The 55,652-nt window shown below is 60.7% G+C and carries 52 protein-coding genes, 1 tRNA gene and 1 pseudogene; 21 read left to right on the top strand and 33 right to left on the bottom strand.

The genetic code is table 11. From position 1 onward, the window contains the following. Positions 1-316: pseudogene (locus AWB69_RS33700) on the top strand (hypothetical protein); the annotation flags it as partial. A 40-nt stretch (positions 317-356) separates the two neighbouring features. On the opposite strand, the gene AWB69_RS33695 reads toward AWB69_RS33700, so the two are convergent. From AWB69_RS33695 to AWB69_RS33660, 8 genes are all read right to left on the bottom strand, one after another. Further along, positions 357-1,592 (bottom strand): c-type cytochrome, encoded by a 1,236-nt coding sequence (locus AWB69_RS33695; RefSeq protein ID WP_062091140.1) that lies wholly within the window; start codon positions 1,590-1,592, stop codon positions 357-359. Further along, entirely contained in the window at positions 1,589-2,194 is a 606-nt protein-coding gene (locus tag AWB69_RS33690; protein ID WP_075644040.1) for a (2Fe-2S)-binding protein, read from the bottom strand. Before AWB69_RS33690 ends, AWB69_RS33695 begins: the two co-directional genes overlap by 4 nt. Further along, positions 2,191-5,019, bottom strand: a complete 2,829-nt coding sequence (locus AWB69_RS33685) for a xanthine dehydrogenase family protein molybdopterin-binding subunit (RefSeq protein WP_062091139.1) — start codon at positions 5,017-5,019, stop codon at positions 2,191-2,193. The genes AWB69_RS33690 and AWB69_RS33685 overlap by 4 nt, the downstream gene beginning before the upstream one ends. Before the next feature lie 610 nt (positions 5,020-5,629). Then, entirely contained in the window at positions 5,630-6,265 is a 636-nt protein-coding gene (locus AWB69_RS33680) for a C40 family peptidase (protein ID WP_404613931.1), read from the bottom strand. A gap of 184 nt (positions 6,266-6,449) precedes the next feature. Beyond that, positions 6,450-8,048 carry an ABC transporter ATP-binding protein gene (locus AWB69_RS33675; RefSeq protein ID WP_062091137.1) on the bottom strand — a complete coding sequence of 533 codons (1,599 nt, stop codon included), beginning with the start codon at positions 8,046-8,048 and terminating at the stop codon, positions 6,450-6,452. Next, complete coding sequence (locus AWB69_RS33670; RefSeq protein WP_082913702.1) at positions 8,045-9,199, bottom strand: ABC transporter permease; 1,155 nt, start codon at positions 9,197-9,199, stop codon at positions 8,045-8,047. The genes AWB69_RS33675 and AWB69_RS33670 overlap by 4 nt, the downstream gene beginning before the upstream one ends. Beyond that, positions 9,153-10,184 (bottom strand): microcin C ABC transporter permease YejB, encoded by a 1,032-nt coding sequence (locus AWB69_RS33665; RefSeq protein WP_062091135.1) that lies wholly within the window; start codon positions 10,182-10,184, stop codon positions 9,153-9,155. Before AWB69_RS33665 ends, AWB69_RS33670 begins: the two co-directional genes overlap by 47 nt. 74 nt (positions 10,185-10,258) lie before the next feature. Further along, positions 10,259-12,124 carry an extracellular solute-binding protein gene (locus AWB69_RS33660; RefSeq protein ID WP_082913701.1) on the bottom strand — a complete coding sequence of 622 codons (1,866 nt, stop codon included), beginning with the start codon at positions 12,122-12,124 and terminating at the stop codon, positions 10,259-10,261. Positions 12,125-12,342: 218 nt separating this feature from the next. On the opposite strand from AWB69_RS33660, the gene fabI reads away from it, so the two are divergent. Beyond that, positions 12,343-13,140, top strand: a complete 798-nt coding sequence (fabI, locus tag AWB69_RS33655; RefSeq protein ID WP_062091134.1) for an enoyl-ACP reductase FabI — start codon at positions 12,343-12,345, stop codon at positions 13,138-13,140. A gap of 98 nt (positions 13,141-13,238) precedes the next feature. Here the strand turns inward: fabI and AWB69_RS33650 are convergent, their stop codons facing one another. After that, positions 13,239-13,661: a hypothetical protein gene (locus tag AWB69_RS33650; protein ID WP_062091147.1), complete on the bottom strand. Its 423-nt coding sequence runs from the start codon at positions 13,659-13,661 to the stop codon at positions 13,239-13,241. Positions 13,662-13,950: 289 nt separating this feature from the next. Further along, entirely contained in the window at positions 13,951-14,271 is a 321-nt protein-coding gene (locus AWB69_RS33645) for a hypothetical protein (RefSeq protein WP_062091133.1), read from the bottom strand. Between the two features lie 320 nt (positions 14,272-14,591). On the opposite strand from AWB69_RS33645, the gene AWB69_RS33640 reads away from it, so the two are divergent. From AWB69_RS33640 to AWB69_RS33630, 3 genes are all read left to right on the top strand, one after another. Next, a complete protein-coding gene (locus AWB69_RS33640) occupies positions 14,592-15,161 on the top strand; it encodes a hypothetical protein (RefSeq protein ID WP_062091132.1) in 570 nt (189 codons plus the stop codon). Positions 15,162-15,441: 280 nt separating this feature from the next. Then, complete coding sequence (locus tag AWB69_RS33635; RefSeq protein WP_063977966.1) at positions 15,442-15,795, top strand: helix-turn-helix domain-containing protein; 354 nt, start codon at positions 15,442-15,444, stop codon at positions 15,793-15,795. A gap of 170 nt (positions 15,796-15,965) precedes the next feature. Further along, entirely contained in the window at positions 15,966-16,343 is a 378-nt protein-coding gene (locus AWB69_RS33630) for a single-stranded DNA-binding protein (RefSeq protein ID WP_062091130.1), read from the top strand. A gap of 93 nt (positions 16,344-16,436) precedes the next feature. On the opposite strand, the gene AWB69_RS33625 is transcribed toward AWB69_RS33630, so the two are convergent. Next, positions 16,437-17,162: an ester cyclase gene (locus AWB69_RS33625; RefSeq protein WP_062091129.1), complete on the bottom strand. Its 726-nt coding sequence runs from the start codon at positions 17,160-17,162 to the stop codon at positions 16,437-16,439. Between the two features lie 144 nt (positions 17,163-17,306). Between AWB69_RS33625 and AWB69_RS33620 the strand changes: the two genes are divergently transcribed. Further along, on the top strand, positions 17,307-18,089 hold the full coding sequence (locus AWB69_RS33620; RefSeq protein WP_062091128.1) for a helix-turn-helix domain-containing protein: 783 nt from the start codon (positions 17,307-17,309) through the stop codon (positions 18,087-18,089). A gap of 67 nt (positions 18,090-18,156) precedes the next feature. Here AWB69_RS33620 and AWB69_RS33615 read toward each other — a convergent pair. The 7 genes from AWB69_RS33615 to cysS all read right to left on the bottom strand — a co-directional run bounded on the left by AWB69_RS33615 (position 18,157) and on the right by cysS (position 25,382). Further along, positions 18,157-18,250 (bottom strand) — tRNA-Ser (locus AWB69_RS33615). Positions 18,251-18,316: 66 nt separating this feature from the next. After that, positions 18,317-18,472, bottom strand: a complete 156-nt coding sequence (locus AWB69_RS48135) for a hypothetical protein (RefSeq protein WP_156529054.1) — start codon at positions 18,470-18,472, stop codon at positions 18,317-18,319. A 9-nt stretch (positions 18,473-18,481) separates the two neighbouring features. Further along, the gene (locus AWB69_RS33610) at positions 18,482-19,732 is read right to left on the bottom strand and encodes an aspartate kinase (protein WP_062091127.1); all 1,251 of its coding nucleotides are present in this window, start codon (positions 19,730-19,732) and stop codon (positions 18,482-18,484) included. Between the two features lie 477 nt (positions 19,733-20,209). Next, positions 20,210-21,655: a tRNA lysidine(34) synthetase TilS gene (tilS, locus tag AWB69_RS33605; protein WP_062091126.1), complete on the bottom strand. Its 1,446-nt coding sequence runs from the start codon at positions 21,653-21,655 to the stop codon at positions 20,210-20,212. An 83-nt stretch (positions 21,656-21,738) separates the two neighbouring features. Continuing rightward, positions 21,739-22,710, bottom strand: a complete 972-nt coding sequence (locus AWB69_RS33600) for an acetyl-CoA carboxylase carboxyltransferase subunit alpha (RefSeq protein WP_062091125.1) — start codon at positions 22,708-22,710, stop codon at positions 21,739-21,741. A 132-nt stretch (positions 22,711-22,842) separates the two neighbouring features. Continuing rightward, on the bottom strand, positions 22,843-23,919 hold the full coding sequence (locus AWB69_RS33595; protein WP_062091124.1) for a DNA-3-methyladenine glycosylase family protein: 1,077 nt from the start codon (positions 23,917-23,919) through the stop codon (positions 22,843-22,845). A 44-nt stretch (positions 23,920-23,963) separates the two neighbouring features. Continuing rightward, positions 23,964-25,382: a cysteine--tRNA ligase gene (cysS, locus tag AWB69_RS33590; RefSeq protein WP_062091146.1), complete on the bottom strand. Its 1,419-nt coding sequence runs from the start codon at positions 25,380-25,382 to the stop codon at positions 23,964-23,966. 426 nt (positions 25,383-25,808) lie between these two features. Here cysS and AWB69_RS33585 point away from each other — a divergent pair, with 426 nt between their 5' ends. The 4 genes from AWB69_RS33585 to AWB69_RS33570 all read left to right on the top strand — a co-directional run bounded on the left by AWB69_RS33585 (position 25,809) and on the right by AWB69_RS33570 (position 28,807). Beyond that, positions 25,809-26,669 carry a tetratricopeptide repeat protein gene (locus AWB69_RS33585; protein WP_082913699.1) on the top strand — a complete coding sequence of 287 codons (861 nt, stop codon included), beginning with the start codon at positions 25,809-25,811 and terminating at the stop codon, positions 26,667-26,669. 107 nt (positions 26,670-26,776) lie between these two features. After that, the gene (locus tag AWB69_RS33580) at positions 26,777-27,358 is read left to right on the top strand and encodes a peptidylprolyl isomerase (RefSeq protein WP_062091122.1); all 582 of its coding nucleotides are present in this window, start codon (positions 26,777-26,779) and stop codon (positions 27,356-27,358) included. Between the two features lie 136 nt (positions 27,359-27,494). After that, entirely contained in the window at positions 27,495-27,992 is a 498-nt protein-coding gene (locus tag AWB69_RS33575) for a peptidylprolyl isomerase (protein WP_062091121.1), read from the top strand. After that, positions 27,989-28,807 carry a UDP-2,3-diacylglucosamine diphosphatase gene (locus AWB69_RS33570; protein ID WP_082913698.1) on the top strand — a complete coding sequence of 273 codons (819 nt, stop codon included), beginning with the start codon at positions 27,989-27,991 and terminating at the stop codon, positions 28,805-28,807. The genes AWB69_RS33575 and AWB69_RS33570 overlap by 4 nt, the downstream gene beginning before the upstream one ends. 70 nt (positions 28,808-28,877) lie before the next feature. On the opposite strand, the gene cysE is transcribed toward AWB69_RS33570, so the two are convergent. Continuing rightward, entirely contained in the window at positions 28,878-29,666 is a 789-nt protein-coding gene (gene cysE / locus AWB69_RS33565; RefSeq protein ID WP_062091120.1) for a serine O-acetyltransferase, read from the bottom strand. A 270-nt stretch (positions 29,667-29,936) separates the two neighbouring features. Continuing rightward, positions 29,937-30,752 carry an RNA methyltransferase gene (locus AWB69_RS33560; RefSeq protein ID WP_062091119.1) on the bottom strand — a complete coding sequence of 272 codons (816 nt, stop codon included), beginning with the start codon at positions 30,750-30,752 and terminating at the stop codon, positions 29,937-29,939. Positions 30,753-31,067: 315 nt separating this feature from the next. On the opposite strand from AWB69_RS33560, the gene AWB69_RS33555 reads away from it, so the two are divergent. From AWB69_RS33555 to AWB69_RS33520, 6 genes are all read left to right on the top strand, one after another. Further along, positions 31,068-31,868 carry an inositol monophosphatase family protein gene (locus AWB69_RS33555; RefSeq protein WP_062091118.1) on the top strand — a complete coding sequence of 267 codons (801 nt, stop codon included), beginning with the start codon at positions 31,068-31,070 and terminating at the stop codon, positions 31,866-31,868. Positions 31,869-32,109: 241 nt separating this feature from the next. Next, positions 32,110-33,408: a lysophospholipid transporter LplT gene (gene lplT, locus AWB69_RS33550; RefSeq protein ID WP_062091117.1), complete on the top strand. Its 1,299-nt coding sequence runs from the start codon at positions 32,110-32,112 to the stop codon at positions 33,406-33,408. A 118-nt stretch (positions 33,409-33,526) separates the two neighbouring features. Then, on the top strand, positions 33,527-33,895 hold the full coding sequence (locus AWB69_RS33545) for a DUF883 family protein (RefSeq protein WP_062091116.1): 369 nt from the start codon (positions 33,527-33,529) through the stop codon (positions 33,893-33,895). Positions 33,896-34,234: 339 nt separating this feature from the next. Then, positions 34,235-34,999 carry a hypothetical protein gene (locus AWB69_RS33540; RefSeq protein WP_062091115.1) on the top strand — a complete coding sequence of 255 codons (765 nt, stop codon included), beginning with the start codon at positions 34,235-34,237 and terminating at the stop codon, positions 34,997-34,999. 782 nt (positions 35,000-35,781) lie between these two features. Then, positions 35,782-38,403, top strand: coding sequence for a DNA mismatch repair protein MutS (mutS, locus tag AWB69_RS33525; protein ID WP_062091144.1), 2,622 nt, complete (start codon positions 35,782-35,784; stop codon positions 38,401-38,403). After that, positions 38,390-39,790: a hypothetical protein gene (locus AWB69_RS33520; RefSeq protein WP_062091112.1), complete on the top strand. Its 1,401-nt coding sequence runs from the start codon at positions 38,390-38,392 to the stop codon at positions 39,788-39,790. Before mutS ends, AWB69_RS33520 begins: the two co-directional genes overlap by 14 nt. Positions 39,791-39,885: 95 nt before the next feature. On the opposite strand, the gene AWB69_RS33515 is transcribed toward AWB69_RS33520, so the two are convergent. Beyond that, the gene (locus AWB69_RS33515) at positions 39,886-40,425 is read right to left on the bottom strand and encodes an FKBP-type peptidyl-prolyl cis-trans isomerase (RefSeq protein WP_062091111.1); all 540 of its coding nucleotides are present in this window, start codon (positions 40,423-40,425) and stop codon (positions 39,886-39,888) included. Between the two features lie 33 nt (positions 40,426-40,458). On the opposite strand from AWB69_RS33515, the gene AWB69_RS33510 reads away from it, so the two are divergent. Next, the gene (locus tag AWB69_RS33510) at positions 40,459-41,682 is read left to right on the top strand and encodes a cupin domain-containing protein (protein ID WP_062091110.1); all 1,224 of its coding nucleotides are present in this window, start codon (positions 40,459-40,461) and stop codon (positions 41,680-41,682) included. 228 nt (positions 41,683-41,910) lie between these two features. Next, the gene (locus AWB69_RS46265; RefSeq protein WP_075644039.1) at positions 41,911-42,183 is read left to right on the top strand and encodes a hypothetical protein; all 273 of its coding nucleotides are present in this window, start codon (positions 41,911-41,913) and stop codon (positions 42,181-42,183) included. 219 nt (positions 42,184-42,402) lie between these two features. On the opposite strand, the gene AWB69_RS33505 is transcribed toward AWB69_RS46265, so the two are convergent. From AWB69_RS33505 to AWB69_RS33460, 10 genes are all read right to left on the bottom strand, one after another. Beyond that, positions 42,403-43,176 (bottom strand): MBL fold metallo-hydrolase, encoded by a 774-nt coding sequence (locus tag AWB69_RS33505; protein ID WP_062091109.1) that lies wholly within the window; start codon positions 43,174-43,176, stop codon positions 42,403-42,405. A 10-nt stretch (positions 43,177-43,186) separates the two neighbouring features. Continuing rightward, positions 43,187-44,329 carry an outer membrane protein assembly factor BamC gene (gene bamC, locus AWB69_RS33500; RefSeq protein WP_062091108.1) on the bottom strand — a complete coding sequence of 381 codons (1,143 nt, stop codon included), beginning with the start codon at positions 44,327-44,329 and terminating at the stop codon, positions 43,187-43,189. Positions 44,330-44,494: 165 nt separating this feature from the next. Next, positions 44,495-45,400, bottom strand: a complete 906-nt coding sequence (dapA, locus tag AWB69_RS33495; protein WP_062091107.1) for a 4-hydroxy-tetrahydrodipicolinate synthase — start codon at positions 45,398-45,400, stop codon at positions 44,495-44,497. A 42-nt stretch (positions 45,401-45,442) separates the two neighbouring features. Continuing rightward, positions 45,443-46,054, bottom strand: a complete 612-nt coding sequence (locus AWB69_RS33490; RefSeq protein WP_063977964.1) for a class I SAM-dependent methyltransferase — start codon at positions 46,052-46,054, stop codon at positions 45,443-45,445. An 8-nt stretch (positions 46,055-46,062) separates the two neighbouring features. Beyond that, the gene (locus AWB69_RS33485; protein ID WP_062091106.1) at positions 46,063-47,265 is read right to left on the bottom strand and encodes a tryptophan--tRNA ligase; all 1,203 of its coding nucleotides are present in this window, start codon (positions 47,263-47,265) and stop codon (positions 46,063-46,065) included. Positions 47,266-47,269: 4 nt separating this feature from the next. Continuing rightward, positions 47,270-47,935: a site-2 protease family protein gene (locus tag AWB69_RS33480; RefSeq protein WP_062091105.1), complete on the bottom strand. Its 666-nt coding sequence runs from the start codon at positions 47,933-47,935 to the stop codon at positions 47,270-47,272. A gap of 171 nt (positions 47,936-48,106) precedes the next feature. Then, positions 48,107-48,745, bottom strand: a complete 639-nt coding sequence (locus tag AWB69_RS33475) for an L-threonylcarbamoyladenylate synthase (RefSeq protein ID WP_062091104.1) — start codon at positions 48,743-48,745, stop codon at positions 48,107-48,109. A 300-nt stretch (positions 48,746-49,045) separates the two neighbouring features. Continuing rightward, entirely contained in the window at positions 49,046-49,876 is an 831-nt protein-coding gene (locus tag AWB69_RS33470; protein ID WP_062091143.1) for a 3',5'-nucleoside bisphosphate phosphatase, read from the bottom strand. A 99-nt stretch (positions 49,877-49,975) separates the two neighbouring features. After that, on the bottom strand, positions 49,976-50,881 hold the full coding sequence (locus AWB69_RS33465) for an alpha/beta fold hydrolase (RefSeq protein ID WP_062091103.1): 906 nt from the start codon (positions 50,879-50,881) through the stop codon (positions 49,976-49,978). After that, positions 50,878-51,741 carry a ferritin-like domain-containing protein gene (locus AWB69_RS33460; RefSeq protein WP_062091102.1) on the bottom strand — a complete coding sequence of 288 codons (864 nt, stop codon included), beginning with the start codon at positions 51,739-51,741 and terminating at the stop codon, positions 50,878-50,880. Before AWB69_RS33460 ends, AWB69_RS33465 begins: the two co-directional genes overlap by 4 nt. Positions 51,742-52,125: 384 nt before the next feature. On the opposite strand from AWB69_RS33460, the gene AWB69_RS33455 reads away from it, so the two are divergent. The 3 genes from AWB69_RS33455 to AWB69_RS33445 all read left to right on the top strand — a co-directional run bounded on the left by AWB69_RS33455 (position 52,126) and on the right by AWB69_RS33445 (position 54,131). Continuing rightward, entirely contained in the window at positions 52,126-52,650 is a 525-nt protein-coding gene (locus AWB69_RS33455; protein WP_062091101.1) for a gamma carbonic anhydrase family protein, read from the top strand. A 71-nt stretch (positions 52,651-52,721) separates the two neighbouring features. Beyond that, complete coding sequence (gene hslO / locus AWB69_RS33450) at positions 52,722-53,666, top strand: Hsp33 family molecular chaperone HslO (protein WP_062091142.1); 945 nt, start codon at positions 52,722-52,724, stop codon at positions 53,664-53,666. Positions 53,667-53,771: 105 nt separating this feature from the next. Then, positions 53,772-54,131: a hypothetical protein gene (locus AWB69_RS33445; protein ID WP_062890666.1), complete on the top strand. Its 360-nt coding sequence runs from the start codon at positions 53,772-53,774 to the stop codon at positions 54,129-54,131. A gap of 126 nt (positions 54,132-54,257) precedes the next feature. Here the strand turns inward: AWB69_RS33445 and ftsB are convergent, their stop codons facing one another. Further along, the gene (gene ftsB / locus AWB69_RS33440; RefSeq protein ID WP_062091099.1) at positions 54,258-54,713 is read right to left on the bottom strand and encodes a cell division protein FtsB; all 456 of its coding nucleotides are present in this window, start codon (positions 54,711-54,713) and stop codon (positions 54,258-54,260) included. A 126-nt stretch (positions 54,714-54,839) separates the two neighbouring features. Next, the coding region (eno, locus tag AWB69_RS33435; RefSeq protein ID WP_063977963.1) for a phosphopyruvate hydratase at positions 54,840-55,652 on the bottom strand (813 nt) is incomplete at its 5' end.

Raw genomic sequence — 55,652 nt, 5'->3', positions numbered from 1 at the left:
GGGTGCATGTCCCGCCTCGACTGGCAGCTCGCTGCCAGTGCCATCAGTATCGATGAAAGCGGGACGGACTATCTATACGGGGTTGACGCAAAGCTCGTTCGACGTGCTGATGCAGACCTTCACGATCATGGGCCAGACCATCAAGGCCTACGAACTCGATAAATACGCCGACTTCGTCATCCGCCCGAACCTTGCCGCCATGAGCGGCAGCGACTTCGGCCAGCGCAATGCGGCCATTCTCGCCGGCGAGGAAGCGGTCGCCAAGATCTGGCCGGAACTGCAACGGCAAATGGCGGCGAAAGGCGCTACCGTTTGATCAGACGGTAGCGCTTCCTGCCCTCGCAAAGCCAGGCGGCTTAGCGCAACGCCTTGACGTTCGCTGCGGTTACGTCCCCCGGCTGGCCGCCCCAGCCTGAACGCAGGTAGTTGGCCAGATTCGCGAGTTCGTCGTCGCTAAGCGTGGCGGCGAATCCCGGCATTGCCTGCATGCTCTCCGTGCCCGCGAATTCGGCGGCGTCCATGCCATCGAGCATTGCGACGATCAGGTTGTGCGGATCGGCCTGACGCAGCGTCGAACTCCCTTGCATCGATACCGCCACGTGAGGTTTGCCCTCCCCCTCGCGCCCATGACACCCCGCACACACAGCAACATAGCTTGCCCGCCCGGCCGCCACTTGCGCGGCGTCGGCGGAACCCGGTTGCACCGGTGTGGGCGGAGGGGGCGCATCGCCGAGCATGTAGGTTGACAGCGCGCGCAAATCGCCCGGGCTCAGGTACTGGGTGCTCAGCATCACCACCGGATGCATCTCGCCGAACGCCGGGCCCTGGCGGCTGATTCCCGTTGCGAAGAATGTCTGCAAGTCGGGGCTGGTCCAGCCACGCGCGGCCAGCCCGGCAGGCGTGATATCCGGCGGCTCGACACGGCCAAGCGTCGAACCCTGCAGCGCCTTCGCGCCGTTCATCTGCCCGAACGCACCACGCGGCGTATGGCACTCGGCGCAGTGGCCCAGCGCATTGGCAAGATAGCGTCCGCGGTTCCAGTCAGCCGAGCTTCCCACCGACGTATCCGGCAACGTCTCCTTGAGGAACAGCATGTTCCAGAACATCACGGCAACCCGCACGTTGAACGGGAACTTCAAATCGGGCTCGTGGTTCGGTACAGCGGCCGGCTTCTGCGCCATCAGGTACGCATAGATGGCATCGCTGTCGGCGCGGGACATCGTCCGGTAAGACGTGTAGGGCATCGCCGGGTAGAGCTGCTTGTCAGGCGCCACGCCATCGTGCAGGGTCTTGTAGAAGTGCGCGGCGCTCCACTTGCCGATGCCATGCACCGGGTCAGGCGTGATGTTCGTACCATAGAAGGTACCGAAGGGAGACGCGAGCTTCACGCCGCCGGCAAACGGTGCGCTGCCGGCAATCGTGTGACAGGCGGCGCAATCGGCCGCCTTCGCCAGATAGCGGCCGCGGGCGATCTGCTCGGCGGCCGAATCATGCGTGGAAACCACCGGTTCATCAGCGCGTTCGCTGCAAGCCGACAATGCGGCGGCGCATAGCGCAAGCGCGCCGAGGCGAAGTGAAATTGCCCGGTTCATGCGGAATCCTTAACAAGTCCAGGCGTACTCAGCACAACGTCCCTGACCGCCTCGTAGTAGCGCACGTAGCCGGTGCAGCGGCAGATGTGATCATCAAGCGCTTTCGTGATCTCGTGCTCCACCAATTCCCTGGCAATCGGCTCGCGCTTCAGCCGCTCGATCAACACCGTCGCCGCATTGACGAATCCCGGCGTGCAGTAACCGCACTGGAAACTGAAGTGTTCGAGGAATTTCTGCTGCACCGGCGAGAGTTCCACCACCTCGCCGTGCTCGTTGCGTTTGGCGTGGCCTTCAATGGTCCGCACCTTTTTACCATCGAAGAAATGCGCGCCCGTGATACACGTGCGCACTTCTTCGCTCGACCCGTCCGGCTTGTCGAGAATCACCACGCACGCGTGGCAGACGCCCTGCCCGCAGCCAAGCCGCGAGCCGGTCAGGCCCACATACCCATGCAGGAAGTCGATCATCATGAGCCCGTCGGGGGTCTGGATCGGACCCGTGGCGGTACCGTTGATCGTCAGCGAAATGGGCTTCATCCGGATCAGGGGCTGGTGCAAGGCTTGGGGCGTGAGCGGCGTAGGAGTGGGGTTGGCAGCGGTCATGCGAGCGCCTCCTGAATGTTTTGCGGTGTTACGGGCAAGTCATTGAACCGATGCCCGATGGCATGCGCGATACCGTTGACGATGGCGCCGACGACCGGAATCATCACCACCTCTGCAATGCCCTTCGGCGGGTCGGTCTCGGACAACGGCGGCAACACTTCGCCGGTCTGGGCCCAGACGGCGACATCGCTTGCGCGCGGCAGGTGATAGCGGTTGAAGTTCCAGGTGCCGTTGCCGGGACCGTCTTCGTAGAGCGGCAGGTATTCATGCAGCGCGTGTCCAATGCCCATCGCCAGGCCGCCTTGCAACTGGCCTGATACGAGTTGCGGCGACAGCATGTTGCCGCACTCCATGATCGAGTGATGCGAGAGCAGGCTGACGTGGCCGCTGGCTTCGTTTACCGCGAGTTCGACCAGTGTTCCAACCGCGCTGTAGTAGGTGACCGCGGCGTTGTTACGGCTGACCGGCGCAATGAACACGCGTTTGCGATCGAGGGCGCGGTAGACAGGCAGGACGGGCGCAGCGCCTGTCCTGGCTCCGGCCTTGCCCGCGCCATGAAGCAGTGACAGACCGTCGACGGGCAAACGCTCTGTCACACCATCAATGTCGAATTCCGCCTCGCTCCACTGCCATCGATTGAACACGTGCACGACCGCGCCCGTGACGAGCCCCAGGTCATGCGCTTTGCTCGCGAGCTGTTCGAGCGGCAAAGGTTCCAGACCTGCCGCCGTCAGCTTGCCTTCCACCCAGCGCGCTTCTTCACGACGCACGACGAGCGGCGCCGCCTGACCGCCGCCTATGCCACTGCTCCATATCGCCATCGCCGCCGGCCACAAGCCGTGCGTGAAGACCACGCGTGCCGCTTCGTGCGTGCTATGCGTGAAGTAGAAAGCCGAATTCGTCGCACTCGCGGGCGATATCAACCCCGGCGACCAGCGCGGATTCGCCGACAGCTTGTCCTGCTCGCCCTGCGACATCATGTACGGGTCGCCGCTGGTCACGACCGGCAACTCGGGCCAGTCGATAATCGCCATGCGCACCTCGGCGGCCGGCTTGCCAAGCCATTTCGCGCACGCAATAGCTTGCGATGTCGACACGCCCGTCCCAATCTCGGCGCCCGTATGATGCAAGGTGATCTTGCCGTCGGCCGCAATTTCAACCTTGGCGAACGACGACTCCGCGCCCGTGCCGAAGTCCTTCTGCGTGCACGCGAAACCCACGCCATAGCGGTTGCCCGGATGCGCCAACTCATACTCCGCTTTCTTCCGCGCGCGCCCGGTCCACAGCGGGTGAACCTTGGCCTTCTGCAGCACTTCATCACCCCGAATTGCGCCGGCGGGAATCGCGCCCTGGGTATTTTTCATGCCGGAACGCAACGCGTTCTTCAACCGTAGGTCGATCGCGTCGAGCCCAAGCTGCGTTGCCATTTCATCGATCAGCATTTCGGTCGCAGCCATGGTCTGCAGCGTGCCGTAGCCGCGGGCCGAGCCGGCGTCGATGGCACGCGAAGCGATCGCCACGCCCGTCAGGTCGCTCTTGGGGAAGTAGTAGATCGACTGCGCGGCGGATGCCCCCACCATGGCCACCGATGGCGAGAAATTGCAGCGCCCGCCGCCGTCGACCTCGAACTCGACCTTGAACGACTGCAGAAGGTTGGTTTTCTTATCAATCCCGATTCGATAACGCATCTTCGATGCATGGCGTTTTATCGATGTCTGGAATTGCTCATAGCGGTCAAATGCAAGACGTACCGGCCGGCCGTCGCCATACATGGCCGCGACCAGTCCGTAGAACGGGACCGTGAAGTGATCCTTTGATCCGTAGCCGACCGTATAGACCGGATGCACGAACAGGTTCTTCACCGGGAACCGGCTCTTTGCCGCCATGCCGGCAGCGCTCTCGGCGACCTCGTGCGGCCCTTGCGTCGGCACGACCATGTGCAGCGATTGCGTCGCGGCGTCGTACCAGCAGTTCGTGTTGTCGGGTTCGAGCGCGGCGGTATCGATGGACTGCGTGCTGTAGTTGCGCTCAAGCACAAGCCAGTCCGCCGGCGGATGATTGAGTTCGCCCTGCATGCTTTGCGCGTGGAACATGCCTTGCTCGTCGAGCTTGCCGTCCTGCCGCCCCGCCGCCCACACAGGCTCGTGCTTGCGCATCGCGCTTGGGAACAGCATGGTGTCCTTCAGGCTCGAGAACGTGTCCTCGTCATACGCCGTCGATCCACCCACACGCACAAAACGGAACGTGCCCCACGGATCGCGTTCCAGCGGCCCGGTCTTCTCGCCGTAGCGGATGATTTCATCACGGAACTGAAGCTTGTCTTTGGCAAACCGGAAGCGCGCGAAATCGTGATAGATGAGCATGGCCACCGCTTGGCCAAGATACGCAGGTGTCTTGCCCGGCGGCAGCAGCATGTCGTCGCCATAGAAGGCAGGAAAAGCAAGACCGTCGCGGGCAAGTTCCGCCGCCGTGACCACCCGGTCCGGCTGAAGCTCATCGCCAAGCAAGCTCAGGTCGAAACCCTCATACGTCCGGTCGGCTTGAGTCGTGCGCAATATGAATGCGTGCGATTGCTGGTTCGGCCAGTGCGGCATGTCGGCCGCGCGCACGTCGCGCGCAAATACCTTCGAGCCGGTAACTTTCGCAATTCCGTCGATACGAAACTTCGCGCTGCCGCTGGCTGTATCCCACTGAATCGGCGTCAGGATTTTCTCTTCAAATAGCGCAGCGAATGCGCGACTGCCGAGCGGCGCAATAATGACAGTCAGTCCTGCAATTGCACTCGCCTTCAGAAAACCACGACGCGATCGGTCGAGTTCTCTCATAGTCCTCTCCTTCGGTAATCGGCTGAGTGCCTCAAGCCACGCTGATTCGAGTTGCAGTTTTTATTTTGCATTCCGAAATTATTAACTTATTCATATAACCGCTTGATCCGGTACGAGAGGATCCGATAATCGGGTATCCCGGATCGTAATCGCACTTCGGGTTCGTCAACGTGCAAGAATTTGCACCAGCCTGTTTCAACGTTTGGCTGGCTTTTTCAGACTTTGCCTTTGAGCAGAATCCTGTTACTTCAGAGCGCTCGGTATGCCCGGGAAAGGCTGGCGATTGTACGTGCGAAGCTTGCCCTCAGGCAGCGATAGGCATGTCAAGTTTTGTGCTGCGCAGGGATCGGGCTTGCGGGTGAAAACTCGTTGTGATGCCTGGCATCAATGTCACTCGGAAGCGTCCGAATAGGGTCAGGGCTAGAACGACTTTCGGGCGAAATACCCAATTGGTTGCGTGAGCGCGTGCATGAGCGCGGAACGGCGATCGTCGGGGACTACCAATGCGCACACCAAATCGCCCGGCAACAACAAAAGCCCGCCCTTTTTTGAAAGGCAGGCTTTTGTACACGACCGGTTATCAGCAACCGGTCAGATTGGCAACGACGGCTTAGTTGTCGTTGTTACCAATCGTGGCGCTGACACGCTGACGTAGATCGACGCCGTCAATCGGGAAGGTCGCTTCAACACGCCGAGCGCCCGTATACCGCTTTTCCCAATAGCTGTTGTCCATGTCGTCCACACGGATCGTGCTGCCCGTGGACGGCGAATGAACAAACTTGTTGTCGCCGATATAAATCCCGACATGCGAGAACGAGCGACGCATTGTGTTGAAAAACACGAGGTCACCCGGTTTCAACTCGCTCACGCGAACCTTCTCGCCAACTCGGCTCATCTCTTCCGCACGCCGCGGCAAGGTCATGCCCAGCGTGTCCTGGAACACGTAGCGCACGAAACCGCTGCAATCAAGACCGGAATCTGGCGTGTTGCCGCCCCAGCGATAACGCACGCCGATCATATTAAGCGCGCCGACGACTACGTCGCCCGCCTTGCTCGCCATGCCGGAAAGAAAAGAACGCGTGCCGCTGGATGGGTTGCTTGTCACATTGCCGGAGTCGGCAACGGGATAAATGTCGTTAGCTGCTTTGGTCGACGCAGATATGCCATTGCTGGCATTTTGGCTTGAATTGCTGACTTCGTCGGCGAACGCGCCAGAAGTTGCTGTCATCATCAGGCCGATCAACATGCTGGCTGCTGCTCGCGCGCATGTCTGAGTCAAAGTTAATTGCTGCATCGGTCGGTAGTTTTTGGTGAAAAAGACTGAAAAATCAGAGTCATGCGGAAAAGTTGGCTTGATACTAGCCAGATATTATTTACATGTCAAAAGGCATAGAAAAATACAATTGAGATACGCACCTAATTGGTGAAAATTAGGCCGCGATCGCCGCTTTCAGTAGCTTTCTTGTGTACTCGTGCGACGGCATCGCAAAAATATTCTCCACATCACCCGTTTCAACAACATTTCCGTTCTGCATGACCACCACCCGGTGCGCCATCGCGCCGATGACCTCCAGGTCATGGCTGATGAACACGTAACCCAGGTTGTACTTCCGTTGTATATCGGCAAGCAGACGCAAAACTTGATGCTGAATTGACACATCGAGTGCGCTGGTGGGTTCGTCGAGGATCAGAATGCGTGGTTCGAGCACCAGCGCACGAGCGATGGCAATACGCTGCCGCTGGCCGCCGGAGAACTCGTGCGGGTATCGGTTGAGCGCCGTACGGTCCATTCCGACTTCACGCAGAACGGCCACCACCTTGGCGTGGCGGGCGGCGGCATCGAGTTCCGGACGATGCAGCGCCAGCCCCTCCCCCACTATTCGCTCGATCGTCTGGCGCGGGGACAGCGAGCTATACGGGTCCTGAAACACCACTTGCATATTTGATCGCAGGACGGTTTTTTCGCGGCCACGATAGTCGCCGAGCAAGCGGCCTTGAAACTCCACCTTGCCGTGCGACGTGCGCTGCAACCCTAATAGCGCCATCGCCAGGGTGGACTTTCCGGAACCGGACTCGCCAACGATACCCAGTGTTTCACCCTGCCGCACCGTCACGGAAACACGATCCACCGCCTTGAACGCGCCGCGCCGGAACCAGCCACCCACGCCCGGCACCTTCGTGGCGAATTCCACGGACACCTCTTGCGCGTCGAGCAATACGGGCGACAGCGGCAGCACCGGCAACACCGTGCGCTCGGGCTTGCTCTCAAGCAATCGCACCGTATAAGGATGCTGCGGCGACGCGAATATGTCCTGCACCGTACCGCTTTCCACCAGCACGCCCTGCTCCATCACCGCCACACGCTGCGCGAATTTACGCACGAGGTTGAGATCGTGCGTGATCAGCAGCACAGCCATGCCGCGCGATGCGGCTTCGTCCCGTTGCAACTCCAGCAGCAATTCCACGATCTGTGCGCGGATGGTCACGTCCAGTGCGGTCGTGGGTTCATCGGCGAGCAGAAGACGCGGGCGGCATGCGAGCGCCATCGCGATCATCGCGCGCTGGCGTTGTCCGCCCGAGAGCTGATGCGCGTATCGGTCGATGCGCTTTTCCGGCTCCGTGATCCCCGTACGCGCGAGCAGATCGATCGCCCGGCGACGGGCGTCGCGAGCGGACACGCCATCGTGCAGCACGATCGTCTCCACGATCTGGTCGCCGATGGTGTACAGCGGGTTGAGCGCGGTCATCGGCTCCTGGAAGATCATCGCGATGTCAGAGCCGCGCAGCTTGCGCATTGCGGGTTCGCTTTTGGTGAGCAGTTCCTGGCCGTCAAAACGGATCGAACCGCTCAGCTCGGCATCGCGCAAAAGCCGCAGGATGGACAACGCCGTCACGCTCTTGCCCGACCCCGACTCGCCGACCAGCGCCACACGCTCGCCGGCTTCGATCTTGAGACTCACGCCATCGACGGCGAAGGTCTCACCGAAACGCACCCGCAAATCCGCGATTTCCAGCAGCGGCGCGCTCATTGACCACCTCCGGATTTGACTGCATCGGAGATACGGGTATCGAGCGCGTTACGCAGCGCGTCGCCCATGAACGTGAGCAGCAACAAGGTCGCGACCAACACGCCGAAAGTGGACAGCGAGATCCACCACGCGTCGAGATTCGCCTTGCCTTGCGCGAGCAATTCACCCAGCGACGGCGTGGGCGGCGGCACGCCCAGACCGAGAAAGTCGAGGCTGGTCAGCGCAAGGATCGCCCCGCTCATGCGAAATGGCAGGAACGTGATAACGGGCGTGAGGCTGTTCGGCAGGATGTGACGCCAGATGATCTGGGCGTTGGACAAGCCCATTGCCCGCGCCGCCCGGACGTAATCCTGCGTGCGGTTGCGCAGAAACTCGGCGCGCACATAGTCCGATAGCGCAATCCATCCGAACAACGACAACAGCACAACGAGCAGAACCAGGCTCGGCTCAAAAATAGACGCGAAAATGATCAGCAGATACAACTCCGGCAACGCACTCCATATCTCGATCAGACGCTGCCCGGCCAGGTCGGTACGGCCGCCAAAGTAACCCTGCACCGCGCCGGCCAGCAGACCGAGCACGGTGCCTATCGCCGTCAGGACCAGCGCGAAGATGACCGATACGCGAAAACCATAGAGCAACCGGGCGAACACATCGCGGCCGCGATCGTCGGTGCCGAGCCAGTTTTCACGCGATGGCGGCGCCGGGTTCGCGGCCTTCGAAAAGTAATTGAGCGTGTCGTAGTAATAGTGGTTCGGCGGATAAACAGCGAAGTTGCTGCCCTCGCTGAAACGGTCGCGAATATAGGGATCGAGGTAATCGGCGGGAGTCGGAAAATCGCCGCCGAACGTGGTCTCCGCATACGTCTTGACCAGCGGAAAATAAAGATGCCCCTGATAACGGACGACCAATGGTTTGTCATTCGACCACAGCGGTCCCGCGAGACTGATCGCGAACGCGACCACGAAAATCACCAGGCTCCAGTAGCCGAGCCGGTTGCGTTTGAAACGTCGCCAGACACGTTGGCCCGGCGTGATCGAAACCGGCACGCTGAGCGGCTGGGCGTCGCTGTCTTGAGGTGTACGGAGCAGGGAACGGTTCAACTCAGCGCTCCAGTTGTTCAAATTGAATGCGCGGATCGACCCAGACATAGCAAAGGTCGGAGATCAGCTTGGTGGCGAGGCCGATCAGCGTGAACAGATACAGCGTGCCCAGCACGACCGGATAATCGCGCCGGACGACGGACTCATAGGAAAGCAGGCCGAGGCCATCGAGTGAAAAAAGCGTTTCTATCAGCAGACTGCCCGTGAAGAATGCCGCGATGAACGCACCCGGAAAACCGACGATCAGCGGCAACAACGCGTTGCGGAACACGTGCTTCCACAACACCCGTCTCTCCGACAACCCCTTGGCCCTGGCCGTCAGCACATACTGTTTGCGGATTTCATCCAGGAACGCGTTCTTGGTCAGCATGGTGACGACCGCGAAGCTGCCGACCACCGACGCAATCACGGGCAGCGTAACGTGCCATAGATAGTCGGTTATCTTTCCGCCGAGGCTCAACGTAGCCCAGTTGTCCGACGTGAGGTTGCGCAACGGAAACAGTTGCCAGAACGAGCCGCCGCCGAACAGCACGAGCAGGAGCACGCCAAGCACGAAGCCGGGAATGGCGAAGCCGACGAGCACCAGCAAGCTGGTGGTGACATCAAACGTGGACCCGTTGCGCACCGCCTTCGTGATCCCAAGCGGCACCGATATCAGGTACGTGATAAAGAACGTCCACACGCCAATGCTGATCGACACCGGCAGCTTCGACACAATCAGCGACCACACGCTTTGATGGCGAAAATAGCTATCGCCGAGATCGAAACGGGCGAAGCGCCCGAGCATCATCCAATAGCGTTCGAGCGGCGGTTTATCGAAGCCGTAGAGCGCACGAAGTTGCGCGATCTGCTGCGCATCCACGCCCGTATGCGTGCGCATGCCGAAGCTCCTGGTTTCGGCGCGCCGCAATTCGTGCACCGCTTGCTCGACCGGTCCACCCGGCACGAACTGGATCACCGCGAACGTGAGCGTGAGGACCCCGAGCAAGGTCGGGATCATCAGCAAGATGCGTTTCAGGATGTAGCTCCACATGGGCGCGGTCCGCTTGAGTGATTGAGTGTGTGCTGTGGCTGAGTGACTTATCTGCGTGACTTGACTGCGTGGACCTACTTCGCGGCCGCAGCGGCAGGTGGCTTGAACCACCATATCGACGTGATCCAGTCTTCGGCGGTGTAATACAGCGGCAAGGTCGCCGGATGCGCGAGCGCGTTCCGATACGCCACGCGGTGCGTCGCCGAATACCAATGCGGGATCACATAGTAGCCATGCATGAGCACCCGGTCGAGCGCGTGGGTGGCATCGAGCAGTTGTTCGCGTGTCTGCGAACCGAGCAAGGTATGCACGATCGAGTCCACTGCCGGCGACTTCAGCCCGTTGATGTTATCGGAGCCCTGCTGATCCGCCGACTTGCTGCCAAAACGCGACTCCTGTTCGGTGCCTGGAATCTGCACGTCGGGCATGCGCAGGCTGGTCATGTCGAAGTCGAAGGCGTCGAGCCGCTTCTGGATCAGCGCAAAGTCGACCGTGCGGAAATTCGCGACAATCCCGAGCTTCTGCAAGTTGCGCTGGTACGTGGCGACAACAGGTTCCATCGACGACCCGCCGCCGGAGTCGTCAAGGATCTCGAACACGAACGGCTGGCCCTTCGCGTTGCGCAACGCACCGTCCCTATACGTCCAGCCCGCGTCGGCCAGCAGCTTGCGCGCCTTGATCAGGTTCGCGCGCAATGAACCGGGCGGATCGGTGTCCGGCTGCTTCACCATGTCGCCGAATACGGCAGGATCGAGTTGCGCGCGTAGCGGCGAGAGGATCGCGAGTTCGCCCGCGCTTGGCTTTCCCGTCGCTTGCAGGTCGGTGTTCGCAAAGAAGCTGTCGGTACGTGTGTACTGGTTGAAAAACAGTTGCCGGTTCAGCCACTGAAAATCGAACGCAAGATCGAGCGCCTGGCGCACGCGTACGTCCTGGAAAATCGGCCGGCGCAAGTTGATGTAAAACCCCTGCATACCCGTGCCGTTGTGATTGCGGAATTCGCTCTTGATCAACTCGCCGTTGTCGAAGCGTTTGCCGATGTCGCGACGCACCCAGTTGCGCGCAACATATTCGACCAGCGCGTCATACTCGCCGGCCTTGAACGCTTCAAGCCGCGCGACGCCATCCGAATAGAGCTTGTAGTTGATGCGCTCGAAGTTGAACGTACCCGCACGCACTGGCAATCCATTGCCCCAATACGCCGGGTCACGCTTATAGGTGATCGTGCGGCCGTTGTCGTATTGTTCGATGAGGTACGGACCGCTTGCTATCGGCTTCTGGAACGCGAGTTGATCGAAGGGAACGTGACTGCCGTCGGGCTTCATGCCCCACTTGTGCGAGAACACCGGAATCGCACCCGCGATAAACGGCATCTCCCGCGTGCGCACCCTGAAGTCGAAGCGAATGGTCAGCGGATCGAGAACCACCGCGCGTGAAATCTGGCCGAAATACACCGTATATTGCGGCGCGGCCTGCGGGCTTTTCAGCGTATCGAACGAGTATTTGACGTCCTCGGCGGTGACGGGGTCACCGTTCGAAAAATGCGCCTTGGGGTTGATGTGAAACGTGACGGAGAGGCCGTCGGGCGCGATGCTGATGTCGTCGGCGAGAAGGCCGTAGGCCGTCGATACCTCGTCAAGACTGCCCGTTGTCAAGCTCTCGAACATATAGCTGAGCCCGGGCGCCGGGTTGCCGCGCTGCGTGAACAGGTTGAATTTGTCGAAGCTTGTGAGCCGGTTCGGATTGGCCAGCACCAGCGTGCCGCCGCGGGGCGCGTCTGGATTGACGTAATCGAAGTGCTTGAAATTGGCGGGATATTTCGGCTCGCCATACTGCGCGATGGCGTACACGGCCAATGCCGCTTTCGGCACCGCAAGCCCGCCGAAGCCAATCAGCAAGCTACTAAACAGAAGACCGAGGACCCGTCGGGAGCCAGTCGCCATGAGTGCCTTTTAAAGTACCAGTGAAACGATGATCGGAAAAACAGCCTGCCGCTCAGAGCCGGCTCCGTGCTCGCTCGCGGGGCCCCAGGCGCTGCGCGCCTTAAGCGATGTGAGAGAATTCTACTAAAACCACGGTCCCGGGCATTGTAACGACGTGCGCAAGGCTTGCGCACGCTCAGTCCGGCGCATGTGCGATATCGACTTCTTAAGGAGCATTCATGGGATTTCTCGCTGGAAAACGGATTCTGCTGACCGGCTTGTTGTCAAACCGCTCGATCGCCTATGGCATTGCGGCGGCTTGTAAGCGCGAAGGCGCCGAACTCGCATTCACTTATGTGGGAGACCGCTTCAAGGACCGCATTACCGAGTTCGCGACCGAATTCGGCAGCGATCTCGTGTTTCCGTGCGACGTGGGTAGCGACGAGGAAATCGACGCCCTCTTCGTCTCGCTGAAAGAACGCTGGGACACGCTCGACGGTCTCGTGCATTCCATCGGCTTTGCGCCGCGCGAAGCGATCGCGGGAAATTTCCTCGATGGCATGACGCGCGAGAACTTCCGCATCGCCCACGATATTTCCGCTTACAGCTTCCCCGCGCTCGCCAAGGCGGCGCAATCCATGTTGTCCCCGGATGCCTCGTTGCTCACGCTGAGCTACCTTGGCGCCGAGCGCGCGATCCCGAACTACAACACGATGGGTCTGGCGAAGGCATCGCTTGAAGCCAGCGTGCGGTACTTGGCGGTGTCTCTTGGAGACACGGGCGTGCGCGTGAACGGCATCTCGGCGGGTCCGATCAAGACGCTGGCGGCGAGCGGCATCAAGGGCTTCGGCAAGATTCTCGAGTTTGTCGAGAACAACGCACCGTTGCGGCGCAATGTGACGATTGATCAGGTTGGCAATGTGGCGGCGTTTTTGTTGTCCGATCTGGCGGGTGGCGTGAGCGCCGAGATCATCCACGTCGATAGCGGCTTTAATGCCGTGGTCGGCGGGATGGGCGCACAGGCGGTCTCGGAGTAATCCCGGCAACGGCGACCCTCCCGTCCAGTCGCCGGTGAAGTCAAAAAGGCCGTCCCGCTTGCGCGCGACGGCCTTTTTAGTGCGTCCGACCAGGGTGTTTAATTGCGATAGCCGTTGTTGCCATGGTGGCCGTTGTTCCCGCCGTGTCCGTTGTTCCCGCCGTGTCCGTAATTTCCACCATGCCCGTATCCCGGACCGCCATGACCATACGACGGTCCATAGTTCGGACGGCCACCGTGGTGCCGATACCACTCGTCGCGCCCCCAATAGCGGCGACCGTCATAGTAACGGTCGCCATACCAGCCGATCACCAAGCCCGGCTGCACGTACACCGGAGCCGGTTGATAGACAACCGGCGGCGGCGGTGGCGCGTAATAAGGCTGCGGCGCCACGTAGACCGGTGCCGGAACTCCAATGTTGATCCCCAGCCGCACGTCGGCGGCGTGGGCAAAGCCGGATACCGTAGCGAGGCACAGACCGGCAATGCCAGTCAGGATCCGGATGCTTTTTGTCTTGTTCATGTAAGGCGCGCCTCTGGCCGTCATTGTTCAGGTGGAAGCGAATATAGCGGATCGCCTTCAATCCGGTACTTCAACTTTGTAAGTTGTTCTTCGGCGAGCGGGTATCGTCTGCTGGAAGCTTACTCTTTGTTACATGATGAAAAAACACGAATCGGGCGCACCGGATGGAAAACAGGCCGGCGCCGGAAAGACAAAGGCCACCCGGCTTTCGCCGGATGGCCTTTGGACCAGATGTCTGACGGGTACAGTATTGCGACCGATACTTGCCGCTGATACTTGCGGCCGATATTTAGTGCCAGCCGCGATGGTCGTATCGCGGACCACCGTGATAGCGGTACCAGTCGTTACGGTTCCAGTAGCGACGGCCGTCCCAGTAACGATCGCCGTGCCAGCCGATTACTACGACTGGCGCCGCAGCATACACCGGCGGCGGTGCGTAGACGACCGGCGGAGGCGGCGGCGCATAGACCGGTTGTGGTGCGATGTAGACCGGCGCGGGCACGCCGATATTGATCCCAAGATGCACTTGGGCCATTGCCGCGCTGGACATTCCGAGCGCCCCGATTGCAACCGCGCCGGCAAAAATGGAAGTCTTTAGTGTGTTGTTCATTTGAAGTGCACCTCAACGGAGTAGGTTCGTTGAGTAAATCTTAGCGGAACGACCCGGCCCAAATGTTTCAAGTTGGTAACTCCGAATTACGGCCGCCAACAGGGTGTGACACAACATTTCTTTAGCTGGGTGCCCTCTCGTGCCAGGACGCTGCTTGGCTTGCGCACGCCGCAAGGGATGGAATGTACGCTGATAGAATTGCACCACTACCGCACTTAGGTCCATCAATCACCGTAGCCCGAATGACGTTCGCAACGTGCCGGCGAGGTTTCCACCTCCCGCCAGGCTCTCGCGGGCGTGTTCGGGCTTCTGATTCATCCATGCATATCCGTCATCGCCTCGCCGTGGTCTGCGGCACCACCCTTATATTCCTGCTGATGCTGGTCGCTAACGAATGGATCTTCAGCCATTCGGAGTTCGTGCGCGGCATCAACTGGATCTACCTGCCTGCCGGCATACGCCTGCTCTGCACGCTGTTATTCGGCGGGCTGGGTGCGATCGGGATACTCATCGCGTCCTGGATCAGTTGTTTCTTTTATTATTTCCCGAACGATCCGGTTCGCGCGGCATTCGGCGGCATTATCTCGGCGCTCGCGCCGTATCTCGTGTATCTCTTCGCCACGCGCAAACTTGGACTCAGCGCGTCGCTCGTGAATCTCACGGCTGGACGTCTGTTAGTCCTCATCGTGCTCTATTCCCTCGCAGGCCCGGCAATGCTGCAAGCGTGGTGTGCATTGAGCGGCGATACCACCAATCTCGGCGCGCGTTTTATCGTGATGTTCATCGGGGACCTGACCGGTACGCTCATGATCATCTACACGCTCAAGCTGGGTCTCTGGTTTGTCACCCGCATGCATGCGTCCATGCATCGGGCATCGCGCTCGCGTTGAAACCGCACGGCTTGGTCGAAAGCGCACCGCCGTTACCGCGTAGCGATAGCTCCTTTATCAAGCCGCCAAATGTGTTCAATCGGCTACGTTGCCCCGCTTCCTGCCGCAGGGCAACGCGCTCTTTTTTAATCTCTCTCAGGTCTAGTAGCGCATCACTTTCTTACGCCGATACGCACCCCGTTTCGTGAATCGTAACATTTAATTATCAAACTGATAAGGGTTTGGGAGGCCGTTTACTGGCCGATGCTATGATTCACGGATGCATTTCGAGTCCGCCGCCATGGCAAAAAAACACCTTGTCGACACCTATTTCCGCTTCCTGAACCTCGCTCAGGCAGTACAGGCATTGCCATCCTTTCCGAAACTCGATGCCGCCGAAGAACGGCTGCTCGAGGCGCTGACGGCGGCCTGGCACGCGGGGCGTACGCTGAGCGTGACGGAGACAATGGCGCTATCGGTCGCGGGCGCGCCGGCGACGGTGCATCGGAAACTGGCGCGGCTAAGGCAGGAAGGACTGGTCTCGGTCGACGAATCGAGTACGGATCTGCGCGCGAAGACCGTCGTACCCACGCGCAAGGCACTCGACTATTTCGAAAAGCTGGCGGCGTGTCTCGAGGAAGCCAAGCGGAAGTAGACAGGTCGGCGAGCGCAACGTGCATCAAAGCCACAGTGAATTCCGAACTGCTTGAACGCGCGATGCAGCCAAGACCCGCGCTGACGCGAGATCCATATCCCGCCTGATCCATGCAACCGCGAGCGCTCTGCCCGCGATGAGACAATGGCTGAATTTTAGAGAGGCACACCATGATTGATGGCCTGGTTTCGGGACGTCTCTACGGCACGGCGCAAGTGCGCACGGGTCAGCACGGCACGCACTTCGTGACATGCCGGGTTCGCGCCTCGGCCGGTGACGGCGAGAGCCTGTTCGTGAACGTGATCGCCTTCGACGATACCGTCAAGGACGCGCTTCAGGCGCTGGATGATGGCGACAGCGTATCGCTTGCCGGCGCACTCACGCCAAAGACCTGGATCGACAAGCAAGGTAACGCAAAACCGGCGCTGGACATGGTAGTGCATGCGGTGCTGACTGCCTACCATGTGCAACGCAAACGTCGCGTTATACGCGGTGAAGCGGGACAAACGGACCTGCACGGCTCCGACGATCTGGACGACGAAGTCTGAGTTCGCCCTGGCGCTCGCGACGGCTTGCCGGCCGCGCGAAGCGCCCCCGCATGATCGAAGAAAAACCGGTAGCTCCTCGGGCTGCCGCATCCGTCAGACATTCAACGCCTGAATCAACGGATGATCACAGTAGATCCGGTTCTCGTAAACCTGGCCGTTGCTGTGCCGGACGCAATCCACGCCTTCGAAGCGCAACGGCGCATCACCGTGTGTGCCCGTGGCAATCCAGCGGATGAAGACCGTATCGCCACGGCTCGCGTGATCGGCGACTTCCAGCCTGAAATCCGGAACGTGACGCAGCAGTTCATGCAGCGGCCGCACATAGGCCTCCACGCCCTTCAAGGGCGCCTGCAGACCCGGCCAATATCCCTCAATATCCGCCGCCAGCTCATCGCTCGGCCGGCCGAAGTCCGGCGCGGCCCAGAACGCAGCGTACTTCTCCACGCACCATGCCGGGCCCATCAGCGTGCTGTCGAGAAAACCGGTAACGCCCGCAAACCGTCCATCGATGGAAAATTCGCCGACGTCCGTCCCGCTCGCCAGTTGCCGGCCGCCGGCATCGACCAGACGCCAACTGAAGCGGACCATTTTCCCCGTCGCATCGATCCCGCCAACACGCTCGAACCTCAACCCCGGCATCTGCGCCTGGAATGCACCGATCATCTCGGCGAAACCTTTCGGGCCCGTGCTGCTCATCATTGGATCCGTGTAATGGGCGCCGTCGATCAAAACCAGCTCTGCGAGAGCGCTGCGGCGCGCAGAATTCGTCTCGTTCCATGTATCGATATAACGGCCCACCAGAACGTCATGCTCAGTCATGATTCCCTCCTTCGATAATCTTTGAGGCTGTATGGCCGGACTGGATTAGCGCGGCCTGGGAGCAATAATCGGGACAAGCATGTCGTGCGTCGATTACCTGGCAGGTAATGGAGCAGCGTGCGCCGGTTTGATAAGGTAACGACCATGAACACACTGACTGCGACGGCTGTTGCTATAGGCCCAATGATCCGGCACTGGCGCGAAAGACGCCGCATGAGCCAGCTTTATCTGGCCAGCGAAGCGGAGATCTCGAGCCGGCACCTGAGTTTTATCGAAACGGGACGCGCCGCGCCGAGCCGCGCGATGGTGCTGCGGCTCGCGGAGTATCTCGAGGTTCCACTGCGCGAACGTAACGAGTTGCTGACCGCGGCAGGGTTCGCGCCGGTGTTCCAGGAACGCTCACTCACTGATCAATCGATGCAGCCCGCGCGAACCGCAGTCGAGCAGATCTTGAAGGGGCACGAGCCGTATCCGGCACTGGCCATAGACCGGCATTGGAACCTGGTGTCGGCTAATGGTGCTGTGGCTGCGCTTATTGCCGAGGCCGATCCGTCGTTGCTGGAAGCGCCGGTGAATGTGTTGCGGTTGAGTCTGCATCCGCAGGGGCTGGCGTCGAAGATCGTGAATCTCGGGCAATGGCGCGCGCATTTGCTTGAACGGCTGGAGCGTCAGATCGCACTCACGGCCGATCCGCAACTGGGCGCATTGCGTGACGAGTTGAAGCGTTATCCGGGGGAATCCGATCACGATGACGCACGGGAATCTTCTATCGTGATCCCGTTTGTGTTGAACACCGCTGCGGGGAAATTATCGTTCATCAGTACAACGATGATATTCGGCACGCCGGTCGATATCACGTTGTCCGAGCTGGCAATCGAGCTGTTTTTCCCGGCAGATGAAGCGACTGTGGCAGCGTTCAGGCGTTGAGATGTGACTGCGCCCAAAAAAACAAAAACCCCGTAGGTCGTTAGACCTACGGGGCTTTGCATTCTTCTGGCGGAGACGGAGGGATTCGAACCCTCGATCCAGGTTTTAGCCCAGATGCTCCCTTAGCAGGGGAGTACCTTCAACCTCTCGGCCACGTCTCCTGCACTTTTTGTCACGCGGGAGTCAGCGCGACGAAGCCAAGATGATAGCGGGTTAGCCGCCGCGGGTCAATTTCGTGAGACAAAATTTTTCATCTCGTGAATTGCGTCGAACAGCGTTTTGCGGCAAGTTTCGCCGCTTGTTGCGACTACCGCAAAAAAACCGCGCTGGAAGACGCCGATTTGCGCAGCTTTCTCTATCACCCCGGTGACACGCGTGGTCATGCCTGATCTTCAGCCGCGATCAAGTTCGAACACCTTATGCAGCGCGCGCACGGCGAGCTCGGTATATTTTTCGTCGATAAGCACCGAGATCTTGATCTCCGATGTCGAGATCATCTGGATATTGATGCCCTCTTCCGCCAGCGTACGGAACATCGTGCTCGCAATACCCACGTGCGAGCGCATGCCCACGCCGACCACCGACACCTTCGACACCTTCGGATCGCCCCGCACCTGTTCGGCCTTCACATGCGCCTGAACCTTGCTCGTCAGGATCTCCATGGCGTGCGCGTAATCGCCGCGGCCAACCGTGAACGTGAAGTCGGTCTTGCCGTCCACGCTCGTGTTCTGGATGATCATGTCGATGTCGATATTCGCATCGGCCACCGGCCCGAGGATCTGGTACGCAATGCCCGGCTTGTCGGGCACGCCCATCACGGCAATGCGCGCTTCGTCGCGCTGAAATGCGATGCCCGAGATAACAGCTTTTTCCATGGTCTCGTCTTCTTCAAAAGTAATCAGGGTGCCCGAGCGCATTTCGGTTTCGAGCGGAATCAACGGGTCCGTCAGACTCGACAACACGCGCGTCTTGACCTGATATTTGCCGGCGAATTCCACCGAGCGGATCTGCAGCACCTTCGACCCGAGGCTCGCCATTTCCAGCATCTCTTCGAACGTCACGCGGTCCAGCCGGCGCGCTTCTTCGACCACTCGCGGGTCCGTGGTGTAGACACCGTCGACATCGGTATAGATCAGGCATTCGTCCGCCTTCAACGCCGCCGCAATCGCCACCGCCGACGTGTCCGAACCGCCGCGTCCCAGCGTGGCAATATGCCCGTCCGGATCGACGCCCTGGAAGCCCGTGACCACCACGACCTTGCCTGCGTCGAGATCGGCCAGCACGCGCGTGCCGTCGATGTCGTTGATGCGTGCTTTCGTGAACGCACTGTCGGTCTTGATCGGCACTTGCCAGCCGGCATAGCTGACTGCTTCCAGACCTTCGGCTTGCAACGCAATCGCGAGCAGGCCCACGCTGACTTGTTCGCCGGTGGAGGCGATCATGTCGAGTTCGCGCGGGTCGGGGTGTGCGGTGATTTCGCGCGCGAGGCCGAGCAGGCGATTCGTTTCGCCGGACATGGCCGACGGGACGACGACCATCTTGTGGCCGGCCTTGTGCCATTTCGCGACGCGCTTGGCGACGTTCTTGATGCGCTCGACCGAGCCCATCGAAGTGCCGCCGTATTTATGTACGATGAGTGCCATTGTCGTTTTGAACAGGAGGAAAAGCCGCGCTGGCGCGCCGTTTTTGATGCGCCGCGTACTGCACGTGCTGCACGTGTTTCACGTGTTTCACGTATTGCATCAGAAGCCGCTTGACGAAAACACAAGCAACGCCCTGGATCGGTGCGATCGACGACTTAAGCGTGACGACGAAACGCGGAGGCCGCGCGCGCAAGGTTGACTCGCGCGAAAATGCAATTCTGGCGGCTGAAAACGCGTCTTCTGGACGGAAAAGCTGCTTGAAAAGCGTTGCGGGAAACCCGTAAACGTACCCGATCGAGGCCTAAAACACAAGCCGGAACGGGCGATTCGACTGTTCGCGAGCCGCCCGCAGGCGTTCCGCAAGAAAAATAGACCGGGATTTGTTTGCGCCCACGAAACGATGAAAAATCGGGGCAGATTGAGTTTCGCACAGCAGAGCGGGCTCAGATGCAGCGCCCGCGCGCCCCGGCTAGTCATTCAGGCAATGACCAAATCCGGCTGCCACTCGATCCGCCTATACCTGAGCTCGCTGAGCTCCCCGCCCTCTTCGCTCACTTCAGCGCACGCGCGATTGACGCCAATGCACGGCACGAACAGCAGGGTCTCGCCTAGAAACACTAGCGGGACGTCGCGTTTCCAGCCCGGCACCCCGCGCTCCTGGAAAAGGTTTTTCAGGGTCCTGCCCGGTCCGTCCGCGCTCAGGCGCAAACGCTCGCCGCCCGCGCGCGAACGCGCGCAAAGCGGCGCGGCGCGCAGCGTGGCTTCGGAAATCGCGTCCTCATCGCCCGGTGCCGCTGGTTTGAACACAAACGTCCCCCGCCAATGCGGCAGGCGCCAGATACTTTCGCCATCCCAGTTCAGCACGCTCGCCATGCGCGCGGGATTTGCCCCGTCGTCGAGATCGGCGGGGTCCGCACTATCGCCCTTTTCCCAGAAGATCGCGTCGCGATACGCCCGCAGGCAAAACCCCGCATGATCGATACGCAACGCGTGGCCGTCGCGGGAAACGGCGGCATCGCGCAACTGCCGCAGCACCTCGCCAATACGCGCCGCCGATGCCGCCTGCAGCCCGAGCGAACGCATCCAGTAACGCAGCAGGTTGATCGCGCGTTCGTCGTCGAAAGCGAGTACCGCCGATAAACTCAACGCGCCCTCGTCGTCACCTTGCGCCGACGCCATATCAATGCGCGCGAGTTCATCGAGCAGCCTTTGCGCCGATGCCGCATGCGACGCGGTCCGGGCAAGCGCATCCCGGAAACCGGGGAAATGCACGGCGAGCGCAGGCAGCACGTCATGGCGCAGCGCGTTGCGGGCATAGCGGGTATCGGCGTTGGATTCGTCGTCGATCCAGCGCAGATCGCGTTCATGCGCGTAATGCTCGAGTTGTGCGCGCAACAGATGCAATAACGGCCGCACCCGCGGCGTGGATGCGCCATCGGCACGTTGCGGCGCCATCGCGGCAAGACCTGCCACGCCCGCGCCGCGCAGCAATTGCAGCAACACGGTTTCCGCCTGATCGTCGGCGTGATGGGCGAGCCAAAGCGCGCTTGCACCGTGCTCGGCGCACAGCGCGTCGAGCGCGCGATAACGCGCATCCCGTGCCGCTGCCTCCAGGCTCTCACCGCCTTCGCGCACCACATCAACCTGACGCGACGCGAACCGGACACCCAGCACTTGCGCGAACGCATGACAATGCGCGGCCCAGGCATCGGCGTTTGGACTCAAGCCATGATGAATATGCAACGCGATAACACGCGTTTGGCCCGCGCATCGGACCGCTGCGTCGAGCAACGCGGTCGAGTCGAGACCACCGCTGAGCGCAACGGCGATGAGGGTATGAGGAGAGGCCGGCACCTCGGCAAACGCCACACGCACCGCATCGATCACGAGGCGGCTGGCGGGAGTGTCGGTGTCGGATGTCACGGAAGTCGGCTTGTTAAGTTGCCTTCAAGGCAGCCTGTCAGAGCAAGCTGCAGGGAGGGAACCGTGAGCGCCACGCTCAAGCTTCAAGCACCCGGCAGGTTTTCCTTGAACTTGCCGTACGCCATCAGCTTGTCGAAGCGGCGCGCGCGAACGTCGAGTGCGTTCATGCCATGGAACTGGCGCAGCGTATCGGCCAATGCACGGCGCAGCAACGCGGCCATGCCTTTCGGATCGCGATGCGCACCGCCCAGCGGTTCGTTGACGATCTTGTCGATCAGACCCAACGCCTTCAGCCGGTGCGCCGTCAAACCCAGCGCTTCGGCCGCTTCCGGTGCCTTCGCCGCGCTCTTCCACAAAATGGACGCACAGCCCTCAGGCGAAATCACCGAATAAGTGGCGAATTGCAGCATCAGTACGCTGTCGGCAACGGCAATAGCCAGTGCACCGCCCGAGCCGCCCTCGCCGATAATGGTTGCGATAATCGGCGTCTTCAGTTCGGCCATCACATATAGATTACGGCCGATTGCTTCCGATTGCCCACGTTCCTCTGCCCCAATACCAGGGTATGCACCCGGAGTATCGATGAACGTAAAGATCGGCAAGCCGAATTTTTCCGCCAGACGCATGAGCCGCTCGGCCTTCCGATACCCCTCCGGGCGCGGCATACCAAAATTGCGCGCCGCACGCTCTTTCGTGTCGCGGCCCTTCTGCTGGCCGATCACCATGCAGGGCTGGCCGTTGAACCGCGCCAGACCGCCGACAATAGCCAGGTCGTCCGCATAAGAGCGGTCGCCGTGGAGCTCGTGGAAGTCGGTGAAAAGCTCGTTCACGTAGTCGAGCGTATAAGGGCGCTGCGGATGGCGCGCGATCTGCGAAACCTGCCATGGAGTCAGGTTTGCATAGAGATCTTTGGTGAGTTGCTGGCTCTTCTTCGACAGCCGCTCGATTTCTTCCGAAATATCGACAGCGGAATCGTCCTGAACGAAGCGCAATTCTTCGATCTTCGCTTCGAGTTCAGCGATCGGCTGTTCGAAATCCAGAAACGTGGTCTTCATATGTTCGAATCCTAGAGCATCGGGCAGCGCGTATTCTAACCGCGCCGGCCTCACTACATTTCGGGTCGCAACTATCGATTATAAGATATCAATAGTCCGCCGACTGCGACCGGACAATGCGACCGGAGGATTTTAGTGATCGGCGGGAACGGGGTAAAGGCTGCGCCACATGTACCAGGTTGCAACGGTACGCCACGGTTCCCAGTTGGCTGCGACTTCGCGCGCTTCGCTGCGGGTCACGGGTTCGCCGCTGAAATAGTTCACGCTGATGGCCTGGATCAGGCCGAGGTCGTCGAGCGGCAGGACATCGGGGCGCGACAGGTTGAAGATCAGGAACATTTCCGCTGTCCACCGGCCGATGCCGCGAATCTGCGTCAACTCCGCGATCACGGCCTCATCTTCCATTGATGTCCAGCTATCCACGTGCAGCGCGCCGGAAACGAAATGCTGCGCGACATCGAGGATATATTCGGACTTCCGCTTCGATAACCCGCACGACTGCAACTTCACCGGCCCCACCTTGATGAACTGCTGCGGCGCGAGCGTCGGGCACGCGCCCTCAACGCGTTTCCAGATAGCCTGCGCGGCTGTCACGGAAATTTGCTGGCCGACAACCGACCGCGCGAGCGTGGTGAATGGATCGTCGCGATTGATCAGATGCACCGGGCCGAACTTCGGAATCAGTTTCTTGAGGATACGGTCACGCTTGACGAGATCGGCGCATGCCTTGTCCCAATACTCGGGACGCGCCGCTTCCGCCGACAAGCCGGGCGTCTGCACCGGCACGGTTTTCTCGGCGGTGATCGTACGCGACTTGCGGACAATCTCGCCGTCGTTCTGCGGCGCGCGTACGAGTGCCTGCGCCTCGTCGGCGCCGATGCCGGTCTCGACGGCTTTCACGCCGAGCGCACCATTGGCGTCGCCGCCCGCCTTCTTCGGCGACACTTTCGGCGCCGCTCCGCGCACCGTCTTGCGTGCGCGAACGAGACCGTTCGACTTAGCGGCGCCGTCGTGCGCCACGCCATTGACCGCGCGTTTCTTCGATGCAGTCTTGCGTTCTCCGTCGTGACCAGCGCCGTTGGCGAGCTTCGCCTCGGGCGTCGATACCTTCGACGTTTTCACTTGCGCACGCCGCACGACCTTGCTCGCGGGCGCTGCGATACTTCCGGACGCGGCTCGTTTAGCCGGCGCCTTCCTGGCCGTTGCCATCATGCCTCCTACCTGGCGAGTCGATCAAAGGGAACGAGAGGCGTTCAACTGCGACGCCATTCGGTCAACCCACCCGGTTTGTCTTCAAGTGCAATCCCGGCTTCGAGCAATTCCGCGCGAATCCGGTCTGCTTCGGCATAGTTCTTTGCCTGCTTCGCAGCAACGCGAGCGGCGATCTTCATGTCTATATCGGCAGGCGTGAGGTTTTCTGCACCTTCTTTGCCACCACTATCGCGACTGCTGCGCGGCGTGTCCTGAAGGAACGCTCGCGGCTCACGCTCCAACAACCCGAGCAAAGCGGCCAGTTCCTTCAATTGACGTGCGAGCACGGTGTCCTGCGAGCGATTCACTTCGCTCGCCAATTCGAATAGCACGGCGACCGCGACCGGTGTGTTGAAGTCGTCGTTCATAGCCGCGCGAAAACGTTTCGCATGCGCTTCGTTCCAGTCGAGCGGAGCGGCATCCGGCGTCACGTCTTTCAACGCTGTATACAAACGCGTGAGCGCCCCACGCGCATCTTCTATATGAACGTCGCTGTAATTGAGCGGCGAACGATAGTGTGCCCTTGCTATAAAAAAGCGCACGACTTCCGCATCGAATTTTTCGAGGACTTCGCGGATGGTAAAGAAGTTGCCGAGCGACTTCGACATCTTTTCGCTGTCGATCTGCACGAAGCCGTTGTGCATCCAGTAGTTCACGAACTGAACGCCCGTTGCCGCCTCACTCTGCGCAATTTCATTCTCGTGGTGCGGAAACTGCAGGTCCTGACCGCCGCCATGAATGTCGAAACGATCGCCCAGCAAGGTGCAGCCCATGGCCGAACATTCGATATGCCAGCCCGGCCGGCCGCGTCCCCAGGCCGAGTCCCAGCCTGTGTCCGGCGGCTCTCCTTCCTTCGCGCGTTTCCACAATACGAAGTCGAGCGGATCTTGCTTGGCGTCATTGGCGGCCACACGCTCGCCCGCACGCAAGTCTTCGATCGACTTGCCCGACAGCTTGCCGTAGCCCTCGAACTTGCGCACCGCATAGTTCACGTCGCCGTCTTTGCCTTGATACGCGTAACCGTTCTGCACGAGCGTCTGGATCATGCCGAGCATCTGCGGAACGAAGTCGGTCGCACGCGGCTCGAGATCGGGACGAGCAACGCCGAGCGCATCGAGATCGTCATACATGGCCTGGATGAATCGCCCGGTCAGCGCCTTGATCGACTCACCGTTTTCCACGGCGCGACGAATGATCTTGTCGTCGATGTCTGTGATATTGCGCACATAAGTCACGTTGTAACCCAGCGTGCGAAGCCAGCGCTGGACAATGTCGAACACGATCATCATGCGTGCGTGCCCGACATGACAATAGTCGTACACCGTGATTCCGCAGACATACATGCGCACTTCTCCGGCACGGAGCGGCACGAAAAGTTGCTTGTCACGCGCTAGCGTGTTGTAGATGCGCAATGAGTTCATAAGCGATGGTGCGTGGGCCGGGACATCCGTGTTTCGACTGCTGGCCAATGTTGTGACGACGGTTGTGACGGCGTGCTGCATGTCCGCGTTCGTTCGCATTCGTTTCCGGCTACCGATGACAACGGTGCATTGTGTGCTGCTGCGGTCCATGCTACAGGTAGCCGTGGAGCGAGAGCAACATCAAGAACGGCGATGAAGCCAGCGACGAGAACGACGTCGACGCGAACATCAGCGAGTGGCACGATCCCGCACGATCCCGCACGTTCAACATGTTTGACCCGGCCCGGCTTCGAACTTGAAACGCTGGGAACCGTGCGCGCCGCCGCAAGAAACATGACAGTCACGTTGCGATCAAAACGGAGGCGGCCGCGAGTGGCGTAAAGACTGTCTGGACGTTCAGCGGAACGTTGCAGACGTTTTGTTAGAATGGGTCGGAGTATAACATCCAGACTAGAGCCTATGAAACCTTCCAGCGGCCGCGCGTCAAGCGTTGCCAAGCTCGCGGCGACCGCCCTTGCAACCGTCACATTCGGACTTGGCGCAACGTTTTTGGCGGCTACGCCTGCGCTTGCACAAGTCTCCACCGCCACCGCGGACGACACGCCTGCCATCGACCTGGCAATCTCGCAGAAGCAATGGCCGAGTGCGCTGGCTCAACTGGACGCGCGCCTGAAGACCAAACCGCGCGACGTGCAAGCCAAGTTCAAGCGTGCGACGGTGCTCGCGCGTTTGAACCGGGACGACGAGGCCATTGCGGCGTTTACCGAGCTCACCCAGGCCTACCCCGAACTGCCCGAGCCGTACAACAATCTCGCAGCGCTCTATGCCAAGAAGGGCCGCTACGACGAAGCACGCGTAGCCCTCGAAACGGCGACAAAAGCGAATCCGAGCTACGCGCTGGCCTACGAAAACCTGGGCGATCTATATCTGCGTCTCGCGAGCGAATCGTACAAGCGGGCCCAGGCGCTCGGGTCGAAGAGTCCGTTGACGGCGCAACGCGTGGCCGACATCCAGAAGATCGTGTCGCCGCCACCGCGCGCTCACCCGGAAGCGGCAGCTGCGGCGGCCGCCGCATCAGGCGCGTCGCGTGTACCGGCCGCTTCGGCGCCGGCCGCGGCTTCGGCGGCAACGGCCGCGTCTTCGTCGAGTGCAACCTCTAATGACTGGACGGGCACGACGTCGGGCACCACGTCCACCAACGACATGTCGTCACCGCTTTACTCGCCGTTCTCCGGACCCAGCGTGCCGCTTTCGACTACACCTTACTTCGCGCCCACGAATCCATAATCCGATAATCCGGCAGGATCGAACGTTCAGACGTCCATGCACCGGAATGGTTTGAACGTTCGGCAAGTCTTCACCCGTAGCTGCTCCAACCAGAGGATCGATTGCTCATGAAAAGTTTGTTGTTGGCGCTCGGCAGCGCTGCACTCATCGCCCAGGCGCCCGCCTTTGCCCAGTCGTCGCAGACTGCTGCTCACCCTACGGTGCTGCTCAAGACTTCACAAGGCGACATCAAGGTCGAGCTGTATCCTGAGAAGGCGCCGAAAAGCGTCGCCAATTTTCTTGACTATGTGAAGTCCGGCCAGTACAACGGCACGATTTTTCATCGCGTGATTCCGGGCTTCATGATCCAGGGCGGCGGGTACACAACCAGCTTCGTCGAAAAACCCACGCGCGCCCCCATTCCGCTTGAAAGCAAGAACGGGCTGAAGAACGCGACCGGCACGCTCGCCATGGCACGCACGAGCGATCCGGACTCGGCAACATCGCAGTTCTTCATCAATACCGTCGATAACACCGGCCTCGATTACCCCAACGGCGACGGCAACGGTTATGCCGTGTTCGGCAAGGTGGTCTCGGGCATGGACGTTGTGAAGAAGATCGAAGGCACGCCTACCACCACGCGCGGCCCGATGGCCGATGTGCCGCAAACGAACGTGGTGATCGAGTCGGCCAGCGTGGTCGGCAAGTAAGCGGCACAGACAGCCGGGGAACCAGTCGTCGCCACTCGCCTTCGTGGCGGGCTGGCATCGCTCTGGCATGAAGCAGGCATACGCCGTGCGCGTCGCGTATGGCCTCATCTACTCTTGAAAAGGAAGGGAACTCATCATGGTCGAACTGCATACGAATCACGGCATCATCAAGATCGAGCTGAACGCGGAGAAAGCGCCCAAGTCGGTCGAAAACTTTCTGAACTACGTAAAGAAAGGTCACTACGACAACACGGTGTTCCATCGCGTGATCGACGGTTTCATGATCCAGGGCGGCGGTTTCGAACCGGGCATGAAGCAAAAGCCGACGGACGCGCCTATCGACAACGAAGCGAACAACGGCCTGAAGAACGAGCACGGTTCCGTCGCCATGGCGCGTACCAACGACCCGCATTCGGCCACAGCCCAGTTCTTCATCAACGTCGGTGACAACGAGTTCCTGAACCACTCGTCGCCGTCGCCGCAAGGCTGGGGTTACGCGGTATTCGGCAAGGTCGTGGACGGCCTCGACATTGTCGACAAGATCCGCAAGGTCAAGACAGGTTCGAAGGGCTTTCATCAGGACGTGCCGGTGGATGACGTCGTGATCGAAAAGGCTGTCGTCGTCGGGGAATGATCGACTCGGCGCACAGCGTGATCGAAACAGCCGAAACAGCCGAAACAGCGGGCGCGAAAGATACAGCGCGCCCGCTGTTTTTCATTTCCGATCTTCATTTAAGCGACGCCATTCCGCACACCGTGGCGGCGTTCGAGCATTTCATCGAGGTGACGGCGAACGATGCCGACTCGGTGTTCATCCTCGGCGACCTGTTCGAATTCTGGGTCGGCGACGATGTGCTGGATCGAGCGGTGCCCGGCCCGCGCGCCGCGTTCGCGAGGCGCATGACAGCGTTGATGCATACGCTGTCCGAACGCGGCATTGCGCTGTACGTGATGCACGGCAACCGCGATTTCCTGCTCGGCAAGCAGTGCATGCGTGCCTCGGGAGCGCTGCCGCTACCCGATCCGTTTGTTATCACGGCATTCGGCACGCGCATCGTGGTGGCGCATGGCGATGCGCTCTGCACTGCAGACCCCGCTTACCAGCGCTTTCGCCGGTTTGCGCGTAACCCGATTGCGCAACAACTATTCCTGAGCCTGCCGCTGAAGCTGCGTTTATCGATCGCGGAACGCATGCGATCGACCAGCGAAGACGGCAGGATGCGTCCGGCACAAGCGAAATACGACGTGACGCGCGAAGCCGTGGCGAAGCTGTTCGCCAGCACCGGCACTCATACGATGATCCACGGCCACACGCACTTGCCCGCGCGTCATCGGGAAACGGATGGCGTACGCTGGGTCATGCCTGATTGGGAACTGGATCACGGCGAGCCACGCGGCGGATATCTGCGCGTGGACGCCGAAGGCATCCGGGCGTTGCCGCTCGTTTGAATTCAGGCGTGAGCTTCCTTCGTGCTTTCGTGCCAGCGCCCGATGGAAACAATAGAAACCCACTGCCGTTTCAGCGCCGCGCCGCTTCGCCTTTCATTGCATCGGAGAGACGTTTCAGATCGATGAACGCGGCATTCTCGACGCCGCTGATTGCATCTATACGCGTGCCCAGTTTCTCGAGCGCCGCGACAATCTCATCTACACGATGCGCTTGCGTGGACGCGTGATCGATCAGGCCGTGGATGGCAAGCGACACGGGATCGTCGGCGTTCGGCGTGATGCCGTATGCGCAGAACGCCGCACGCTCGGGCAGGCCCGAGTCTTTTTGCACGGGTTTGATGGTTGCCGGCATGACCACGCGCGCCGGATTGCCCACGGCCGTTCCGCCCGCCGGAACGGGCTTTACCACGACCGCGTTCGACCCGATCTTCGCTTCCGCGCCGACCGTGAACCCGCCGAGCACTTTCGCGCCCGCCCCGACGATCACGCCGCGCTCAAGCGTCGGATGCCGCTTCGCGCCACGCGCAAGTGATGTTCCGCCAAGCGTCACGCCCTGGTAGATCGTGCAGTCGTCGCCGATTTCCGCCGTTTCGCCCACCACCACGCCCATACCGTGATCGATGAACACCCGGCGCCCGAGGGTCGCGCCCGGATGGATCTCGATGCCCGTCATGAAACGCGCAAACTGCGAGACAAACCGCGCGAGCCACCGCCAGCCGGATCCCCAGCAAGCGTGCGCGATCCGGTGCAGCACGACGGCGTGAAAGCCCGGATAACACGTCACGACTTCCCAGGCACTGCGGGCGGCGGGATCGCGCTCGCGGATGGCGGCGATGTCTTCGCGGAATCGATTAAACATGGCGGTGGCTCTGTGGGTGACCGGGGTGCCGACCCTCGAATGCGCGGCTCAGCACGGATTCGGGAATCGATAGTTCGATTTCCGCAGATTGTAGGGCGAGCCGTGGAAGTTCGCTGCGATGCCCCCGCTGGCAAAGCGGTCAGGGCTGGGCGCTGATAGGGGCTGCGCAATGCCCCAGCGGCGCCCGAAGGCGGCGCGCAGTTTGTCTTCGTCGTTGCCCGGCGGGATAAAAACGCTGCTCCCCGTGCTTTTGAGGCGCTGTCAGCCGCCCTATTGCTTAATCTTCAGAAGAATATGCTTGGCGATACCACGCAGGATATTCACCTCCTCGTGCTCCAGTCCCGAGCGTGAGAAAAGCCGCCGCAGCCGCGACATCAGTTTCTTCGGATTGGCCGGATCGAGGAAATCGAGCGCGACCAGTGCCTGCTCCAGATGCGTGTACATGCCTTCTATCTCGTCGCTGGACGCGCTGGGGGCGGCCGTCGACGCACTGACCGTCGCGGGGGAGAGAGACGTTGCGACCGTCCGGCCGAGCAGCGCAAGCCGCAGCTCGTACGCAAGAACCTGCACCGCCTGCGCCAGGTTGAGCGAGCTATAGGCCGGATTCGCCGGGATGTGGGCAAGCGCGCTACAGCGCTCGACGTCGGCATTCGACAAACCTACGCGCTCGTTGCCGAACACCAGCGCAATAGCGCCCGAATTTCCGCCGCGCCCCTGCCCCACGAACTCGCAGGCCTTTTCCGCCGCGGCCCGCGGCGGCATCTGCGGCGGGCCGTATTCCCGCGAACGCGCCGTCAGCGCAATCGACCAATGCACGCCATTCAGGGCGTCAGCCAGCGTTTCGACGACTTGCGCCGACGCAAGCACGTCGTCGGCGCCGCTTGCCATCGCGATCGCTTCCGGCTCGCGAGTAACAAACGCGATTTTCGGGGCGACGACGACCAGCCGGGAAAATCCCATTGTCTTGAGCGCGCGTGCAGCCGCGCCGACATTGCCGGGGTGGCTCGGTTCGACCAGCACGAAACGGGTCGATGCAAAAGCGTCGTCCGGGCGATCCGGGGAATTTGATGAGGGGTTCAGGTCCAAGGGAAAACGCTTGCCGGAAGGTTGAAAGAGACGTCATGGTATCGCCGCGCGGCCTGTCCGGCGACATAAGCTGCCCCAAGCATGACGCGCCGGCGGCCGACTCGGGTAAAATAGCCCGTTCGCGTGTGTCCACTGTTGCAAGCCGCTGTAATCAGGCGTTATTGCAGGTTCAAAGAAGGCACGCGCCCCGCTCTTCTTCAATTCGTTGCCGTCGACACACGTCGTTTTTGCCCGCTGGTTTGGGCCGTTTTCCGTTCGGGGCTGGGACTTTATGCGCGTGCGTGGAGCGCAGCCGCCGGCCAAAGGACTATTTTCATGCATCCGATGCTCAATATTGCTGTCAAGGCCGCTCGCCGCGCCGGACAGATCATCAACCGCGCGTCGCTGGACCTGGACCGTATCCAGGTCAGCAAAAAACAGCATAACGACTTCGTGACGGAAGTCGACAAGGCCTCCGAGGCAGCGATTATCGAAACGCTGACCACCGCCTATCCGAAACACTCCATCCTCGCAGAGGAATCCGGCGTGCAGGACAAGGATTCGGAGTTCCAGTGGATCATCGATCCGCTCGACGGCACGACCAACTTCATCCACGGCTTCCAGTATTACTGCGTCTCCATCGCGCTCGCCCACAAGGGCATCATCACGCAAGCGGTTGTATACGACCCCACCCGCAACGACCTGTTCACTGCGTCGCGCGGCAGCGGTGCTTACCTGAACGAGCGGCGCATTCGCGTGGCAAAACTAGATCGCCTCAACGACGCGCTGGTCGGCACGGGTTTCCCGTTCCGCGACGGCGCGGGCCTTGAAGCGTATTGCAAACTCTTCTCGCAAATGACCGAAGCCTGTGCCGGCTTGCGCCGCCCTGGCGCCGCTGCGCTGGATCTGGCAAATGTGGCCGCAGGCCGGCTCGATGCGTTCTTCGAGCAAGGTATCAGCGCTTGGGACGTGGCGGCGGGCAGCTTGCTGATCACTGAAGCGGGCGGGCTGGTAGGCAACTACACGGGCGAATCGGATTTCCTGCACAAAAGCGAGATCGTCGCGGGCAACCCGAAGGTCTATGCGCAGATGATCAAAATCCTCGATCCGTTCACCACCACGCGCCAAAGCGCGTAACGCTCGGAAAAGGCGGCTGCGGCCGCCTTTTTTATTTGCGCGCGGCCACCGCGCCGAACTCCGTACGCACGGTCGCGGCGGCTCCACGCCGCCTTGGGACGCGTCCCGGAACGCTCTGCGACCGTCCGAAAGGCTAACATTCGCCCGCGCAATTCTGCGCGCAGCCGCCGGCTCCGCTAAAGTGTCCTGCTCGCCGTCCGCGGCATCCCACACCCTTTCTGCCGCCGTTGCTCCCTGTCTAATGAAAAAAGGCTTCTATACGATCATTGCCGCGCAGTTCGTTTCGTCGCTCGCCGACAACGCGCTGCTGATCGCCGCCATAGCGATGTTGTCAGTGATGCATTCCGCGTCGTGGGTCACGCCGCTGTTGCAGATTTTCTTCACGGTCTCGTACGTGCTGCTCGCGCCGTTCGTGGGGGCGTTCGCTGATTCCATCCAGAAACGCCATGTCATGTTCGTCTCCAACGCGCTGAAAGCAGGGGGTTGCGCGCTGATGATCCTCGGCGTGCACCCCATGATCGCGTACGGCGTGGTCGGCCTCGGGGCCGCGGCCTATTCCCCGGCGAAATACGGCATCCTCACCGAGCTCCTGCCGCCCGACAAGCTCATACCGGCCAATGCATGGCTGGAATCGGCGACAGTCGGATCGACGATTCTCGGCACGGTGATCGGTGGTGCGCTGGTCAGCCAATACGTTGAGCACTTTGTGAGCGGCGCGCATCTCGTGCTGATCCGCTCGGCAGCCGACGCCGCCATGTTCGCCGTCATGGTCGTTTATGCCGCGGCTGCGCTAATCAATATCGGCATTCCCGATACCGGTGCGCGATACCCTAACCGGCTGAAGGAGCCGTCGAAACTCGTCGGCGATTTCACCCATGCATTCAGGGTGTTATGGGGCGACAAGCTGGCGCAGATCGCATTGTGGGTCACGACCTTGCTGTGGGGCGCGGCGGTCACGTTGCAACTGTTGGTGCTCAAATGGGCAGCGGCGAACCTGGGCTTGTCGTTGTCGAAGGCAGCGGTTTTGCAGGGCGTGACGGGACTCGGTATTGCAATCGGCGCGAGTGCCGCCGCCACGTGGGTACCGTTGCGCAGTTCGCTCAAGGTCCTGCCGATCGGTTTAGTGACAGGTGCAGTGGCTGTCAGCATGGCGTTCTATAACAAGGACCTGTTTCCGGCAGGTTCCGGCGTGCAGATCGGCCCGCTGTTCGCACCGCTTTATATCCTGGGCGCATATCCGCTGATGATTTTGCTGGGTACGCTGTCGGGCTTTTTCATCGTGCCGATGAACGCCATCTTGCAGCATCGTGGTGCGACCCTGCTGTCCGCCGGGGCTTCCATCGCGGTTCAGAATTTCAACCAGAACCTCGCCGTTTTGTCGATGCTCGGCGCGTACGCGCTCTTGCTGACGACCAACCTTCCGGTGGAGTGGATTATCGTGGTGTTCGGCGTGTTTATCTGCCTGATGATGTGGCTTGCGATGCGGCGCCATGCACGCAATGAGCGGACGGTGGATTTGGGCGCGCTGGTTCAAGAGTGACGAGGATCAGAGTGCGGGAACGAAATCTGCTGCATGTTTTGCTCGGCCGGCAAGAAGTCACGCGCTTCGCTGAGTGCGTGGGTTGAAATAAACAAACGAAACGTCAAAGGAGCTGCAAATGGGTCTATTCACACGTTCCACACTGGATAGCAACATCAATGGCGCGGCCAAGGTGGGTCATCGCGCGGTTCAGGGTGCAAGCGACGCGGTCGATACCGCCAGCGTGCAGTTGCGCGGCCTGCTCGACGACCTCGACAGTTCAATCCGCGATGCGAAAGACATCGACGTGGACAAGCTGCGCAAAGACTTGCAAGCCAAGCTGAAAACGGCACGTGCCCAGTTCGATGGTTCGTCTTCGGCCATTGCCGGACGGCTGAACGACGCCGCCGGTTATGCCGATGAATTCGTGCACGACAAGCCGTGGCATACGCTTGGCGCTGTCGCAGGACTTGCGCTGCTGGTCGGGTTTCTGGCGGGACGATCCTGATCGGTCTTGTGTTGGATTCGAGGTAAAGCAAAAACGCCGGCATTGCCGGCGTTTTTGCTTTTGGAGACGCGTTTCATACCGTCCGCACGCGTAGCGAGAATTGCGCCCGGTCCCGCGTTGGCCATCCGGTCAGGGTTCCCTCGTTTAGCCCACGCGGTAGGCTGATGTCTTGGCACTTCGGCGCTGCAACGACCACACATCTGCAACGCTTTCAACGCGCCGAAGCTGTCAACAACAACCTGCATGTTTCATAAAAAATTTATTTCTTCTCCCCTCCAGGTTTCACAGGCGAAGAATCCTTAACAAGCGTACGCTCCTTACGTCAGCACAGTAGGACTAATGAAAGCGATAGCTCAACTAAAGACAGCGCAAATTCTTGACCGAATCAACGCTCTCCAGACAAGCACTTCACACTACTTCAACTCTTCGCAATTGACCGCTCCCGTACGTGAATGGCGGGAGATCAACGAGATTGATTCGCTGATGAAGGTAGACGCGTGCGCTGCCTGGGAAGCAGTCGGCGCATGGAAAGGTCTCGCTGGAGACGTCACGGGAACTGAAACCGCTTTTGCGAACAGCATTCGACTGGGAAACTCCGGTTCGAACCGCGAAAACTGGATGATAAACCGCCTGAACCTAGGGCTGTTTTCTGCCGCTCAAAGCCTGTACGCGGCGACAGGACATCCTGAAACAGGTTACTTCACGCTGTTGCTCGAGGACGGCTACAAAGCCGGCGCGATTGAGCAAGCAGCTTCGTTCATCGAGAGGGCTAGAGAAATGCGCATCAAATGGGACGAGAATCAAGTCCATGAAGTCACGAAGGCGAACGCCATTCTTCGTCACGCCGGAATTTCGGATCAACAGATTGGGCGGCAGCTCGACGTGGCCGGTGTGGTTCTCCGGCGCCATCAGATCCGCCCGAACGGATCGGTGCTCGTAACGTCGGCGGACGACTTTTTTAGCGGCGTCACTTACTCTCTCGCGGTACCCGTGGGAGCCGAAAAAGCGTTCGACATGAACGTGGAATTAGCGAGAGCTGAAGATAAAGCGGGCATCAGCAAGAACGTTGCGTTCGACGTCGTCTTTGAGGCGGTGGCATCGTGAGTTCTACGCCCCGAGAGCTGGTCGAGTGCGCTGCAGAGTTGCTGAAGCGCGCCTTAGACGAACCGCAGTATCGCGCGGTGTGCAGTCGCGCGTACTACGGTGCATTTCATGCTGCCAATACGTTTCACAATGCACTCTCCGCGCCAGGATCGGTGGGAACCGCGCGGGGCGTCATCAGCAGTTGATCTCTCAGTTGGCAAATCCGGCATGCAGCAAACAAAATGACAATTACTTTGTCTCCCAGGCGCTCAGTAAAAAGCTTCGCCTACTAATCGATGCCCGCGTGAAAGCCGACTACCTGATTCATTCCGAAGTAAGCCTCGCGCTGGCAACAGCCGCGACGGCTGGCGCCGAAGCAATCGTACAGAGAGTAATCTGACCCTTGGCGTGGAGCCACCCTTTCAGCGATCCTCGGCGCTCGGCACCGTTGCGGAACCCGCCCTGCCAGTCTGATTCCGGGCGGGACGTTCCTGATTGATCTTGCTTGAAATTCGCGAAGGTGTAAAACCACCGGCATGTCCGGCGCTTTTGCTTGATTCAGGCGCCATTTTGTCGTGCGTAACCGTATTGGCCGCGTTCCAGGAAATACCATTCCATGCCGCGTTAGCCATTCGGCCGATATTCCCCTGACCAGCCGACGCGGTACACTCGTGCCCTTAGGACTTTCGCCAATTCACGCACTCAAGATGGGTACGCATATCTCTGTTTCGTCTACCGCCCAAGACCCGGCCAATGCCGCGCAGGAACCCGGCGGCGCCGTCGATCTGTCGCATCACACGCCCATGATGCAGCAGTACCTGCGCATCAAGGGGGAGCACCCCGGCACACTCGTGTTTTACCGGATGGGCGACTTCTACGAGCTATTCTTCGACGACGCCGTCAAAGCTTCGCGCCTCCTCGACCTGACGCTCACGCAACGCGGGGCGTCGGGCGGCAACCCGATCAAGATGGCCGGCATCCCGCATCATTCGTGCGAGCAATATCTGGCGAAGCTCGTGAAACTCGGGGAATCCGTCGCTATTTGCGAGCAGATCGGCGACCCGGCTACATCGAAGGGACCGGTCGAGCGCAAGGTTGTGCGTGTGGTCACGCCCGGTACGCTGACCGATGCAGCGCTCCTCTCGGACAAAAACGACGTCTTCCTGCTCGCTCTCTGCCCGGCGCATAACCGCCGCGGTGTGGTCACGAGCGTCGGCCTGGCGTGGCTGAACCTGGCGAGCGGCGCATTGCGCCTCGCCGAGGTTGCGCCTGATCAATTGAGCGCGGCGCTCGAGCGCATTCGCCCGGCTGAAACGCTGATCGCGGACTCATTTTCCACGACCAACACGCCGTTCGAAGTGCCGAACGTAGGGGCGACAACACGGGCGCCCGCGTGGCATTTCGATATCGACTCCGGCATGCAACGTCTGCGCGAGCAACTCGATGTCGCCAGCCTCGACGGCTTCGGTGCGCACTCGCTGACCTGCGCGTGCGGCGCCGCAGGCGCGCTGCTGCTGTACGCAGCTTCCACCCAGGGCCAGCAACTGCGGCACGTGCGCAGCCTGAAGGTGGAATACGAATCGGAGTACATCGGCCTCGACCCGGCCACGCGGCGCAATCTCGAACTGACCGAGACCTTGCGCGGCACAGAATCCCCCACCTTATGTTCGCTGCTGGACACATGCTGCACGACCATGGGCAGCCGTCTGCTGCGGCACTGGCTGCATCATCCGCCACGGGAGTTCATCATCGCGCAAAGCCGGCAGCGTGCAATCGGCGCATTGCTTGACGCACCCGCAACCGCCAGCCTGGACGGCTTGCGCGCAGCATTGCGGCAGATTTCGGATATCGAACGGATTACGGGGCGGCTTGCGCTGCTGTCGGCCCGGCCACGCGATCTCTCCAGCCTGCGCGATACCTTTGCGGCACTCCCCCAGCTACGCGAGCGGCTTGCTGCCGTAAAGATGAATGCGGCATCGCTTGAACGTATCGACGTATCGCTCGAGCCGCCGCCTGAATGCCTCGCGTTGCTGACCCGCGCAATCGCGCCCGAACCCGCGGCGCTGATTCGTGACGGGGGTGTAATCGCGCGCGGTTACGACGCCGACCTCGACGAGCTTCGCGACATCTCGGAGAACTGCGACCAGTTCCTGATCGACCTGGAAACACGTGAGCGCACGCGAACGGGCATCGCGAATCTGCGAGTCGAGTACAACAAGGTGCATGGCTTTTATATCGAAGTCACGCGCGGTCAGACGGACAAGGTTCCTGATGATTACCGCCGTCGCCAGACGCTGAAAAACGCCGAGCGTTACATCACGCCGGAATTGAAGACCTTCGAAGACAAGGCGCTGTCTGCGCAGGACCGGGCGCTGGCCCGCGAGCGTTTGCTCTACGACGCCCTGCTGCAAACGCTGCTGCCCCACATTGGCGACTGCCAGCGCGTAGCGGCTGCGCTTGCCGAACTCGACCTGCTTGGCGCGTTCGCGGAACGAGCGCTCGCGCTCGACTGGATCGCACCCGAGTTCGCAGGCGACGCAGGTATCGACATCGAGCAGGGACGGCATCCGGTAGTGGAAGCGCAGGTCGAGCAGTTCATCGCCAACGATTGTTGCCTGAATACCGAACGCAAGCTGCTGCTGATCACAGGACCGAACATGGGCGGTAAGTCGACGTTCATGCGACAGACCGCATTGATCGCGCTGCTGGCTTACGTAGGCAGCTATGTGCCCGCGAAACGTGCGCGCTTTGGGCCCATCGACCGCATCTTCACGCGCATCGGCGCCGCTGACGATCTCGCCGGCGGCCGTTCCACCTTCATGGTCGAGATGACTGAAGCGGCAGCCATTCTCAACGACGCCACACCGTCGAGTCTTGTGCTGATGGACGAAATCGGCCGCGGTACGTCCACCTTCGACGGCCTCGCGCTTGCTTGGGCCATCGCACGTCATCTGCTGTCGCATAACGGCTGCCACACGCTGTTCGCCACGCATTACTTCGAACTGACGCAGTTGCCTGCCGAGTTCGCTCAAGCAGCAAACGTGCATTTGTCGGCGGTTGAACATGACCACGGCATCGTGTTCCTGCACGCGGTGAGCGAAGGTCCGGCGAACCAGAGCTACGGATTGCAGGTCGCCCAACTGGCGGGCGTGCCACCGGCTGTCATCAAGGCCGCAAGGAAACACCTGGCGCACCTGGAACAGCAGTCGATCGGCCAGCCATCGCCGCAATTCGATCTGTTCGCAGGACCTGTTGTTAAGATAGCTGACGCCTACGACCACGATGAACCGGTCGAAGCGCAGCCGCATCCCGCGCTTGACCGGCTGCGCGCAATCGATCCGAACGAATTGCGCCCACGCGACGCGCTCGATCTGCTCTACGAGCTTCATGAGCTGGCGTCGAACGCTCCGGATGCGTCGCGTTAAGGCGGACTTTGCCATCGACCGCCCGGGCGCGCGACGCATGGTGCGCACTCGCGTCATCGTTAGTTGCTTAAGCGCCCTCTTCCTGCTGGCCGGAAGGCCGCAGCGCGCGCAAGCTGAGGCACCACCGCTCGCTCCACTTACGCCGCTCACGTTCGCAATCGCGTCGAATGTGCTCGACAAACCCGCGGGCGAAACTGCGCTTCAGCATCTGCTCGGCGCCATCGGACAAGAACGGACCACTTCGTTCATCGTCTACGACGGCGACCTCAAAGGCGAAACGGAACCGTGCCGGGATTCGCTCTATGACGCCCGCCAGCAAATCTTCGATAGCTCCCGCAAACCGGTCGTCCTGCTGCCCGGCGGCAACGACTGGGCATCCTGCGGTCTCGCGCAGGCGGGCAGTTACGATCCGGTCGAGCGGCTGGATTTCATTCGCCAGTTGTTCTTCGGCGACTCGAATTCGCTCGGCCAGACGCCCATGAACGTGATCCGCGAAAGCGATGTCGCGCGCTTTCGGCCGTTCCGCGAAAATGTCCGGTGGCAAAGCGACGGCGTCGCATTCATTGGCTTGAACGCGCCCGCGCCGAACAATCACTATCTGAGCGCAGGCGGGCGTAACGGAGAATTCGAGGACCGTTCCGTGGCCAATGCATTCTGGCTGGAACATGCGGTTGAAACCGCGCGACGTTCGGACATGCGTGCGGTCGTCGTCATCTTGCAGGGTAACCCCGACTTCGCGCGTTACGAACGTCGCGATCGTTTCGCATGGCTGCGTTTTTCTCGCGGCGATACATCGCGCGACGGGTTTCTCGAACTCAAGCGCAGTCTTGTCAAAGCCGCCGAGTTGTTTCGCGGACCCGTGATCGTGATCCACGAATCGGATGCGCCCATACCCAGGGGCTTTCGCATCGATCAACCGTTGCACAACGACAAAGGCGCGGTGGTGGCCAATCTGACGCGTATCGCGATCGGCTTGAAGAAACCCCAATCGCAATGGCTCGAGGTCGAATCCGACTTTGCGTGGCGGCCGCCCTTTCGGGTTCGCGTGCGTGACGTGGTTGTCCGACCCGTAGCGCCCGGCCAGGCACCGGCCTTGCCGGCGCCTTCGTCCATACCATCGTCTTCTATGCCCTCTTCCATACCCGGCGTTGAAAACGAAACTCCCGGGCCTTCGTCGTTTTTCCAGCAGATGCAGCCGGTACAGCCGACGCAACAGACGCAACACTCCGCGCAGCCGGTCCAACCGGACACTTCAACGCCCACATCCAATGCAGCGTCTTCTGTGCCGCCCATACTGAACTTGAACTCGCCCGTGAACCTGCCACCGATCCTGCCGATACCGTCGAGTCCGGCAAGCGGCGCATCGGGCATGGATACGCATCAGTAATGTCTTACCTGGATCATCACGCGGGATAAAACAAAGGCGCAGCAACCTGCCTGCGCCTTGTTTCACATCGCTTCGATCAACCCGTACAAAACGCCTCAGTGCAAGGTCGGGCCAACGTCCTTGCCCGGCTCCTCGTCGTCCTCGTCAAGGACTTCGAGCCCGTCGAGGCCATGCGCGTGCTGATGTTCCTTCTCGTCCTCGGTGGCTTCGCGGACTTCCTGCACATTCAGCGCGAAACGCAGCGCCATGCCTGCGAGCGGATGATTGCCGTCGAGCACGACTTTATCTTCCGCCACGTCAGTGACTGTGTAGATCAGCGAATCGAGTTCGTCCTCGCCATCTTCCGGGGTGCCTTCGAACTGCATGCCGACTTCCAGCGGTTCCGGAAAACGGCCGCGAGCCTCGACTTTCACGAGATCGGGATCGTACTCACCGAACGCATCCTGCGGTTCGAGCTGCAACTGGGTCTGATAACCGGCTTCCTGTCCGTCGAGTGCTTCCTCGATCTTGGGGAACGTGCCATCATAGCCGCCGTGCAGATAGACCATCGGCTCGTCGCTTTCCTCGATCAGATTGCCATGAGCGTCCGAGAGCTTATAGGCTACTGATACGACGGTGTCTTTTGCGATTTTCATTGGATTCTCCAAGATACAAGCCTCAATTATACGATGCCAGCGCGGTCCCCTAACGTTCCCTCAAGTCCTTTCGCGGTGCCGCTTCCCGACGAACCTGCAACCCTGCTCGGCAACCTCACGCCCGCGCAATTCATGCGCCGGTACTGGCAGAAAAAACCGCTCCTGATCCGTCAGGCGATTCCTGGCATTCAAGCGCCGCTCTCGCGCGACGAACTGTTCGAGCTCGCCGACAGCGAGGACGCCGAATCGCGCCTCATCACCCATTTTCGCAAGTCCTGGGCAATGGAGCACGGGCCTTTTGCACCCGATGAATTGCCATCTGTGAAAAAGCGTGACTGGACATTACTCGTGCAAGGGGTGAACCTGCACGACGACCGTGCCCGCGCGTTGCTCGACCGCTTCCGTTTCATCCCCGACGCCCGCCTCGACGACCTCATGATTTCGTACGCTACCGACGGCGGCGGCGTGGGCGCGCACTTCGATTCATACGACGTCTTCCTGTTGCAAGTTCACGGCAAACGGCGCTGGCGGTTTGGCGCACAGCGCGATCTCTCGCTAAAAGAGGGATTGCCGTTGAAAGTTTTACAGCACTTCGAAGCGGACGAGGAGTGGGTACTGGAACCGGGCGACATGCTTTATTTGCCGCCCCACATCGCTCACGACGGCGTGGCTGAAGGTGAATGCATGACAGCCTCGATCGGCTTCCGGGCGCCTTCTGCAAGCGAACTGTCAGGCCAGTTCCTCTACCACCTTGCGGAGCGCCTCGACGACGCCCGCAGCGCCGGCGCCAAGGGGGGTGTCCAACGCTACGGTGACCCGGCCCAGCCGGCGGTCAGTCACCCGGCTTTGTTGCCGCCGCTCCTGATCGAACGGGTTGGCGCGATCCTTGCGAACATTGAATGGAATGAGAGGGACGTTGCTTCGTTTCTCGGAACGTACCTGAGCGAACCAAAGCCGAATGTCATATTCGATCCGCCGCGACGGCCTTTGAATGAGAACCGGTTTATCGATTGCGCGAAACAGTCTGGTTTGAAGCTCGATAAAAAGACTGTGCTGCTTTATGACAAGCACGCTTATTTTATGAATGGCGAGCAGGATTTAATGTCGGGAAAGGTCAAAAAATGGCTCCCTGAACTCGCCGACAAACGCTATTTGGAGGGGAAACGCTTTGTAACACTCTCAGGCGATTCGTCAATGACAGTGCTACTACACGAGTGGTATTGTGCGGGCTGGATACAAGTCGACGCAAACGCCTAGTGTTTGGCCTGTCTTGCTGTTCCGCGGGTTGAAATGTATGAGAAAGACAACGTATTGGCCCCTGATTTATCGACGGTCGATACGAAAGTGCATATAATTTCCGCCCAAGCCGTAGGAAGTCTCACAGACATACATAATGTGAGTCCACAACGGCCCGGGTCGGTGTTGGAGCACACATTACCGGTACTTTGCGCTGTTGCTTACCTTTAACCATAAAAGGACGTGATCATGAAGAAATCTCTCCTCGTAGCATCCCTGTTGGCTGCTGTTGCTCTTGCTGCATGCAACAAGTCTAGCGATACGGCTGCTCCGGGCGCTGCTAGCGATACCTCGGCTGCTTCGGCACCTGCTGCTGCTGCTTCGGACGCTACGGCGGCTGCTAGCGACTCGAGCGCTGCAGCGTCGACCGCAACGGCCGCCGCAAGCGACGCGACTGCGGCTGCTGCATCGGCAACCGACGCAGCTTCGGCTGCCGCTCCCGCTTCGGGCGCAAGCCAGTAAGCGTATAGTCAGGGGCTTAGTTTCCAGCTCTTTTAGCTATTCCATCTAGCTGAAAACGAAGCCTCCGCAGTAAGCCTCGCAGGATGTTATTCTGGGAGGCTTATGAAAAAACCGGCCCTCGGGCCGGTTTTTTTACGTCTGCTGGTTTCTTTGTATCGATGCACACTGGTTGTTGATGCAGCACCGTTTGCAGCGTTTATGGGAAAACGCGAACCGGTGTCATAAGGACAACCAGTCGAACCCATCGGCTTGCGTGGCGACCACGACATCGGCCGGAGCGCCACCCAGCACGGCGGCGAGCGCCGCCTGGGCCAGCTCAGGCAAGTTGTTCTGCTGACTCAGATGCGCCGCCACCAGATGGCGCAGCTTCGATCGATCGAGCGCTGCAAGAATCCCCGCAGCCGCGTCGTTATTCAGGTGTCCATGCATACCGCCAATACGCGCTTTGAGCGACGGTGGATAGCGGCTTGCCGCGAGCATCTCGACATCGTGATTCGACTCGAGCACCAACGCATCGCAACCGCTCAGTACGCTCGTGATGTGTGCTGTCGCGCCGCCAACATCGGTCAGGACGCCCAAACGGCTTGCGCCGTCCGAGAACACGTACTGGAGGGGTTCACGCGCGTCGTGGGGCACGGTGTAGGGGAGCACTTCCAGGTCCCCCACCATCACGCTCTCATCGCCCCAGAGCACCCGAAGATCGACCGGAGCATCATCCGCACCCACCGCGCGGGCGGTGCCCCAGCTCATGTGCAACGGAATGGACCATTTGCGCGCCAGCGTCAGCGCACCGCCAATGTGGTCCGTGTGCTCATGCGTGATAAGAATGGCGTCGATCTGGTCTGCCCGCACGTCGAGCCGCGCCAGACGCCGCTCGACTTCCTTCGCGGAGAAACCGCAATCCAGCAGCACGCGTGTAGTCGTCGTGCCGCTGACCGACTCGACCAGCAACGCGTTGCCTTCGCTGCCGCTGCCGAGACTGGCAAAACGCATTGGCGAAAACCTAGTTCAACTGCGCGTGCAACAGCGCGACAATTCGTTGCGCATCGGTAGACGTGTCGACCTGGCCATTCGCATCTACCACGGCAATCTCCGTGACCGTGTCCGCCTTCGGACGCACGTTGACCATGAACTCGCGCGAAGGCTTGGGTGTGCCGCCGCTAAAGAGCTTGCCGAGCAAACCTTCCTTCTTCAACTCCGCCATGGAGTCCGAGAAACGCACGTAATACAGGCCCTTCGCGCGATCCCGGTTGTCGACGGTGAAGTTCGTCCGGTCGAGCGCAAGGCCTACACGCAACCACGCGCTGTCGAACGGCTCGGATAGATCGAGCGTGGACGGGCCACCCGTCGGATCCGCCGTGGCCGTTGCAGTCGCCGGGGTTGCATCGGTCAGGAGCTGCTTGGCCTGCGCGTCGGTAAGGCCGAATTTCTCCATCAGCTTCGCGAGGAACGCCGCTTCGAGTGCGGGGTTACGCGGCCGCTCGACCCATTTGGACGAAGTCTTGTCCTGGCCGGTCAGCACTTCTTCCATTGCGCTGTGGGTGATGGAGATGTCAGTGGAACCGCTCGCACCGCGCTCGACCAGCGTACGGAACTGATCGCGCGTACCCGATGAATACGCAAAGTCGACCAGCTTGCCAATGCTCTTCCTGAACCAGTCATCCGGAATGTTCGCGCGGTTTTCAGCCCAGTCGGTCGTCATGATGCCGGTCGACGCAGCGTCGGTCTTGAGCGTGAAACCGTTCTCTTGCCAGAACTCCTGCAACTGCGGCCAGAGCTGGTCGGGGGAACGGCCATCGACAACTAGCCAACGGCGATCTCCATCACGCTCCACGTGCATGCCGAACGGGTCTTGCGGCGTTGGCACACCCACGGTCGCATTGCCTGCGGGCGTAAGCGAACGTGGCGCAGCGCCGCCAAGCGTATTCAGCTTGGGCGGTGCGGCATAACGCTGGCTGATGTCCGCCGTGCTCAGATCCGATGGCACGGTGAGCGTAGGCGCCGTTTCAGCACCCTTGTAATTGACCCGATCCGGCGCGAGCCAGTCGTTCAACGTGTCACAACCGGCAAGCGAGATCAGCGTGCCGATTCCAAGCGACAGCACGCTCAGGGTGCGAGCGTGATTGAATAAGGCGGAACGTTTCATGAGGTCCTTCGTGATGCTGAATGCGCGTTGCCTGGAAGCTAAGCCGGGAACGGGTCGATGAACGACGGGTTGATGACACTCGCTGGCTGGCCAAACGGTAATAAGGCCGAAACCACTGCACATTGGAGCGGGGCGCACGTTCTAAATGCGCCCCGCCGCTGGCCGTCAGGCCAGAAGTCCTGTTTCGCGCAATGCGTCGCGCACGACATCGTGATAGCGCGCATCGAGCGGCGTCAGCGGCAGGCGGATCCCGTTTTCCATCCGCCCGAGCGCAGCAAGCGCCCACTTGGCGGGGATTGGATTCGACTCGCAAAACATCTGCTTGTGCAGCGACAGCAAGCTCAGGTGAATCTTGCGCGCGGTGATCGCGTCGCCGGCAAGTGCCGCGCGGCAGAGTTCGCTCATCGCTCTCGGCGCGACGTTGGCGGTCACCGAGATGTTGCCGTGGCCACCAAGCAGCATCAACGCGATCGCGGTCGGATCGTCGCCGCTGTAGATCGCAAAATGCGCCGGCGCGTACTTGATCAGGTTTGCCGCACGGTCGATATTGCCCGTCGCTTCCTTCACGCCCACAATGCCCGGCACCTCCGCGAGACGCAGCACGGTGTCGTGGTTCATGTCGGCGACGGTCCGGCCCGGAACGTTATACAGGATGACCGGCAAGTCGACGGATTCGGCGATCTTGCGGAAGTGCTGGTACATGCCTTCTTGCGTCGGCTTGTTGTAGTAAGGAACTACTTGCAGCGTGGCGTCGGCGCCGACTTCCTTGGCTGCTTTTGCCAGTTCAACCGCCTCCGACGTGGAGTTGCCACCCGCGCCGGCAATGATCGGAAAACGCTTGGCCGTGTGTTCGACGGCGGTTTTCACCATCAGGATATGTTCGTCCACTGAGAGCGTGGCCGATTCGCCGCTGGTGCCGACCACGACGAGGCCGTTCGAACCCTCTTGCGCATGCCAGTCGATCAGTTTTCGAAACGCCGGCAGATCAAGACTACCGTCCTCGTGCATCGGGGTGACGATGGCAGGAATGCTGCCGCGGATCTGGATGCCGCCGTGTGTTCCGTTTGTCATGAAACGCTATGAAATTGGTCGGTAAACCGCGATTGTAGCGGATTAGCCTTGCAGTACGTAACGAACGGGATCTGACCCATTGTTACGTTCCGTAAGACCCGTTGGAGTAGGCCGCGACGGCGCGGCGGCGGCTATGCGCTGCACGCAGGATGCGCGCGGCACGTTGATAAAACCATCCTGATAAGCGATGACCCGCAACCGGCCTCGCACGGCTTCGAGCAGTTCGCCGGGGGTGAGCAGGAAATCCGGATTCGACGGTTTGCCAAAGCGTTCGTTGCCCACCGCGAAGGTTTCGTAGAGCAGCACGCCGCCGGGCGCGAGGGCATCGAATAAATAGGGGAACAACGGCCGGTGGAGATAATTCGTCACTACCACCGCGGCGAATTTCTCGTCTTCGCGCAACGGCCAGCTTGCATTTTCCAGGTCGGCGCAACGCGTAGTGACATGCTGCACGGCAGCGAGACTCGCCAATGCGGTTTCATCGCGATCCAGCGCCAGCACCGGATGCTCGCGCAACGCGAAATAACGTGCATGGCGGCCATTGCCCGACGCGACGTCGAGTACCGCGCCGCCCTGCGCCACCAGATGCGACCATTGCTCGATCCATGCGCTGGCGGTGGTGGGTGGCGTGGGTGACTTTTCAGGCGTTGGCATTGCGGGCATCAGTTATACGAGAGGCCCATTGCGTCGCGGACGTCGCGCATTGTCTCTACCGCGAACTTGCGCGCCTTGTCGCAACCGTCGGCCACGATCGCGCGCAACAGTGACGGATCGTCCATGTATTTTTGCGCGCGTTCCAGCATGGGTTGCTGCTCGTGCAAGATGCCCTCGATCACCGGCTGCTTGCATTCAAGGCAGCCAATTCCCGCGCTACGGCAGTTCGTCTGCACCCACTTATGCGTGGTTTCATCGGTATAGACCTGATGCAGTTGCCACACGGGGCATTTGTCCGGATCGCCCGGATCAGTGCGGCGAACCCGTGCCGGATCGGTCGGCATGGTGCGCACTTTCTTCGTGATGGTTTCGGCGTCTTCACGCAAGCCGATGGTATTGCCGTACGACTTCGACATCTTCGCGCCATCGAGTCCGGGCATGCGCGACGCTTCCGTCAGCAGCGCCTGCGGCTCGACCAGGATGATCTTGCGCGCGCCTTCCAGGTATCCGAACAGCCGTTCGCGATCGTTCATGGACAGGCTCTGCGACTCCTGCAACATCGCCCGCGCCTTTTCGAGCGCTTCGTCGTTGCCTTCCTGTTGATACGCGACTCGCAGCTCGTGATAAAGCTTCGCGCGTTTGCCGCCGAGTTTCTTCGCGGCATCGAGCGCCTTCTCTTCGAAATCCGCCTCGCGCCCGTACAGGTAATTGAAGCGCCGTGCGATCTCGCGCGTCATCTCCACGTGCGGCACCTGGTCCTCGCCGACCGGCACGAGCGACGCGCGGTACAGCAGGATGTCGGCTGCCATCAGCACCGGATAACCGAGAAAGCCGTACGTGGTCAGATCTTTTTCCTTCAGCTTCTCGATCTGCTCTTTATAGGTCGGCACGCGTTCGAGCCAGCCGAGCGGCGTGCTCATGCCGAGCAGCAGCGCAAGCTCGGCGTGTTCGGGCACACGGCTCTGGATAAAGAGCGTGGCCTGCGCCGGATCGATACCGGACGCGAGCCAGTCGATCAGCACTTCCCACACGTTCTTCTCGATAACTTCTGGCGTTTCATAGTGGGTCGTCAGCGCATGCCAGTCGACCACCGCGAAAAAGCAGGGGTACTCGGACTGCAGCCGCACCCAGTTCTTGAGCACGCCATGATAGTGGCCTAGATGCAGCGAGCCGGTCGGCCGCATGCCGGAGAAGATACGGTCAGGGAACATGGATTTATTGTAAAAGCGAAGCAAGGGGATTCAGGATGGCCGACACCGCGACATACCCGGCGCTCACCAACGGCCCGAGCCACAAACGCGTCAAGGTACCGGTCATGACAAGCGCCATCACGATGAAGAAACCGTAAGGTTCGAGCCGCGAAAGCATGATCGAAGCGCGTACGGGCAGCAACGCCATCAGCACGCGTCCGCCGTCGAGCGGCGGCAAGGGGAACAGATTGAGCACGCCAAGCACCAGGTTCACGCCGACACCGGCCGCAGCCATGCGCGTGAAAAACGGTTCGCTGATGTTGAACGACGCCAACAGCACCGCGATCACGCCCCAGATCAGCGCCTGGACGAAATTGCTCGCCGGTCCGGCGGCCGCAACCCACAAGCTGCCCCAGCGCGGATTACGCAGGTTGCCGAAAGCAACAGGCACAGGCTTGGCGTAGCCGAACATGAACGCGCCGCTCGTGACGAAATAGAGGATCAGCGGGATGGCGAGCGTACCGACCGGGTCGATGTGGCGCATCGGGTTGAGCGACACGCGACCGAGCACGTAAGCCGTGTTGTCGCCCAGCAGGCGGGCTGCATAGCCGTGAGCGGCCTCATGCAACGTGATCGCAAAGATCACGGGGAGCGCGTAAACCGCGATGGTTTGTATCAGGGAAGAATCCATAGCTCGCTATTGTATCAAGCAGTTGTGGCGCCACTCGTCGGCGGACGCGGTTGGCGTTCGCCTTCGGGCGGTGGGGCGCGAGCGTCGAGGTCGCAAGGTTGCGTCAGGGTGAGCCGGCATGATCAAGCCTGCGCGCAACCTCACTGCCTATTGTGTCATCGTGCGGGGTTTTCAGGCGCTTTCGGCGGTCAGGCCAAATGGTTCCAGACTGCCGCGGCCCGGACGCACCAACACGGGTTCGTCGCCGGTCAGGTCGATCACCGTAGACGGTTCCATCGCGCATGCGCCCGCGTCGATCACCAGATCGATCTGTTTTTCCAGCCGCTGCCGAATCTCCTCGGCGTCATTGAGCGGATGGGTGTCGGGCGGCAGGATCAGCGTCGAGCCGAGCAGCGGCTGGCCCAGCGCTTCGAGCAACGCCAGCGTGATCGCGTGATTCGGCACCCGCAAGCCGATCGTCTTTCGCGACGGATGCGACAGGCGCCGGGGCACTTCCTTCGTCGCCTGCAGCACGAACACGTAAGGACCCGGCGTCACCGATTTAATCAGACGATAGTTGCGATTATCGACGATCGCGAAATTCGACAATTCCGATAAGTCGCGCACCAGCAGCGAAAGCAACTGCTTCTCGTCGAGGCCGCGAATCCGGCGGATGCGTTCAACGGCGTTTTTATCGTCGAGATGGCACGCCAGCGCGTAGCTCGAGTCGGTCGGCAACGCGACAATGCCACCATCGTTGATGATCTGCACCGCCTGGTTGATCAGTCGCGGTTGCGGATTGTCAGGATGAATTCGAAAGAATTGAGACATGACCAGATGACGTAAGTGGGTTGTCCGGATTGCTACCAACCGGCGCCGACACGCTCGGCGCGCACGCTGTGTTTTTATGTTTTATGCGCCAGGTATAACGCCTGCGGCTTCAAACTGACTTCAAGCTGTATTTAAGCCGAATATCAGACAAGAAGCGCCGGGCGATTCCCATGCGAACACGCGAGAATACCCGCAAATGCACGCAGTTGCGCGACAAGCAGCAGTGAACGAATGCAAGGATCGTGCGCGGCATTTCAAGCGGTTCCGCGCGGCGCCGTATAAGCCCCCGCGGCATGCCTGTTAAACCAGGCACTCCCACACGGGCTTGAGATCGGCGGGTAGCGGCGGCAACTGGCCGAGGTCGATACGCCCCTCGCCCGCGGCGTGAAAATCCGAGCCGCGCGATGCGAGGAAGCCATACCGGCGAGCGACTTCCGCATATTCGCGATACTGGTCCGGCGTATGGCTGCCGGTCACGACTTCAATCGCACGGCCGCCGAGCTGGATGAATTCATCGAAAAACGCGGCGAATTCGACCGGCGAGAAATCGTAGCGCCCGGGATGGGCGATCACCGCCTCGCCGCCCGCCCCCTTGATCCATTTCATGGCGTCAGCCAGTTTGGACCACCGATGGCCGACATAACCCGGCTTGCCGTCGCCGAGATATTTAGAGAACACGTCCGAGATCGATTCCGCGTAGCCCTTGTCGACCAGATAGCGTGCGAAATGCGTGCGCGAGATCATGGCCGGGTCGTTCACGTAGTGCAGCGCGCCTTCGTAAGCACCCTGGATGCCGACGTCGGCGAGTGCCTCGCCTATGGCTTCACCGCGCGCCTGGCGGCCGCTGCGCGTGGCAGCCAGGCCGTCGATCAGCGCCTGGTTTTCAGCATCCACGTTCAGCCCGACGATATGCACCGTCCGCCCCGCCCACGTCACCGAAATCTCCACCCCGTCGAGATACACCATGCCGAGCGCTTGCGCGGCTTCCCGCGCCTCGCGCTGGCCGCCTAGCTGATCATGGTCGGTAAGCGACCACAGTGTCACACCGCCCGCGTGAGCACGCGCGGCGACCTCGGCTGGAGCGAGGTGGCCGTCAGAAACAGTGGAGTGGCAATGCAGGTCGGCGTTCATCATGAAAACTCTGGGAATTACCAAGCATTCTACTGCAACGCGTCAAAGCGGATCTATCGCCAACCGATCGGTCGATCCAGTGATCCGGCAGCATCACACTCAAGCGCAGAATGTTTCGATCAGCGCTGCCACCCGTTCGGGCTGATCGTGATGAAGCATGTGCCCGGCGTGATCGATGATCTCCTCGCGCCAGTCGGTGAACGCCTTGAAACGCTGCTTGAATTCGGTGGTCGGAACCTCTCCGGCGATCATAGCGAGGGTCGGCGAAGCGAGCGCTTCGACATGCAGGACCTTCGCCTGCACCTTCGACCAGACAGCCATCACCTCGTCCAGCCGATACAGCAACGGCCCACGCAGTTTGTGCGCGGGGTCGGCGAGCAGATGGAAACGGCCGGTATCGTCGGGTTTCGCCCAGTGCCGGGCCAAAAACCGCGCTTTCGCCAGCGGCAGGCGGGGATTCGTGCGGATCAGCCGTTGAGCGACGTCATCAAGCGTGGCGTACGTGTTGAGTGAAGGCGGCGCATGCAAATCGTCGAGCCATTGCGCTAGCCGGGCGGGCGAACGCTCCGCCTTCGTGGCTGCCATGCCGAACCCTTCGAGGTCGACCACTCGCCGGACCCGCTCCGGCCGCACGCCCGCGTACAGGCAAACAACGTTCGCGCCCATGCTGTGGCCGACCAGGTTCACCGGCTCCCCGCTCAGCGACGCCGGCGCGTAGTGGTCGAGCAGCGCATCAAGGTCCGCCAGATAGTCCTGGAACCAGTAATGGCCGCTCCTGCCCTGCGCCACCGGCCAGTCCGACAGCCCGAAACCGCGGGCATCGGGCGCGATCACCTGCCAGTCGCTCCCGAGGGCGTCGACGACAAATTGAAACGACGCCGAAATATCCATCCAGCCATGCAGCATGAACAGCGTGGGCGCGTCGGGCAATCCCCATCGGCGCACGTGCAGCCGCGTGCCGCGCGTGGTGATGAATTCGGAAACGGGCGTTTTGAGAGGGGTCATTGGGAAATCGGGGCAGTTGGAATGGAGCCGATATCGTCAAGGCCCGCGAGCGCGCGCAATTCAGCTTCATCGAAACCCGCGTCGCGTCGCGCTTCGAAGTTGAACGGACCGCGCAGTTTCGGCGCGTGATATTGCTCCGCCAGTTGCGCGTAAGTGGTGTGCGGATCGGCGCCGGACTCGCTGCACAGGTGCCGGAACCAGTGATTGCCGATCAGCACGTGGCCGATTTCGTCGTGGAGAATCACGTCGAGAATAGCCGCCGATGCGTGATCGCCCGCTTGAGCGAGACGCCGGCGAATCGGCGGCGAAGCGTCCAGCCCGCGCGCCTCCAGCGTGCGCGGCACAAGCGCCATGCGGGCCAGCACGTCGCCACGCGTGCGCTCGGCCATTTCCCACAGGCCGTCGTGCGCGGGAAAATCGCCGTATTGATGCCCGAATTCGGCCAGACGCGCGCTCAGCAGGGAAAAGTGGCGCGCTTCCTCGGCGGCGACCTTGAACCAATCGTGATAAAACGCGTCGGGCATTGCCGGGAAACGCCAGACGGCATCGAGCGCGAGGTTGATCGCGTTGAACTCAATATGCGCGAGCGCGTGCAGCAACACGGCACGTCCCGCGTCCGACTGCATGCTGCGGCGCTTCAGCGATGACGGCGCAACGAGTTCCGGAGTCGCCGGGCGGCCGGGCAGATCAAGCGGATCAAGGATATGAGCTGCGGCGTCGAGCGTGGTGTCGCCCGACAGCAAACGCTCATGGAACCGCTGGGTAGCGCTTGCCTTCGCGACAGGATCGCATTCCCTGAGCAGCGCTAGCGCAGTCGGACGGACGCTGGTGAACACAGAATATTCAAACTGTTCGGACATGATTCCGGGGTGCTTTGGGGTGCTTATGCAGTGCTTATAAACGATAACGGCCAATCCGGCAGCATCGTCAGATACCCGGCCGCCCGAGGAAGCCGATTCAAAACACCAGTTTGGAATGTCCGGCTCAGAACCCGTCGATCAGGCCCACAAAAGCCGGGCCGCACGTCACCTTGGCGCAACCGGCTAAAATAGCGCTTTCTGCGGAAGATTTTTGGCACGAGGCGCGCCGGGGCCGCAATCCATGGCACCGGCTCGACCCGCCTGAAATCCGCTCGTGACTGAATTTTCAACCGATTGCATCCGATTGTACCGGCCATGCCCGCGCCCAAGGCCTGTTGACCAATCCGCGCTCATGGCTCACGTCAAGCCCTCACAGGAGACACAGTGGCAATCTATAAGCTCGGCGATGCCGCCCCGACCATCCACGAAAGCGTCTTCGTCGCTGATACAGCGACCATCATCGGCCGTGTGACACTGGAAGAAAACTCGAGCGTCTGGTTCGGCGCCGCGCTGCGCGGCGATAACGAGCCCATCGTGCTCGGCCAGGGCAGCAACATCCAGGAAGGCGCGGTCTTGCATACCGACCCGGGTTATCCGCTGACGATTGAAGCCAACGTGACCATTGGCCATCAGGCCATGCTGCACGGCTGCACGATCAAGGAAGGTGCATTGATTGGTATTCAGGCCGTGGTCTTGAATGGTGCGGTCATCGGCCGCAACTGCCTGGTTGGCGCGGGCGCCGTGGTGACCGAAGGTAAGACCTTTCCCGACAACACCCTGATCCTCGGCGCGCCCGCGAAAGCCGTGCGCGAGCTCACGGAAGCTGATATTGCCCAGATGCAGGCGGGGACGCGTGGTTACGCCGATCGCCGCGAATTTTACAAGGCGCAACTCGTGCGGATCGGCTGAACGCCGGTCGACACGCATTACGCCGTCGATCAAAGGACCCAAGCGTGGTTAACGACCAGCTTCAAAAATTCATGTTCAACGCGGCGCCGGTGCGCGGCGAAATTGTCTCGCTGCGTGATACCTGGCAGGAAGTGCTCACGCGCCGCTCGTACCCCACGCCGGTGCGCAATGTGCTCGGCGAAATGATGGCTGCGTGCGCGCTGCTGTCGGCGAATCTCAAGTTCGATGGCACGCTCATCATGCAAATCTATGGCGACGGGCCGGTGACCATGCTTGTCGTCCAATGCAATTCGGACTTGTCGCTCCGGGCAACCGCGAAGCTGGCTGAATCCATCGAAGGCGCGAGCGAAACGCCCGTACCGATCACCGACGACATGACGCTCCCCGAGCTGCTCAACCGCAACGGCCAGGGCCGCTGCGTGATCACGCTCGATCCGCGCGACAAGAAGCCCGGGCAGCAGGCTTATCAGGGCATCGTGCCGCTGAGCGGCGAGCATGGGCCGCTGGCGTCAATGGCGGAAGTGCTGGAGCACTATATGCACCACTCCGAGCAGCTGGATACGCGCATGTGGCTCGCCGCGAACACCGAGCGTGCCGTGGGCATGTTGCTGCAAAAGCTCCCCGGCGATGGCGGTATCGTCCCGCATCCAGGCGAACACGATGCCGATACATGGCAGCGCGTGTGCCATCTCGGGGGCACGCTGTCGAACGAGGAACTGCTGAAAGAGGAGCCGGAAACGGTGTTCAAGCGGCTCTTCTGGCAAGAAAACGTGCAGCATTTCGAGCCCGCGCAAGCGCGTTTCGAATGCACGTGCTCGCGTGAAAAAGTGGGCGGCATGCTCAAGATGCTGGGACGTGGCGAAGTGGACAGCGTGGTCGAAGAACGTGGCAGCGTGGAAGTGCACTGCGAGTTCTGCAACCAGCGCTATGAGTTCGATCCCGTGGACGTGGCGCAGCTTTTTGTTGCTGGAGAAATCTCACAAGCTGTAAGTCCGGCGCCAGATCAACGGCACTGAATTCACGCCGTTTCTCTGTAACAAGACGTCGCAGGATGGATGTTTGCGGTCCTGCGGCATGTCATGATCCGGTTCCGCTGAGTGTCCGGCCCGCTGGAGGTCGAAATGAAACCTTTGGGATGTGTATCGAAGAAACTGGCTGTGGCGTTGTCCGGCGCGACGCTGCTCGCGCTCGGCGGCTGCATGATGGACCCACCAGGACCCTCGCCTATCTACAGCCGCTTGCCGGCCGCACAGAACCAGGCGCCGCAGCCGCTTTCGCCGGCTGAGCAGCAGCGCTATAACCAGATCGACCGGCAAGTGCTGGCCGATCAGCAACAGGCAATGGCCGCTGAAGCTGCCGCCCAGGCTTACTCCCAGTACTACCGCGCGCCGGTTACGGTGTACGGCGGATATTCGAGCGGTGGCTGGGGTAACCGATGGGGAACGGGCTTCGGCTACGGATACCCCGGATATTATTGGTAGCGCCTCAAACGTACTTGGGTTGTGCGTCGCTTGCCACAAAGTCGCGGCGCCCAAGAAAAAAGCTGTTTCAACTCACGTTGAAACAGCTTTTTTTACATGCGATTGCTTCGATTGACGAACCTGGACCTAACCACCCTGCTTCTTCTTGACAGCATCCATCTTGTCCTTGGTCGCTTGCCGCTCGAACGCCCGGCGCTCTTCCTTCGAACGCGACACCGGATTGGGCACTACACGCAACGGGGCTGCGGACACTTGCCCGCGTGTGGAAGCACTCGATTGCGCGTTAACCGAATTAGCAGGAGCCGGCGAATTCGGCGAAACGAACTGCACGAACACCTCGCTGTCCTTCATCATGCCCATCTCGTAACGCGCGCGCTCTTCAACGGCCGACGTGCCGTTCTGCAAGTCCGCCACTTCACCCTGCACGCGTTCGTTACGCAGTTTCAGGTCGGCGTTTTTCTTTGTCTGGTTGACCAGTTGCTGCTGCAGTTCGTGGACACGTAACCAGCCGCCGTGTCCCCACCACAACGGATACTGGATCATCGCCAGCAGCAGGATCAGAACAAAGGTGACAATCCGCATTTAAGAGGCGAGAAAAACGCTAACACTTCAACTTTATTTGGCGCTGCCTCGCATTTATTGGAACACGAGGCAGCGGACTGAATAAATCGGCGGTCGTCCGGACTAACGTCCATTCCGGCCGAGGCGTTAGCGCAGATTGTAGAACGCCGACTTACCCGGATAACTCGCGATATCGCCGAGATCTTCCTCAATACGCAGCAGCTGGTTGTACTTCGAGATCCGGTCGCTACGCGACAACGAACCCGTCTTGATCTGGCCGGCATTCAAACCAACCGCAATATCCGCAATGGTCGAATCTTCCGTTTCGCCCGAACGATGCGAGATGACCGCAGTGTAACCCGCGCGCTTCGCCATTTCGATTGCCGCGAAAGTTTCCGTCAAGGTGCCGATCTGGTTGATCTTGATCAGGATCGAATTGGCGATGCCCTTGTCGATGCCTTCTTTCAGGATGCGCGTGTTCGTCACGAAGAGGTCGTCGCCAACCAACTGGATCTTCTTGCCGAGTTTATCGGTAAGAATCTTCCAGCCGTCCCAGTCGCTCTCGTGCATGCCGTCTTCGATCGACACGATCGGGAATTTATCGGCGAGCGTGGCGAGATAATCCGTGAATTCCGCCGATGACAACTGCAAGCCCTCACCCGCAAGCTGGTACTTGCCGTCGTGATAAAACTCGCTTGCCGCGCAGTCCAGCGCCAGCAGAACGTCTTCACCTGCACGATAACCCGCCTTCTCGATCGCCTGGACGATCGTCGACAGGCACTCGTCGTTGCTGCCGAAGTTCGGTGCGAAACCGCCTTCGTCGCCCACCGCCGTGCTCATGCCGCGATCGCTCAGGATCTTCTTCAGCGCGTGGAACACTTCAGCGCCGCAACGCAGTGCTTCGCGGAAGGTCGGCTGGCTGACCGGGACAATCATGAATTCCTGGATGTCCAGGCTGTT

The organism is Caballeronia udeis (assembly GCF_001544555.2).
GTDB lineage: Bacteria > Pseudomonadota > Gammaproteobacteria > Burkholderiales > Burkholderiaceae > Caballeronia > Caballeronia udeis.
The sequence above is the reverse complement of the archived record's forward strand: the minus strand, read 5'-3'. Positions and strand labels throughout refer to the sequence as shown.

Bases quoted from the DNA above. Each gene is read 5' to 3' on its own strand.
- AWB69_RS33695 (WP_062091140.1), bottom strand. From the start codon at position 1,592: ATGAACCGGGCAATTTCACTTCGCCTCGGCGCGCTTGCGCTATGCGCC.
- AWB69_RS33690 (WP_075644040.1), bottom strand. From the start codon at position 2,194: ATGACCGCTGCCAACCCCACTCCTACGCCGCTCACGCCCCAAGCCTTG.
- AWB69_RS33685 (WP_062091139.1), bottom strand. From the start codon at position 5,019: ATGAGAGAACTCGACCGATCGCGTCGTGGTTTTCTGAAGGCGAGTGCA.
- AWB69_RS33680 (WP_404613931.1), bottom strand. From the start codon at position 6,265: ATGTTGATCGGCCTGATGATGACAGCAACTTCTGGCGCGTTCGCCGAC.
- AWB69_RS33675 (WP_062091137.1), bottom strand. From the start codon at position 8,048: ATGAGCGCGCCGCTGCTGGAAATCGCGGATTTGCGGGTGCGTTTCGGT.
- AWB69_RS33670 (WP_082913702.1), bottom strand. From the start codon at position 9,199: ATGTCTGGGTCGATCCGCGCATTCAATTTGAACAACTGGAGCGCTGAG.
- AWB69_RS33665 (WP_062091135.1), bottom strand. From the start codon at position 10,184: ATGTGGAGCTACATCCTGAAACGCATCTTGCTGATGATCCCGACCTTG.
- AWB69_RS33660 (WP_082913701.1), bottom strand. From the start codon at position 12,124: ATGGCGACTGGCTCCCGACGGGTCCTCGGTCTTCTGTTTAGTAGCTTG.
- fabI (WP_062091134.1), top strand. From the start codon at position 12,343: ATGGGATTTCTCGCTGGAAAACGGATTCTGCTGACCGGCTTGTTGTCA.
- AWB69_RS33650 (WP_062091147.1), bottom strand. From the start codon at position 13,661: ATGAACAAGACAAAAAGCATCCGGATCCTGACTGGCATTGCCGGTCTG.
- AWB69_RS33645 (WP_062091133.1), bottom strand. From the start codon at position 14,271: ATGAACAACACACTAAAGACTTCCATTTTTGCCGGCGCGGTTGCAATC.
- AWB69_RS33640 (WP_062091132.1), top strand. From the start codon at position 14,592: ATGCATATCCGTCATCGCCTCGCCGTGGTCTGCGGCACCACCCTTATA.
- AWB69_RS33635 (WP_063977966.1), top strand. From the start codon at position 15,442: ATGGCAAAAAAACACCTTGTCGACACCTATTTCCGCTTCCTGAACCTC.
- AWB69_RS33630 (WP_062091130.1), top strand. From the start codon at position 15,966: ATGATTGATGGCCTGGTTTCGGGACGTCTCTACGGCACGGCGCAAGTG.
- AWB69_RS33625 (WP_062091129.1), bottom strand. From the start codon at position 17,162: ATGACTGAGCATGACGTTCTGGTGGGCCGTTATATCGATACATGGAAC.
- AWB69_RS33620 (WP_062091128.1), top strand. From the start codon at position 17,307: ATGAACACACTGACTGCGACGGCTGTTGCTATAGGCCCAATGATCCGG.
- AWB69_RS48135 (WP_156529054.1), bottom strand. From the start codon at position 18,472: ATGACCACGCGTGTCACCGGGGTGATAGAGAAAGCTGCGCAAATCGGC.
- AWB69_RS33610 (WP_062091127.1), bottom strand. From the start codon at position 19,732: ATGGCACTCATCGTACATAAATACGGCGGCACTTCGATGGGCTCGGTC.
- AWB69_RS33600 (WP_062091125.1), bottom strand. From the start codon at position 22,710: ATGAAGACCACGTTTCTGGATTTCGAACAGCCGATCGCTGAACTCGAA.
- AWB69_RS33595 (WP_062091124.1), bottom strand. From the start codon at position 23,919: ATGGCAACGGCCAGGAAGGCGCCGGCTAAACGAGCCGCGTCCGGAAGT.
- cysS (WP_062091146.1), bottom strand. From the start codon at position 25,382: ATGAACTCATTGCGCATCTACAACACGCTAGCGCGTGACAAGCAACTT.
- AWB69_RS33585 (WP_082913699.1), top strand. From the start codon at position 25,809: ATGGGTCGGAGTATAACATCCAGACTAGAGCCTATGAAACCTTCCAGC.
- AWB69_RS33580 (WP_062091122.1), top strand. From the start codon at position 26,777: ATGAAAAGTTTGTTGTTGGCGCTCGGCAGCGCTGCACTCATCGCCCAG.
- AWB69_RS33575 (WP_062091121.1), top strand. From the start codon at position 27,495: ATGGTCGAACTGCATACGAATCACGGCATCATCAAGATCGAGCTGAAC.
- AWB69_RS33570 (WP_082913698.1), top strand. From the start codon at position 27,989: ATGATCGACTCGGCGCACAGCGTGATCGAAACAGCCGAAACAGCCGAA.
- cysE (WP_062091120.1), bottom strand. From the start codon at position 29,666: ATGTTTAATCGATTCCGCGAAGACATCGCCGCCATCCGCGAGCGCGAT.
- AWB69_RS33555 (WP_062091118.1), top strand. From the start codon at position 31,068: ATGCATCCGATGCTCAATATTGCTGTCAAGGCCGCTCGCCGCGCCGGA.
- lplT (WP_062091117.1), top strand. From the start codon at position 32,110: ATGAAAAAAGGCTTCTATACGATCATTGCCGCGCAGTTCGTTTCGTCG.
- AWB69_RS33545 (WP_062091116.1), top strand. From the start codon at position 33,527: ATGGGTCTATTCACACGTTCCACACTGGATAGCAACATCAATGGCGCG.
- AWB69_RS33540 (WP_062091115.1), top strand. From the start codon at position 34,235: ATGAAAGCGATAGCTCAACTAAAGACAGCGCAAATTCTTGACCGAATC.
- mutS (WP_062091144.1), top strand. From the start codon at position 35,782: ATGATGCAGCAGTACCTGCGCATCAAGGGGGAGCACCCCGGCACACTC.
- AWB69_RS33520 (WP_062091112.1), top strand. From the start codon at position 38,390: ATGCGTCGCGTTAAGGCGGACTTTGCCATCGACCGCCCGGGCGCGCGA.
- AWB69_RS33515 (WP_062091111.1), bottom strand. From the start codon at position 40,425: ATGAAAATCGCAAAAGACACCGTCGTATCAGTAGCCTATAAGCTCTCG.
- AWB69_RS33510 (WP_062091110.1), top strand. From the start codon at position 40,459: ATGCCAGCGCGGTCCCCTAACGTTCCCTCAAGTCCTTTCGCGGTGCCG.
- AWB69_RS46265 (WP_075644039.1), top strand. From the start codon at position 41,911: ATGAAGAAATCTCTCCTCGTAGCATCCCTGTTGGCTGCTGTTGCTCTT.
- AWB69_RS33505 (WP_062091109.1), bottom strand. From the start codon at position 43,176: ATGCGTTTTGCCAGTCTCGGCAGCGGCAGCGAAGGCAACGCGTTGCTG.
- bamC (WP_062091108.1), bottom strand. From the start codon at position 44,329: ATGAAACGTTCCGCCTTATTCAATCACGCTCGCACCCTGAGCGTGCTG.
- dapA (WP_062091107.1), bottom strand. From the start codon at position 45,400: ATGACAAACGGAACACACGGCGGCATCCAGATCCGCGGCAGCATTCCT.
- AWB69_RS33490 (WP_063977964.1), bottom strand. From the start codon at position 46,054: ATGCCAACGCCTGAAAAGTCACCCACGCCACCCACCACCGCCAGCGCA.
- AWB69_RS33485 (WP_062091106.1), bottom strand. From the start codon at position 47,265: ATGTTCCCTGACCGTATCTTCTCCGGCATGCGGCCGACCGGCTCGCTG.
- AWB69_RS33480 (WP_062091105.1), bottom strand. From the start codon at position 47,935: ATGGATTCTTCCCTGATACAAACCATCGCGGTTTACGCGCTCCCCGTG.
- AWB69_RS33475 (WP_062091104.1), bottom strand. From the start codon at position 48,745: ATGTCTCAATTCTTTCGAATTCATCCTGACAATCCGCAACCGCGACTG.
- AWB69_RS33470 (WP_062091143.1), bottom strand. From the start codon at position 49,876: ATGAACGCCGACCTGCATTGCCACTCCACTGTTTCTGACGGCCACCTC.
- AWB69_RS33465 (WP_062091103.1), bottom strand. From the start codon at position 50,881: ATGACCCCTCTCAAAACGCCCGTTTCCGAATTCATCACCACGCGCGGC.
- AWB69_RS33460 (WP_062091102.1), bottom strand. From the start codon at position 51,741: ATGTCCGAACAGTTTGAATATTCTGTGTTCACCAGCGTCCGTCCGACT.
- hslO (WP_062091142.1), top strand. From the start codon at position 52,722: ATGTTCAACGCGGCGCCGGTGCGCGGCGAAATTGTCTCGCTGCGTGAT.
- AWB69_RS33445 (WP_062890666.1), top strand. From the start codon at position 53,772: ATGAAACCTTTGGGATGTGTATCGAAGAAACTGGCTGTGGCGTTGTCC.
- ftsB (WP_062091099.1), bottom strand. From the start codon at position 54,713: ATGCGGATTGTCACCTTTGTTCTGATCCTGCTGCTGGCGATGATCCAG.